Annotated in this window: 66 protein-coding genes, 1 tRNA gene and 1 other annotated feature; of the genes, 61 read left to right on the top strand and 6 right to left on the bottom strand. The window is 43.6% G+C overall.

What is annotated here, in order from left to right:
- Positions 1–78 precede the first annotated feature (78 nt).
- A tRNA-Arg gene (locus tag AC6H04_RS11615) sits at positions 79–152 on the bottom strand.
- A gap of 434 nt (positions 153–586) precedes the next feature.
- Between AC6H04_RS11615 and AC6H04_RS11610 the strand changes: the two genes are divergently transcribed.
- A complete protein-coding gene (locus AC6H04_RS11610; protein WP_497571827.1) occupies positions 587–1,078 on the top strand; it encodes an AP2 domain-containing protein in 492 nt (163 codons plus the stop codon).
- A gap of 94 nt (positions 1,079–1,172) precedes the next feature.
- On the opposite strand, the gene AC6H04_RS11605 is transcribed toward AC6H04_RS11610, so the two are convergent.
- A complete protein-coding gene (locus AC6H04_RS11605) occupies positions 1,173–1,502 on the bottom strand; it encodes a heavy metal-binding domain-containing protein (RefSeq protein WP_497571826.1) in 330 nt (109 codons plus the stop codon).
- 59 nt (positions 1,503–1,561) lie between these two features.
- Complete coding sequence (locus tag AC6H04_RS11600; protein WP_497571825.1) at positions 1,562–2,329, bottom strand: biotin--[acetyl-CoA-carboxylase] ligase; 768 nt, start codon at positions 2,327–2,329, stop codon at positions 1,562–1,564.
- A gap of 250 nt (positions 2,330–2,579) precedes the next feature.
- On the opposite strand from AC6H04_RS11600, the gene fabZ (AC6H04_RS11595) reads away from it, so the two are divergent.
- The 27 genes from fabZ (AC6H04_RS11595) to recN all read left to right on the top strand — a co-directional run bounded on the left by fabZ (AC6H04_RS11595) (position 2,580) and on the right by recN (position 23,350).
- A complete protein-coding gene (gene fabZ, locus AC6H04_RS11595; RefSeq protein ID WP_497571824.1) occupies positions 2,580–3,023 on the top strand; it encodes a 3-hydroxyacyl-ACP dehydratase FabZ in 444 nt (147 codons plus the stop codon).
- Positions 3,024–3,092: 69 nt separating this feature from the next.
- Positions 3,093–3,551, top strand: a complete 459-nt coding sequence (locus tag AC6H04_RS11590) for a MarR family winged helix-turn-helix transcriptional regulator (RefSeq protein ID WP_497571823.1) — start codon at positions 3,093–3,095, stop codon at positions 3,549–3,551.
- 11 nt (positions 3,552–3,562) lie between these two features.
- Positions 3,563–4,540 carry a beta-ketoacyl-ACP synthase III gene (locus AC6H04_RS11585; RefSeq protein WP_497571822.1) on the top strand — a complete coding sequence of 326 codons (978 nt, stop codon included), beginning with the start codon at positions 3,563–3,565 and terminating at the stop codon, positions 4,538–4,540.
- Between the two features lie 52 nt (positions 4,541–4,592).
- The gene (locus AC6H04_RS11580) at positions 4,593–4,838 is read left to right on the top strand and encodes an acyl carrier protein (RefSeq protein WP_098824143.1); all 246 of its coding nucleotides are present in this window, start codon (positions 4,593–4,595) and stop codon (positions 4,836–4,838) included.
- A 10-nt stretch (positions 4,839–4,848) separates the two neighbouring features.
- Complete coding sequence (gene fabK, locus AC6H04_RS11575) at positions 4,849–5,799, top strand: enoyl-[acyl-carrier-protein] reductase FabK (RefSeq protein WP_497571821.1); 951 nt, start codon at positions 4,849–4,851, stop codon at positions 5,797–5,799.
- A complete protein-coding gene (locus AC6H04_RS11570; protein ID WP_497571820.1) occupies positions 5,792–6,733 on the top strand; it encodes an ACP S-malonyltransferase in 942 nt (313 codons plus the stop codon). The genes fabK and AC6H04_RS11570 overlap by 8 nt, the downstream gene beginning before the upstream one ends.
- 2 nt (positions 6,734–6,735) lie before the next feature.
- Entirely contained in the window at positions 6,736–7,470 is a 735-nt protein-coding gene (fabG, locus tag AC6H04_RS11565; RefSeq protein WP_497571819.1) for a 3-oxoacyl-[acyl-carrier-protein] reductase, read from the top strand.
- 11 nt (positions 7,471–7,481) lie between these two features.
- Positions 7,482–8,714: a beta-ketoacyl-ACP synthase II gene (fabF, locus tag AC6H04_RS11560; protein ID WP_497571818.1), complete on the top strand. Its 1,233-nt coding sequence runs from the start codon at positions 7,482–7,484 to the stop codon at positions 8,712–8,714.
- Positions 8,714–9,187 (top strand): acetyl-CoA carboxylase biotin carboxyl carrier protein, encoded by a 474-nt coding sequence (gene accB / locus AC6H04_RS11555; protein WP_497571817.1) that lies wholly within the window; start codon positions 8,714–8,716, stop codon positions 9,185–9,187. Before fabF ends, accB begins: the two co-directional genes overlap by 1 nt.
- Positions 9,188–9,198: 11 nt before the next feature.
- On the top strand, positions 9,199–9,642 hold the full coding sequence (gene fabZ, locus AC6H04_RS11550; RefSeq protein WP_497571816.1) for a 3-hydroxyacyl-ACP dehydratase FabZ: 444 nt from the start codon (positions 9,199–9,201) through the stop codon (positions 9,640–9,642).
- A gap of 9 nt (positions 9,643–9,651) precedes the next feature.
- Entirely contained in the window at positions 9,652–11,028 is a 1,377-nt protein-coding gene (locus AC6H04_RS11545; protein WP_497571815.1) for an acetyl-CoA carboxylase biotin carboxylase subunit, read from the top strand.
- Positions 11,029–11,892, top strand: coding sequence for an acetyl-CoA carboxylase carboxyltransferase subunit beta (locus AC6H04_RS11540; RefSeq protein ID WP_497571814.1), 864 nt, complete (start codon positions 11,029–11,031; stop codon positions 11,890–11,892). It abuts the gene before it with no gap.
- Entirely contained in the window at positions 11,889–12,647 is a 759-nt protein-coding gene (locus AC6H04_RS11535; RefSeq protein WP_497571813.1) for a carboxyl transferase domain-containing protein, read from the top strand. Before AC6H04_RS11540 ends, AC6H04_RS11535 begins: the two co-directional genes overlap by 4 nt.
- Before the next feature lie 73 nt (positions 12,648–12,720).
- Positions 12,721–12,796 (top strand) — a sequence feature (ribosomal protein L21 leader region).
- A 20-nt stretch (positions 12,797–12,816) separates the two neighbouring features.
- Positions 12,817–13,125, top strand: coding sequence for a 50S ribosomal protein L21 (rplU, locus tag AC6H04_RS11530; protein WP_098824151.1), 309 nt, complete (start codon positions 12,817–12,819; stop codon positions 13,123–13,125).
- 19 nt (positions 13,126–13,144) lie between these two features.
- On the top strand, positions 13,145–13,474 hold the full coding sequence (locus AC6H04_RS11525; protein WP_098824152.1) for a ribosomal-processing cysteine protease Prp: 330 nt from the start codon (positions 13,145–13,147) through the stop codon (positions 13,472–13,474).
- A gap of 21 nt (positions 13,475–13,495) precedes the next feature.
- Complete coding sequence (rpmA, locus tag AC6H04_RS11520) at positions 13,496–13,792, top strand: 50S ribosomal protein L27 (RefSeq protein ID WP_089087702.1); 297 nt, start codon at positions 13,496–13,498, stop codon at positions 13,790–13,792.
- Positions 13,793–13,855: 63 nt separating this feature from the next.
- Positions 13,856–14,911 (top strand): M24 family metallopeptidase, encoded by a 1,056-nt coding sequence (locus AC6H04_RS11515; protein WP_497571812.1) that lies wholly within the window; start codon positions 13,856–13,858, stop codon positions 14,909–14,911.
- Positions 14,912–14,995: 84 nt separating this feature from the next.
- Complete coding sequence (gene efp, locus AC6H04_RS11510) at positions 14,996–15,559, top strand: elongation factor P (RefSeq protein ID WP_497571811.1); 564 nt, start codon at positions 14,996–14,998, stop codon at positions 15,557–15,559.
- Positions 15,560–15,745: 186 nt separating this feature from the next.
- Positions 15,746–16,192, top strand: coding sequence for an Asp23/Gls24 family envelope stress response protein (locus AC6H04_RS11505; RefSeq protein WP_497571810.1), 447 nt, complete (start codon positions 15,746–15,748; stop codon positions 16,190–16,192).
- A complete protein-coding gene (nusB, locus tag AC6H04_RS11500) occupies positions 16,189–16,611 on the top strand; it encodes a transcription antitermination factor NusB (RefSeq protein ID WP_497571809.1) in 423 nt (140 codons plus the stop codon). Before AC6H04_RS11505 ends, nusB begins: the two co-directional genes overlap by 4 nt.
- Positions 16,612–16,831: 220 nt before the next feature.
- Positions 16,832–17,683 carry a bifunctional 5,10-methylenetetrahydrofolate dehydrogenase/5,10-methenyltetrahydrofolate cyclohydrolase gene (locus AC6H04_RS11495; protein WP_497571808.1) on the top strand — a complete coding sequence of 284 codons (852 nt, stop codon included), beginning with the start codon at positions 16,832–16,834 and terminating at the stop codon, positions 17,681–17,683.
- Position 17,684: 1 nt separating this feature from the next.
- A complete protein-coding gene (xseA, locus tag AC6H04_RS11490; protein WP_497571807.1) occupies positions 17,685–19,040 on the top strand; it encodes an exodeoxyribonuclease VII large subunit in 1,356 nt (451 codons plus the stop codon).
- Complete coding sequence (locus tag AC6H04_RS11485) at positions 19,037–19,303, top strand: exodeoxyribonuclease VII small subunit (protein WP_497571806.1); 267 nt, start codon at positions 19,037–19,039, stop codon at positions 19,301–19,303. Before xseA ends, AC6H04_RS11485 begins: the two co-directional genes overlap by 4 nt.
- Positions 19,296–20,198: a polyprenyl synthetase family protein gene (locus AC6H04_RS11480; protein WP_497571805.1), complete on the top strand. Its 903-nt coding sequence runs from the start codon at positions 19,296–19,298 to the stop codon at positions 20,196–20,198. The genes AC6H04_RS11485 and AC6H04_RS11480 overlap by 8 nt, the downstream gene beginning before the upstream one ends.
- An 8-nt stretch (positions 20,199–20,206) precedes the next feature.
- Positions 20,207–21,022 carry a TlyA family RNA methyltransferase gene (locus tag AC6H04_RS11475; protein WP_497571804.1) on the top strand — a complete coding sequence of 272 codons (816 nt, stop codon included), beginning with the start codon at positions 20,207–20,209 and terminating at the stop codon, positions 21,020–21,022.
- A gap of 80 nt (positions 21,023–21,102) precedes the next feature.
- The gene (locus AC6H04_RS11470) at positions 21,103–21,555 is read left to right on the top strand and encodes an arginine repressor (RefSeq protein ID WP_497571803.1); all 453 of its coding nucleotides are present in this window, start codon (positions 21,103–21,105) and stop codon (positions 21,553–21,555) included.
- Positions 21,556–21,646: 91 nt separating this feature from the next.
- A complete protein-coding gene (recN, locus tag AC6H04_RS11465; protein ID WP_497571802.1) occupies positions 21,647–23,350 on the top strand; it encodes a DNA repair protein RecN in 1,704 nt (567 codons plus the stop codon).
- A 102-nt stretch (positions 23,351–23,452) separates the two neighbouring features.
- On the opposite strand, the gene AC6H04_RS11460 is transcribed toward recN, so the two are convergent.
- On the bottom strand, positions 23,453–23,770 hold the full coding sequence (locus AC6H04_RS11460) for a hypothetical protein (protein ID WP_497571801.1): 318 nt from the start codon (positions 23,768–23,770) through the stop codon (positions 23,453–23,455).
- 173 nt (positions 23,771–23,943) lie between these two features.
- On the opposite strand from AC6H04_RS11460, the gene gmk reads away from it, so the two are divergent.
- The 8 genes from gmk (at position 23,944) to pknB (ending at position 33,583) form a co-directional block, all read left to right on the top strand.
- Positions 23,944–24,564 carry a guanylate kinase gene (gene gmk, locus AC6H04_RS11455; RefSeq protein WP_497571800.1) on the top strand — a complete coding sequence of 207 codons (621 nt, stop codon included), beginning with the start codon at positions 23,944–23,946 and terminating at the stop codon, positions 24,562–24,564.
- 1 nt (position 24,565) lies between these two features.
- Positions 24,566–24,781, top strand: coding sequence for a DNA-directed RNA polymerase subunit omega (gene rpoZ, locus AC6H04_RS11450; RefSeq protein ID WP_497571799.1), 216 nt, complete (start codon positions 24,566–24,568; stop codon positions 24,779–24,781).
- Positions 24,782–24,911: 130 nt separating this feature from the next.
- Entirely contained in the window at positions 24,912–26,123 is a 1,212-nt protein-coding gene (gene coaBC / locus AC6H04_RS11445; RefSeq protein ID WP_497571798.1) for a bifunctional phosphopantothenoylcysteine decarboxylase/phosphopantothenate--cysteine ligase CoaBC, read from the top strand.
- A 1-nt stretch (position 26,124) separates the two neighbouring features.
- Positions 26,125–28,539: a primosomal protein N' gene (priA, locus tag AC6H04_RS11440; RefSeq protein ID WP_497571797.1), complete on the top strand. Its 2,415-nt coding sequence runs from the start codon at positions 26,125–26,127 to the stop codon at positions 28,537–28,539.
- A gap of 18 nt (positions 28,540–28,557) precedes the next feature.
- A complete protein-coding gene (gene fmt, locus AC6H04_RS11435) occupies positions 28,558–29,505 on the top strand; it encodes a methionyl-tRNA formyltransferase (RefSeq protein ID WP_497571796.1) in 948 nt (315 codons plus the stop codon).
- The gene (gene rsmB / locus AC6H04_RS11430) at positions 29,502–30,848 is read left to right on the top strand and encodes a 16S rRNA (cytosine(967)-C(5))-methyltransferase RsmB (RefSeq protein WP_497571795.1); all 1,347 of its coding nucleotides are present in this window, start codon (positions 29,502–29,504) and stop codon (positions 30,846–30,848) included. The genes fmt and rsmB overlap by 4 nt, the downstream gene beginning before the upstream one ends.
- Before the next feature lie 12 nt (positions 30,849–30,860).
- On the top strand, positions 30,861–31,604 hold the full coding sequence (locus tag AC6H04_RS11425) for a Stp1/IreP family PP2C-type Ser/Thr phosphatase (RefSeq protein WP_497571794.1): 744 nt from the start codon (positions 30,861–30,863) through the stop codon (positions 31,602–31,604).
- Positions 31,604–33,583 (top strand): Stk1 family PASTA domain-containing Ser/Thr kinase, encoded by a 1,980-nt coding sequence (gene pknB / locus AC6H04_RS11420; RefSeq protein ID WP_497571793.1) that lies wholly within the window; start codon positions 31,604–31,606, stop codon positions 33,581–33,583. The genes AC6H04_RS11425 and pknB overlap by 1 nt, the downstream gene beginning before the upstream one ends.
- A 173-nt stretch (positions 33,584–33,756) precedes the next feature.
- Here the strand turns inward: pknB and AC6H04_RS11415 are convergent, their stop codons facing one another.
- The gene (locus tag AC6H04_RS11415; protein WP_497571792.1) at positions 33,757–33,948 is read right to left on the bottom strand and encodes a hypothetical protein; all 192 of its coding nucleotides are present in this window, start codon (positions 33,946–33,948) and stop codon (positions 33,757–33,759) included.
- Between the two features lie 208 nt (positions 33,949–34,156).
- On the opposite strand from AC6H04_RS11415, the gene AC6H04_RS11410 reads away from it, so the two are divergent.
- From AC6H04_RS11410 to AC6H04_RS11385, 6 genes are all read left to right on the top strand, one after another.
- On the top strand, positions 34,157–34,486 hold the full coding sequence (locus AC6H04_RS11410) for a hypothetical protein (protein WP_497571791.1): 330 nt from the start codon (positions 34,157–34,159) through the stop codon (positions 34,484–34,486).
- A 215-nt stretch (positions 34,487–34,701) separates the two neighbouring features.
- Positions 34,702–35,604 (top strand): ribosome small subunit-dependent GTPase A, encoded by a 903-nt coding sequence (gene rsgA / locus AC6H04_RS11405; RefSeq protein WP_497571790.1) that lies wholly within the window; start codon positions 34,702–34,704, stop codon positions 35,602–35,604.
- Between the two features lie 11 nt (positions 35,605–35,615).
- Positions 35,616–36,266 carry a ribulose-phosphate 3-epimerase gene (gene rpe, locus AC6H04_RS11400; RefSeq protein ID WP_497571789.1) on the top strand — a complete coding sequence of 217 codons (651 nt, stop codon included), beginning with the start codon at positions 35,616–35,618 and terminating at the stop codon, positions 36,264–36,266.
- A gap of 1 nt (position 36,267) precedes the next feature.
- On the top strand, positions 36,268–36,915 hold the full coding sequence (locus AC6H04_RS11395) for a thiamine diphosphokinase (protein ID WP_497571788.1): 648 nt from the start codon (positions 36,268–36,270) through the stop codon (positions 36,913–36,915).
- Positions 36,916–37,135: 220 nt separating this feature from the next.
- On the top strand, positions 37,136–37,507 hold the full coding sequence (locus tag AC6H04_RS11390) for a hypothetical protein (RefSeq protein ID WP_497571787.1): 372 nt from the start codon (positions 37,136–37,138) through the stop codon (positions 37,505–37,507).
- A gap of 25 nt (positions 37,508–37,532) precedes the next feature.
- Entirely contained in the window at positions 37,533–37,940 is a 408-nt protein-coding gene (locus AC6H04_RS11385; RefSeq protein WP_497571786.1) for a hypothetical protein, read from the top strand.
- Between the two features lie 162 nt (positions 37,941–38,102).
- Here AC6H04_RS11385 and rpmB read toward each other — a convergent pair whose 3' ends face one another.
- Positions 38,103–38,288 carry a 50S ribosomal protein L28 gene (rpmB, locus tag AC6H04_RS11380; protein ID WP_089087725.1) on the bottom strand — a complete coding sequence of 62 codons (186 nt, stop codon included), beginning with the start codon at positions 38,286–38,288 and terminating at the stop codon, positions 38,103–38,105.
- Between the two features lie 209 nt (positions 38,289–38,497).
- Between rpmB and AC6H04_RS11375 the strand changes: the two genes are divergently transcribed.
- The 19 genes from AC6H04_RS11375 to rplS all read left to right on the top strand — a co-directional run bounded on the left by AC6H04_RS11375 (position 38,498) and on the right by rplS (position 57,653).
- Positions 38,498–38,860, top strand: a complete 363-nt coding sequence (locus AC6H04_RS11375; RefSeq protein ID WP_054656347.1) for an Asp23/Gls24 family envelope stress response protein — start codon at positions 38,498–38,500, stop codon at positions 38,858–38,860.
- A gap of 19 nt (positions 38,861–38,879) precedes the next feature.
- Positions 38,880–40,583 (top strand): DAK2 domain-containing protein, encoded by a 1,704-nt coding sequence (locus AC6H04_RS11370; RefSeq protein WP_497571785.1) that lies wholly within the window; start codon positions 38,880–38,882, stop codon positions 40,581–40,583.
- A gap of 141 nt (positions 40,584–40,724) precedes the next feature.
- Positions 40,725–40,982 carry a hypothetical protein gene (locus tag AC6H04_RS11365; RefSeq protein WP_497571784.1) on the top strand — a complete coding sequence of 86 codons (258 nt, stop codon included), beginning with the start codon at positions 40,725–40,727 and terminating at the stop codon, positions 40,980–40,982.
- 228 nt (positions 40,983–41,210) lie between these two features.
- Positions 41,211–43,244, top strand: a complete 2,034-nt coding sequence (gene recG / locus AC6H04_RS11360) for an ATP-dependent DNA helicase RecG (protein WP_497571783.1) — start codon at positions 41,211–41,213, stop codon at positions 43,242–43,244.
- A gap of 15 nt (positions 43,245–43,259) precedes the next feature.
- Positions 43,260–44,297, top strand: a complete 1,038-nt coding sequence (gene plsX, locus AC6H04_RS11355) for a phosphate acyltransferase PlsX (protein ID WP_497571782.1) — start codon at positions 43,260–43,262, stop codon at positions 44,295–44,297.
- 71 nt (positions 44,298–44,368) lie between these two features.
- A complete protein-coding gene (gene acpP / locus AC6H04_RS11350) occupies positions 44,369–44,617 on the top strand; it encodes an acyl carrier protein (protein WP_497571781.1) in 249 nt (82 codons plus the stop codon).
- Positions 44,618–44,716: 99 nt separating this feature from the next.
- Positions 44,717–45,418, top strand: a complete 702-nt coding sequence (rnc, locus tag AC6H04_RS11345; RefSeq protein ID WP_497571780.1) for a ribonuclease III — start codon at positions 44,717–44,719, stop codon at positions 45,416–45,418.
- A gap of 24 nt (positions 45,419–45,442) precedes the next feature.
- Positions 45,443–48,994, top strand: a complete 3,552-nt coding sequence (gene smc / locus AC6H04_RS11340; RefSeq protein WP_497571779.1) for a chromosome segregation protein SMC — start codon at positions 45,443–45,445, stop codon at positions 48,992–48,994.
- Between the two features lie 20 nt (positions 48,995–49,014).
- Positions 49,015–50,412 carry a signal recognition particle-docking protein FtsY gene (gene ftsY, locus AC6H04_RS11335; RefSeq protein WP_497571778.1) on the top strand — a complete coding sequence of 466 codons (1,398 nt, stop codon included), beginning with the start codon at positions 49,015–49,017 and terminating at the stop codon, positions 50,410–50,412.
- Between the two features lie 138 nt (positions 50,413–50,550).
- Positions 50,551–50,892 (top strand): putative DNA-binding protein, encoded by a 342-nt coding sequence (locus AC6H04_RS11330; protein WP_497571777.1) that lies wholly within the window; start codon positions 50,551–50,553, stop codon positions 50,890–50,892.
- Positions 50,893–50,910: 18 nt separating this feature from the next.
- Positions 50,911–52,359 (top strand): signal recognition particle protein, encoded by a 1,449-nt coding sequence (gene ffh / locus AC6H04_RS11325; protein WP_497571776.1) that lies wholly within the window; start codon positions 50,911–50,913, stop codon positions 52,357–52,359.
- Between the two features lie 64 nt (positions 52,360–52,423).
- Positions 52,424–53,581 carry an ATP-binding protein gene (locus AC6H04_RS11320; protein WP_497571775.1) on the top strand — a complete coding sequence of 386 codons (1,158 nt, stop codon included), beginning with the start codon at positions 52,424–52,426 and terminating at the stop codon, positions 53,579–53,581.
- 15 nt (positions 53,582–53,596) lie between these two features.
- On the top strand, positions 53,597–54,847 hold the full coding sequence (locus AC6H04_RS11315) for a vWA domain-containing protein (RefSeq protein ID WP_497571774.1): 1,251 nt from the start codon (positions 53,597–53,599) through the stop codon (positions 54,845–54,847).
- A gap of 4 nt (positions 54,848–54,851) precedes the next feature.
- Complete coding sequence (locus tag AC6H04_RS11310) at positions 54,852–55,139, top strand: hypothetical protein (protein WP_497571773.1); 288 nt, start codon at positions 54,852–54,854, stop codon at positions 55,137–55,139.
- Between the two features lie 143 nt (positions 55,140–55,282).
- Positions 55,283–55,558 carry a 30S ribosomal protein S16 gene (gene rpsP / locus AC6H04_RS11305; RefSeq protein WP_054656367.1) on the top strand — a complete coding sequence of 92 codons (276 nt, stop codon included), beginning with the start codon at positions 55,283–55,285 and terminating at the stop codon, positions 55,556–55,558.
- Positions 55,559–55,567: 9 nt separating this feature from the next.
- Complete coding sequence (locus AC6H04_RS11300; protein WP_089109470.1) at positions 55,568–55,825, top strand: KH domain-containing protein; 258 nt, start codon at positions 55,568–55,570, stop codon at positions 55,823–55,825.
- 63 nt (positions 55,826–55,888) lie between these two features.
- Entirely contained in the window at positions 55,889–56,410 is a 522-nt protein-coding gene (rimM, locus tag AC6H04_RS11295; RefSeq protein ID WP_497571772.1) for a ribosome maturation factor RimM, read from the top strand.
- Complete coding sequence (gene trmD, locus AC6H04_RS11290) at positions 56,410–57,165, top strand: tRNA (guanosine(37)-N1)-methyltransferase TrmD (RefSeq protein ID WP_497571771.1); 756 nt, start codon at positions 56,410–56,412, stop codon at positions 57,163–57,165. The genes rimM and trmD overlap by 1 nt, the downstream gene beginning before the upstream one ends.
- Before the next feature lie 125 nt (positions 57,166–57,290).
- On the top strand, positions 57,291–57,653 hold the full coding sequence (gene rplS, locus AC6H04_RS11285) for a 50S ribosomal protein L19 (protein WP_497571770.1): 363 nt from the start codon (positions 57,291–57,293) through the stop codon (positions 57,651–57,653).
- Positions 57,654–57,671: the final 18 nt, after the last annotated feature.

The following is a 57,671-nucleotide window of genomic DNA, read 5'->3' as shown; positions in this document are numbered from 1 at the left end:
AGGTCAACAAACTTAACGTGATGAAATAACGATCACGAGTCGTTGACCTAGAAAAAGACTCATCATTTAATTAAATAGTGCGGCAAGAGAGATTCGAACCCTCGACCTACGGTTTAGAAGACCGTTGCTCTATCCAGCTGAGCTATTGCCGCATAACAATGAAACAACACGTATAATTATATGTGAATACCGAGAGCAAGTCAATCATAAAAGCAACTTATTGGCTAGTAAAACTAATATTTATTCGATAATTTTGACGGTAATGAATGATTGGATTTTACGAACTCTCAGGTCAATAGCTCAAAAAACTAGTCAAAGTTCTCTCAGCTATAATTATCAAGCAGTATTTTCATACAACTTAATCGAATACAATTGAAATACGCCGGCACTCCTGATAAAATAAGGGCAAGTTGACCAACTGAAATTAATCATACTTTTGGAGGAGCAGTGTTTGATTTCAGATTTTTAATTCTTAGGTCGACCAACGTAGCAGTTTGTGTCTTTGTATGGAATAGGCAGCAGTATTTTAAGTAAAGTGATTTGATTAATGGAGGGACGTCACTTTTATAAAGGATGGGGAAACGTTATGAGTAGAATGATTGAGATGAAAGGCAAGCAATTCGGCCGTTTGACAGTAATTCGACAAAACGGTCAAGATCCAAAGAATGCGGATTTATTGTGGGAGTGTCGTTGCAGCTGCGGTAATATTGTTACCGTGGATGGCTCACGCCTTCGTGGCGGCTATGTTAGAAGTTGCGGTTGTTTACGTCGGGAACTAGCGCGGGAACGTTACACAAAAAACAAGGGGTTTACCAAGAATATGGGTAATCCACAAAATTTGCGTAATAGCGATGGCATTATGGTTTCTTCTATTAAAGAGTCACAACGTAACACGTCTGGTGTGGTTGGCGTTTCTTATGATAAAGCCACGGATCGCTGGTTGGCTCGTTTGATGTATCAGGGGCATTACGTGTTGCTTAAAAGCTTTGATACTAAGGCCGAAGCAATCGATGCGCGTAAAGAAGCAGAAAAAGTGTACTGGCACAAGTCAAAGAAGAACCCACAAACAGCTATGTAGAACAAAGTAAAAAAATGGGTTAACTACCATTGATTATGATTTAAACCAAAAAAGCGCTGAATTTCAGCGCTTTTTTGGTTTGGCAGTTAAAAAGTTAACTTTGATGAGTAAACTTAACAGCAGTGCCATAAGCAGCTACCGACTGCATATCAGTCCCAATTGAACCAGAGTCGAATCGCATCATTACCACGGCGTCTGCACCAAGGTCAACGGCGTTTTGTCTAAGTCGTTCGATTGCCACGTCTCTAGCTTCAATCAACATTTTGGTATAGTCTTTGATTTCACCACCAACGATATTTTTAAGACCCGCACCAATATTTCTGACGACGTTTTTTGATTGCGTTGTCAGGCCAAAAACTTCGCCAATGATTTCGTATTCTTGACCGGGAATTTTCTCAGTTGTGGTCACAATAATTTCTGACATGTGAATACCCCCTTTATTGAACTCAGTGTATCATGAATAGTTTAGAAATACCAAATTGATCAGGGTAAAATCTTAGTGACTTCGCCGGCTCGAATTGTGCGTGTTTTTTCAGTAGCATCGTCAATGATGACTAACTGACCTAAGGAGTTGACATCAATGACTTGACCGATTACTAAAGAACGTCCAATTTGTATTTGAATACGATGATGCATCAGTGTTAAATGACGCTTATATTCGTCAATAAATTCTGAATTGGTATAGGTAATACAAGCATGGTAAAGATTACTGACTAATTCAATCAAAAACTTTTCTCGATCAAATCTCGTAGGGGGTGTTGTCAGTAAATTTCCAGCGATTTTTTCAATCGCATCAGGGAAACTTGCTTGAAATAAGTTGATTCCCACGCCCACAACTACGGCATTTTTGGCGCCTTGTTCAACAAGAATGCCCGCAATTTTACGGTTATTTAAGTAAATATCATTGACCCATTTAACTTGAACTGAAAGGTCGAAGCTGTTTTGACACGCTTTAACGATTGCCATTGCTAGCTTAGTGGTCAACAAGCCGACTCTTTCAGGGTCGACTGTCAGGTTCGGCAATATCAATGAAAAGTAGAGACCACCAACAGGTGAATAAAAGTCACGCGCGCGTTTGCCAACACCAGCTGTTTGCTGGTTAGCCCATATCAAGTGGGGATTTTGATTCACCTTTTGCTGGCTTAATTGTTTGGCATATTGATTGGTCGAGCCAATGGAATCAAAGTGCAATAAACTGATTTTTATCCGGTTTCGTTGGTATAACTCTTTTTCAATGTCCGCGTCGTTCATGGTCTTACCTCCAAGATGTGATCATTATAACATACAGTATTTCAGATATTGCCTGGCTAGGTAATTTGATAATCGAACTATTAATGCGGTTGGAAGCGTTTTACTTAGTAGCTTAAACATCAGTGAGAAAGCGTGTCGTACCTAGTCAATTTTGGAAAATTACTTGACAGCGACTCTGATTTTAGAATATGATAACGCCATCAAATACTTTGATGTTTGAAATAGTTTTGAAGGAGGTGCTTTGCGACCTATGCAATTAACTTCTCAAGAGATTCAAGAGCTTATTCCTAACCGGTTCCCGATTTTTTACATGGATGGTGTTAAAGAACTTGTTGCTGGCGAATCAATCACTGCTATCAAGAACGTCACCGCTGATGAAAGCTTTGTTAATGGTTTTCGTCCTGGTGAATATGTGATGCCGCCAGCATTAATCGTTGAATCACTTGCACAAGCAGCTTCGATTCTGATTTTGAAATCGCCCGCTTTTGAGCATAAAACTGCTTACCTTGGTGGAATTTCTAAAGCCGAATTTTTAAAAGATGTTCACGCTGCGGATCAGTTGGAGCTGAAAGTTAAGATGAAAAAGCAACGCGATAATATGGGCGTTGTTTCGTGTGAGGCGGTGGTTAACGAAGAAGTTGTTTTGAAGGCTGAGCTGATGTTTATCGTTGAACCAGAAAAAACCGTACGTTAACTACCAAAACTCTCACTACTGTTATTTTGAGATGAAAATCATTTGCGAATCAAAATGGGTGGTGAATAGATGGATTATTCTACGGCTAAACGGGTCAACCAATTATTAACAACAGTATATGGCGACATTGTACGAGTGGAAGAATTGGCTCTAAGAACGAGTCAGTTCAAAGATATTTCCCTCAAGGAAGTGCACGCTGTAGATGCAATTTCAATGTACGAGCATAAAACAACTTCGGAAGTTGCTCGCGAGTTGCGAATCACACCTGGAACTTTGACAACGATGGTCAATCATTTGGTGAGAAAAGACTATGTTCAACGGCTTAGAAGCGACGATGATCGACGTTTTGTCCGTCTAGGGTTAACGCGTCGTGGGCGCTTAGTTTACCGTGCACACGCATCCTTTCATCGTCAAATGGTCGAAAGTTTTGCCAAAGGGATGGATGATGAACAGCTTAAAATCATTGAAAAAGCATTGCTAAATTTAGAAGCGTTTCTTGAATTCGCTTCACCGACTCCAAATAAGTGAGGGGTTACTCAATGACAGGGATTCAAATTGTCCAAAGTGCCAGTACTGTCCCAGAACGGGTAGTTGCCAATGACGAGCTGAGTGCCTACATGGATACTTCAGACGAATGGATTTCTACGCGAACTGGGATTAAACAACGCCATGTTTCAACTGGACAAACCACCAGTGAATTGTGTACTAGCGTGGCACAAAAGTTGCTAGGGCAAGCTGGTTGGCAGGCTTCGGATTTAGATTTTATCATCGTTGCTACCATGTCTCCAGATTACATGACACCTGCTACGGCCGCCATTGTTCAAGGACGAATTGGTGCTAAAAAGGCGTTTGCATTTGACTTAAACGCTGCTTGTTCGGGCTTTATTTACGGACTAAAAGTTGCTGAAGGCTTACTGCAGACGCCTGGTACGCGAGGAATATTGATTGGCGGCGAAGTCTTATCCAAACTAATTGACTGGCATGAGCGCTCCACAGCAGTTTTGTTCGGCGATGGTGCGGCAGGTATTCTGTTAGCTAATGATCAGCTGACTGATTCAGCTTTCCTAGCCTCTGATCTTCAAACCATCGGTGACTTAGGTGACAAGCTAACTGCTGGTTATCAGCCGGTTAATTCTGTTTTTGCAAGTGATTCGACTGATGGCCATCAACGTTATTTTGAGATGGATGGCCGAGCAGTTTATAAATTTGCTACGCATCAAGTGCCAGAATCGATTCAACGAGCGGTAAAACAAGCCGGTCTATTAGTTCAGGACGTTGACTACTTTATTTTGCATCAAGCCAACCAACGAATTCTTGATCAAATCGCAAAACGGTTAGATCAACCAAACAAGAAATTTTTGACTAACGTGGCTGATTACGGTAATACGTCCGCAGCTAGCGTGCCCATTTTACTGGATGAAGTCATTAAAAATGGCACCATTCAGCGAGGCCAAATCATCGCGTTAAGTGGTTTTGGCGGCGGTTTAACCGTTGGTACTCAAATTATCAAGTATTAATTAAACACAAATAAACACAAAAATAAATGACAGCTTAAGGAGCTCAAATATTATGACTAACGACGAAATTTTTTCAAAAGTACAAGCAATTATCGTAGACCAAACTGGTGAAGACGCAGAAAAAGTAACCATGACGACTAACATCAAGCAAGATTTAGATGCTGACAGTTTGGATATTTTTGAAGTGATTAACGAAATTGAAGATGAATTTGATATCAAGATTGAAACTGAAGAGGGTATTGAAACCGTTTCTGATCTAGTTACCTTCGTTGAAAAGCAATTAGCTGACAAGGAGTAAAAATAAACTTATGCAATTAGATCCATTTATGCAGTCATTAGGATTAAAGTATCCGATTTTTCAAGGCGGTATGGCATGGGTCGCAGATGGCCGTTTGGCGGCCGCAGTATCGAATGCAGGGGGTCTCGGAATCATTGGTGCCGGACATGCATCCGGTGAGGTAGTAGCTCAGGAAATTGAACGGGCCAAGTCGTTGACTGACCGGCCTTTTGGTGTGAATGTGATGTTGCTTTCTCCACATGTAGAGGATGTCGTAAACGTTATTTTGAAGGCACATGAAAGCATTACGGTAGTCACTACGGGTGCTGGCGATCCTTCCAAATACCTGGCGATGTTCAAATCAGCTGATATCAAAGTTGTTCCAGTGGTGGCTTCGGTTGCGCAAGCTAAACGGATGGCTAGAGTCGGTGCTGACGCCGTTGTGGCTGAGGGAATGGAGTCAGGTGGGCACATTGGCAAGCTCACAACGATGGCTTTAGTTCCACAAGTAGTTGACGCCATTAACATTCCAGTGATTGCTGCTGGTGGAATCGCTGATGGGCGCGGTTTAGCTGCTGCCTTCATGCTAGGCGCAGTTGGTGTTCAGATGGGAACTAGATTCCTCGTAGCAGCAGAATCCAAGGTTCACCCAGATTACAAAAAAGCGGTGCTTAAAGCAAAGGACATTGATACTGTGATTACCGGTGAATTTGCTGGACACCCAGCACGGGTTTTAAAGAATCCAATGGCTAAACGATTTATTCGACTTGAAAAGAGTGAAGCTGCAAAAAGCGAGCCTGATTTTGGTGAAGTCGAAGAAATTGGTAACGGTAGTTTGCGGACTGCGGTTTTAACGGGTGATCGTGAAAACGGTGCTTATATGGCCGGTCAAGTTGCCGGTCTGGTCAAGCAGCCGCAACCAGCTGCTGAAATTTTGGCTGATGTTTACGAACAGGCTACAAAATTGATGGGTGGTGTCTAAACTGAAAGTTGGATTATTGTTTAGCGGTCAAGGTGCACAAAAAACGGGTATGGGCGAAGACCTGTATCAACAAAATACAACGTATAAAGCAGCTATCGATCGAGCTAGTCAAATGTTAGATATTGATTTACCAAAGTTATATTTTGACGCCACAGCTGCAGATCAACTTTCTGAAACCCAGTTCACGCAACCTGCAATTGTAGCGATGAGTTGTGCGCTTTACGAAGTGGTCAAAGCACAATTACCGTCTGTGGTGGCCGGTATCGGGCTAAGTCTAGGTGAATACAGTGCCTTAGCAACTAGTGGTTTCATGACAACTGAACAGGCATTAAAGCTCGTTAAACTGCGTGGTCGTTTGATGCAGGAGGCTAGTGATGTTCAGCCAAGTAAAATGGTCGCCATCATGAACACAACCATCGAGCTGATTCAAGAAGCTTGTGAAGCTGCTGAAGGTATTGGGCAAGTTTCAATTGCCAATGTCAACACGCCTAAGCAAGTTGTCATTGGCGGTGAAGTTGAAGCGGTGAATGAAGCAGTTAGTTACCTAGAATCTAAAGACGTTAAGCGCATGGTACCACTCAACGTCAGCGGTGCTTTTCATACACCTTTGATGCGGCCCGCCCAGGCGCAACTGCATGATGCACTGACAAAAGTAGACTGGACGCAAGGGACCTTCCCAGTCATTAGTACAACCACGGGTCAACCATTTAATACTGAAAAATTGACACAAACGCTGACGAATCAGTTGGTTTCTACCACAAGGTTCACGGATGCAATTCAACAGTTGAGCGGCAAAGTTGATGCTGTCATTGAGTTAGGGCCTGGTAAGACCCTTATGAGTTTTGCTCGGAAAACAGTTAAGGGGATTGATTATTATCACATTGATGACATTGACACCCTCGATAAAACGTTGACGGCTTTAAGGGGTGAATGAATTTGGAATTAAACGGTAAAACGGTTTTAGTAACGGGCAGTACTCAAGGAATTGGACTTGCCATTGCGCAGGCCTTTGCAAAGCAGGGTGCTAACGTTGTGATTAACGGCCGCCATGCTGCATCAAAAGAGGTTATTGCTTCGATTCAGGCCGAAAACGTTATCTGTTGGGACCTCTCTGCTGATATTACGGACTCGGATGCAGTTCAGGCAATGATCGACAGTATTTATGAAAAAGCCGGTCAACTGGATATTGTGGTCAATAATGCTGGTATTGTAAACGATAAATTACTAAATCGGATGAGTGAAACTGATTTTAGTCAGGTGATCAACACTAATCTGACTGGGACGTTCAACGTGATCAAAGCTTGTCTACGACCAATGTATAAGGCTCGTCGTGGGGCTTTCATTAATATGGCAAGCGTGATTGGGTTGACTGGTAACATCGGTCAGGCTAATTATGCTGCTAGTAAAGCAGGTATTATTGGCTTAACCAAGTCGGTGGCCAAAGAAGCAGCTATGAGGGGCATCCGGTGCAACGCAATTGCTCCAGGGATGATTGATACTGCAATGACGGCACAATTATCTGACAAGGTTAAAGCGGAGATTTTAAACCAAATTCCATTAAAACGTTTGGGCTCAACCCAAGAAGTTGCTCAAGCCGCAATCTTTTTAGCGGAAAATGACTATATCACGGGTCAGACCATCACCATTGATGGCGGCCTAACAATGCAATAAGGAGCGAGTGTATGACTAGAGTAGTAATTACAGGAATGGGTGCGTTAACACCGATCGGTAATAGTGTTTCGGAATTTGAAGCTGGCTTACAGGCTTCGAAGGTTGGTTTTCAACCGATTACGCATTTTGATGCCAGTGAAACTGGGATTACTTTAGCTGGTGAATTACATGATTTTGATCCGTTAAAGCGGTTAGGTAAAAAGGATTTACGCCGAATGGACGCCTTCAGCCAATACGCCATGTATGCTGCTTCAGAAGCTGTTGAACAGGCTGGTATTGATGAATCGAATACTGAACCGGAATCAATGGGTGTCATCTATGGTTCGGGTATTGGTGGCTTAACGACCATTCAAGAACAAGTCATTAAGATGCATGATAAGGGACCTCAGCGAGTTTCCCCAATGTTTGTACCGACATCGATTTCTAATATGGCGTCCGGAAACATGGCTATTCGTTACCACGCCAAGAATATTTGCACAACGATTGTGACCGCCTGTGCTTCAGGAACCAATGCCATTGGTGAAGCGTTCCGTCAAATCAAGGAAGGTCGTGCGCAAGTTATGCTGACCGGTGGTTCGGAAGCTTCGGTTAACGAAATTGGGATTGCCGGTTTCGCTGCTTTATCGACGTTGTCCAAGGCCACTGATCCGAAAAAGGCTTCTCTACCATTTGATGCTGGCCGGCTGGGTTTCGTAATGGGTGAAGGTGCCGGGACTTTGGTACTTGAATCTTTAGAACACGCACAACAGCGCGGGGCAAACATTTTGGCTGAAATTGTTGGTTATGGGGCGACTTCAGATGCCTATCACATGACATCACCGGATCCTGAAGGAACACAAGCCGCCCGTGCCATGCAGCTGGCAATTGACGAGGCTGGGATTAAGCCTGCCGATGTTGACTACATTAATGCGCATGGGACTGCCACTATGGGTAATGACAGTGCGGAATCAAAGGCGATCAACACCGTCTTTGGTCAGGACAGCGATGTCTTAGTTTCCAGCACTAAATCTATGACGGGACATCTCCTAGGTGCAGCTGGTGCCATTGAAGCTGTTGCGACAGTGGGGGCATTACAGACCGGTAAGTTGCCAGAAAACGTTGGTATCGTCAATCAAGATCCTGAATGTCAGGTTAACTTGGTCAACGATGCGAACCGTGATCATGAAACTGAATATGCCATCAGCAATTCATTTGGTTTTGGGGGACATAACGCCGTTTTGGCATTTAGAAAGTGGGCGGACTAATGACACTTGAAGAGATCCAAGCCATTATTCGTCAAATTAACGATAGCGAGATTCGTGAAATTAACCTTGATTATCAAGATATTCATCTTTATCTCAATAAAAACAAAATTAGCCATCAAAAAAATGAGGCTGTTGATCAAAAATCAACTTCTGTTAAGCCGGTTGAGAAACTTGAACAGCCACTTCAAGCATCTCAGACTGATCTAGGGACTCCCACGAAGTCGGTGGAACAAGAAACAACCGCAATCAAAGCGCCACTAGTTGGTGTGATATATTTGCAGCCCTCTCCTGATAAGCCAGCGTACAAATCGGTGGGCGATCATGTCAGTGTCGGCGAAGTTGTTTGCGTGATTGAGGCAATGAAGATGATGACCGAGATTAAGAGTAAAGTGGCCGGCACGATTTCAAAGATTCTTGTTGAAAATGAAGAAGTGGTTGAATATGATCAGCCACTGTTTGAAGTAACTAAATGAGGTGACAAAATTTGTCAGAAGAAGCAAAACACGAATTAGACGTCGTTGAAATTCAGAAAATTTTACCACACCGATACCCGATGCTGTTAGTTGACCGGGTACTTGACTATGTGCCAGGTGAAAAAGTGATTGCCAAGAAAAACGTTTCGGTCAATGAAGCCTTTTTCCAAGGGCACTTTCCGGGTAACCCAGTTATGCCTGGTGTTTTAATTGTTGAAGCAATGGCACAGGCTGGCGCGATTGCACTGCTGACCGTACCTGAATTTAAAGGTAAGACGGCCTACTTTGGCGGGATGAATAGGGTTAAATTCCGTCAAATGGTTAAGCCTGGTGATACTTTGAAGTTAGAAGTCACTCTAGAAAAGGTTCGCGGTAACGCTGGTTTGGGACATGGTGAAGCATACGTCGAAGGTAAAAAGGTTTGTTCAGGAGATCTCACCTTTATGATTGGGTAGGTGAATAATATGTTTAAAAAGGTCTTAATTGCTAACCGTGGCGAGATTGCGGTGCGAATTATTCGGGCACTGCGAGAGCTTAACGTTCAGTCAGTAGCCATCTATTCTACCGCGGATGCGGATGCTCAGTATGTTAAATTAGCGGATGAGGCTGTCTGTGTAGGCGGTCCACAACCTGCTGATTCTTATTTAAATATGCAAAACATTGTGAGCGCAGCGGTGCTGACGGGTGCCGAAGCCATTCATCCAGGATACGGTTTTTTGTCTGAAAATGAGGAATTTGCTGAGCTTTGTGAGACCTGTCATATTACTTTTATCGGTCCAAAACCAGACACAATCTCATTAATGGGTAATAAAGCGAACGCCAGGATTCAAATGCAAGCCGGAAATGTGCCAGTGATTCCAGGCAGCACCGGTTTTTTGAAAGATGAAGCTGATGCGGTGAAAGTTGCTGGTGAAGTGGGCTATCCCGTAATGCTGAAAGCAGCATCTGGTGGCGGTGGTAAAGGTATCCGACGTGTCAAAAATGAAAGTGAGATGCGCGAAGCTTATCAATCTGCCACTAAGGAAGCACAGCTTTCATTTGGTGATCAGAGAATGTATTTGGAAAAAATTGTTGCGCCAGCCAAACACATCGAAGTGCAGGTTTTCGCTGATCGATTTGGTCATGTAACGGCTTTTCCAGAACGGGACTGTTCGTTACAGCGCCGACAACAAAAAGTCTTGGAACTCAGTCCTTGTCCGGTAATGACATCTCAAGAGCGTCAGCATTTACAGGAAATTGCAATTCGGGCTACGAAGACGATTAAGTACCTGAATACAGGCACGATTGAATTTTTAATGGATAACGAGCACCACTTTTACTTTATGGAAATGAACACGCGAATCCAAGTGGAGCATCCAATCACCGAAGCCGTGTCTGGTATCGACTTGGTAAAAGAGCAAGTCAGGGTTGCTTCAGGAGAGGCGCTTTCATTTGACCAATCGGATCTTCAGCTACATGGATTCGCGGTAGAAGCCCGTGTCAACGCAGAAAATCCGGCCATGGATTTTATGCCTCAAGCAGGGGTTGTTAGGCAGCTTAAACTACCAGGTGGTCCCGGAATTCGTGTTGATAGTGGGATTCAATCTGGCGATATGATCTCGCCGTTTTATGATTCAATGATCGTTAAAATTATCGCCCACGCTAATACGTATCAGGAAGCTTTGACTAAACTGATTGATGCACTGGATGAGTTTGAGTTGGATGGAATTAGCACTAACCAAGTGTTTTTGGAAGATCTACTAGCTGATCCAGTCGTTCAAAAAGGGACTGCCACCACGGATTATGTGACAAAACAGTTTATGGCTAAATTTGCCAGTCACGCGATTCGGGAGGTGTCTTAGATGTCATCTTTAGGTGAACACGTGAAGCGCTTCTCATCTCGTTCCGTGTCAATGCTGAAACACTATCAAGCAAAGGTGCCTAATGGTATCTGGCAAGAATGCCCTCATTGCCACGCCAGTTTTTACTTTAAACGGGCTGGTCAGTATCGGGTTTGTCCTGAGTGCGGTTACGGTTTTCGAGTAGCCGCTCACCGCCGCTTAAAAATGTTGACCAAAAACTTTGAAGAGTGGGACGCCAATATTGAGACGAAGGATCCAACTGCGTTTCCCGATTACGATCAAAAAATCAAAAAAGCTCAGTCAGCGACGCACCTTAAGGATGGGGTTCTGACGGGCAAGGGAATCATCGATGGGTATCCGGTGGCACTTGGTATCATGGATCCCTTATTTATTATGGGCAGTTTGGGTACCGCTAATGGCGAACGCATTACCAGAATGTTTGAAAAGTCAACTCAACAGCAGTTGCCAGTTGTCTTACTGACCGCTTCTGGTGGCGCTAGAATGCAAGAAGGCATTTATTCGTTGATGCAAATGGCAAAAATCAGCCAGGCTGTTAACGAGCATTCAGACGCTGGATTAGCTTATATTTCTGTCATTATGGATCCAACAACGGGGGGTGTCACCGCCAGTTTCGCCAGTCAAGCGGATATCACCTTAGCTGAACCTAAAGCGCTTTTTGGTTTTACTGGCAAACGTGTCATTGAACAAACTATTAATAAACAGTTACCCGATGATTTCCAGAGTGTCGAAAATAGTTATCAGCGTGGCTTTATCGATGAAATCGTTCCTCGTGAACAGTTGCCAAAGCGACTCAGTCAGTTATTGGGAATCCTAGAAGCAACGAAGTGGGGTGACGCTAAATGACAGACACGCAGTCGATTATCGCTGGTGCTCGAAGTGATCGTAAAGCGAACGTGTATGAAATAATCGATCAATTATTTACAGACTTTTTTGAGATGCATGGTGATCAAGTTTCTGGTGATGATTCTGCAATTGTGGCTGGCCTTGCTAAATTGTCTGGTTACCCAGTTGCCCTGATTGCTACCCAAAAGGGTAATAATCTAGAGGATAGGATGGCGACCCACTTTGGTAGTCCTGAACCAGCTGGATATCGCAAATCATTGCGAGTAATGAAGTTAGCTGAAAAGTTAAACTTTCCTATTATAACGTTGATCAACACGCCAGGGGCCTATCCAGGTGCGGATGCTGAGGCTTCAGGCCAAGGCCAGATGATTGCTAAAAACATTAGTGAGATGTTAACAATTAAGGTGCCTATTTTAACCCTCATTATTGGTGAAGCGGGATCAGGTGGTGCGTTGGCATTGGCTTGTTCAGACCAAATTTGGATGTTCGAGAATAGTATGTATTCAGTTCTTTCACCAGAGGGATTTGCCTCAATTATGTGGAAAGACGCTCATTTGGCCGATAAAGCTGCCGAGTTGATGCGTTTAACGCCAGATTGGTTATTAAAGCAGCACGCTATTCACCGGGTAATTCCGGAAAACATGTTATCAGACGGTTCGTTAAAGATTGCCATGACGGGTACGATTCGTGATTTAAGTCGTCAAAAAGTTGCCGACCGTCTTAACAAAAGAGCCGCATTCTTTAGAAAATTTTAGACGTTTATCGAATCTAAGGGTTGACGGATGGCCGGAAGTTTTGTAGAATACAGTTTGTTGTATTTGTGGGCTTCCACAGCTGCAACCGCACGGGCCAAGTATTAAGTTTGCTTAAGCAGCGCTTGTTTTCGGCGAGTCTAAGTGTTAAATAAAAAGGAGGTGCACATACATGTACGCAATTATCGTAACTGGCGGTAAGCAATACCGCGTTCAACAAGGCGAAGCAGTCTACGTTGAAAAACTTAGTGCCAATGCAGGCGACAAGGTTACTTTTGACCAAGTTGTTTTTGTTGGTGGCGATTCAACTAAGATTGGTACGCCATTAGTTTCAGGTGCTTCAGTAACTGGAACAGTTGAAAAGCAAGGTCAAGAAAAGAAGGTTGTTACCTTCAAGTACAAGGCTAAGAAAGGTCAACACACGAAAGTTGGTCATCGTCAACCATATACCAAGGTTGTTATTGATGCTATCAACGCATAATTTCTGTGGGTGATCATTTATGATTCAAGCAGCATTTGACTACGATAATGACAACCGGATTATTGGCTTTAAATTAACTGGTCACGCTGATAGCGGGCCATACGGTAGTGATATCGTTTGTTCTGCAGTTTCAGCGTTATCGATTAGCACTGTCAATGGTTTATCGACTGTGGCTTCTATTGAGCCAGTAGTGGTCGCTAAACAGGAGGAGGGTGGCTTCTTAAGTCTCCGGATGCCTCCGGTTGATGACTATATTCAAGATCGAATTAGTCAGGCATTATTGCAAAGCTTTCAAAATGGACTTTTAGATGTCGAAAAACAATATTCGGATTATATTCGAATTAACTAATCTTTTATGGAGGTGAAACTCATGTTAGAAATGAACTTACAATTCTTCTCTCACCATAAAGGGGGCGGTTCTACTGCCAACGGTCGTAATTCTGCCGGACGTCGTCTCGGTACTAAGGCTGCTGATGGTTCTACTGTAACCGGTGGTTCAATCCTTTACCGTCAACGTGGTACTCATATTTACCCAGGTGCTAACGTTTTGCGTGGCAACGACGATACTTTGTATTCAAAGATCGACGGTGTCGTTCGCTTCGAACGTAAGGGCCGTGATAAGCGTCAAGTTTCCGTTTATCCTGTAACAGAAGCTGCAGCTAGATAACAAAAAGGTCCCTCAGGGGCCTTTTTTATTTGGCTTTTTAGGATTTAGAAGGGTGGACTTATCGTGAATACTCGTCTCGAACGGCTTCAATCAAAGTTTGAATCGCTGCGTATTGATGCATTCTTAGTCACCAACACAGTGAATAAGCAATACCTGACCGGTTTCGACGGTGATGGTGTGGTTTTAGTAACAGCTAGTAAAACTTACGTTATCACGGACTCACGGTATGAAACAGCTTTGGCGGCGTTTGACCATGATTTTGATGTGCTTATTACACGTTATTATTTAGAAGCTGCAGCGCAGCTGATTAGCAAACAACAGATATCAGTTTTAGGGTTCGAGGATAGTCTACCATACCACGACTATGATCGAATTGACGAATTGATGAGTTCGGATATCGTTCCGATGACGCATTTGATCGAACAGATGCGAGAAATCAAATCAGTTGATGAAATTAGGGTGCTTAAACACGCCTGTGAACAGACGATCGTTGGCTTTAATCGGCTTCTGCCATTGATTAAACCTGGCGTGACGGAACGCTACCTAGCCAATCAATTGGACGCAATCATGCGCGGTTTAGGGGCTGAAAAAGCCAGTTTTGACACGATTGTTGCTAGTGGTGAACGTGCAGCACTGCCTCATGGTGCTGCAACAGATAAGCAGGTTCAGATGGGCGAGATGATCACCATTGATTTTGGCTATGAGTTTGCTGGTTATACCTCTGATTTGACTCGGACCATCGCTTTAGGAGATCCAGGTGAAAAGCTGAAGCAGGTTTATGGGGTTGTTCAACACGCTCAGCGAGCGATTATTGCTGCTATAAAGCCTGGTGTAACTGGTCAGCAATTAGATGCCATTGGCCGGCAAATCATTTCAGCAGCTGGATATGGCGACTTTTTTAATCACGGTACGGGGCATGGCATTGGTTTAGATATTCATGAGGGACCAGCGTTATCTACTCGTTCAGAAGATCAAATGATCGCTGGTAATGTGATTACGGTTGAACCCGGTATCTATCTACCACAGCTTGGCGGCATCCGAATTGAAGACGATATTTTGGTTACTGAGTCGAGCCATCAGATTTTGACAACGGGTGCAACCAATCTGATTGTCTTGTAATTCCTAATTATTTGCGGGTGTGGCTTGCAATTGCCTGCACTTAATTGGTATTATTAATAAGAATTATTTAGGAGGAAACACAATATGGCAATTTCTACAGCAGATTTTAAAAACGGTTTAACAATTGAGGTTGACGGTGCTATTTGGCGGATTGTTGAATTCCAGCACGTTAAGCCTGGTAAGGGTGGTGCTTTCGTACGTTCAAAGTTAAAGAACTTACGGACTGGCGCCGTTCAAGAAAAAACTTTCCGTGCAGGTGCTAAGATGGAACAAGCGCCAATCAACACGCGGAAGATGCAGTATCTATACGCAGACGGTGATTCAAGAGTCTTCATGGATACTGACAACTACGAACAAGTTGAAGTCCCTGATGAAGCAATCAAGGATCAATTACAATATCTGCAAGAAAACATGGAAGTCAGCCTTATCCAATACGGCTCAGAGACTTTGGGCATCGAAGTTCCTAATACTGTTGTTTTGACAGTTACTGCCACTGAACCTGGCATTAAGGGTAACACTGCTTCTGGTGGCTCAAAACCAGCTACTATGGATACTGGACTAGTTGTTCAAGTGCCATTCTTTGTTAATGAAGGTGACAAACTTTCTATCAACACGCAGGATGGTTCATATATCTCACGTGCCAACTAGACCCGTTCTATAAAGGGATACGTTGATGTTTGATCAACTGTCCTCTCAAAGCCATAAGCTGGTACGGAACGTGCCTTAGTAAACTGTTGTGTACTGCATCATACAAGATGGCGTATACGGCAGCGATGTTCCTAGAAACTCGTTATGTCTGTGGTGACGAGTAGTTCACGAAACGGAGGCTTAAAATTGGCTGAAGATACAAACATTGTTTTAAAAGCAACTGAGCCTACTTTGGGTAAAATCGAGGTTGCGCCACAAGTGCTAGAAATCGTTGCTGGCATTGCTGCTAGTGATGTTGACGGCGTATCAAGAATGCGCGGTTCTCTGGCAAACAGTGTCAATGAATTATTTGGGAAAAAGGAACGCGGTAAAGGCGTTAAACTGTCTGTAACAGGAGAATCATTAAACGTTGATGTGTATGCGTATTTAAATTATGGCGTATCAGTACCAAAGGTTGCGTTGGCGATTCAAGAACAAGTCAAGCAGCAGCTTTTGTTTATGACTGACTTACATGTCAATGAAGTGAATGTCCATATTCAGGGTGTGATTCCTGAAAAGACGGAACAGGCAGTGGACCCTGATAATCTATTCGACGATGATAATGATGAAAGTGAAAATGGTGAGGATAAGTGACTGAAGAATTAAATCGACACCAAATCCGCACTCGCGCCTTTCAAACGTTATTTGCAATGAACGCTAATCCAGAAGCTGATCGACAGGTCATTTACCAACAGTTATTATCTGATGAAGATGGTGTAGCTGCGGATGTTCCTGCATACTTAGAGAAATTGGTAGATGGGGTCTTAGAAAACCAAGACCAACTAGATGCCCAAATCAAAAAGTATTTGACTACTGGCTGGACATTACAACGAATCGCGAAAACTGATTTGGTCATTTTGCGCATCGCTTTTTATGAATTGGATTACCAAGCTGATATTCCAAAGCGGGTAGCCGTCAACGAAGCCTTGGAGTTAGCAAAACAATTTAGTGATGATCGTTCACGCCGCTTTATCAATGGTGTGCTGTCACACGAAATTGAACCAGAAAAATAGTTTCTCTCAGTAAGTCGGTAGTAATCATGATGATTACTACCGGCTTTTTTAGGTGCTAAAATTTTTAACGCTAAAGGCTTGGTAGTTTTCAAAATAAGTCATTCTTTTGGTGAGACCAATAGCGCTTAACAAATTGAAATGTGATAAAATAATATGCAGTAGATTTGCAAAATTGTGATGAGAAATCATTAAACATACAAAGATAGTGAGAGTGAAGGTAATGGCAGAATTAATTGATGGTAAACAGTTGGCGAAGACAATTAATGCTCAGACCCAACAAGCTGTGACACAACTGAAGGCGCAGGGAATCAGTCCTAAATTAATCGTCATTATCGTTGGTGACGATCAAGCAAGTCAGATTTATGTTCGTAACAAGCATCGTAAAGCAATGCAGATGGGAATCATTTCTGAAACCAAACAGTTGCCTGAAGAAACGTCCCAAGCGGAGCTATTGGAGATCATTGATCAGTATAATCACGACGATACGGTTCATGGACTCATGGTTCAGTCACCACTACCTCCACAGATTGATGAAGATGCGGTCACTCGTGCCATTTCACCAGCTAAGGATGCAGATGGTTTTAATCCTGTAAACGTTGGCAACTTGTATTCAAATTCACCACTTAATTTCCCCGTCTCATGCACACCTAAGGGAATTATGACGATGCTAGCGGCCTATCACGTCAAACTAGCGGGTGCTAATGCCGTGATTGTCGGTCGTTCTAATATTGTTGGTCGACCAATGGCGGCACTGCTACTGAATGCCAGTGCCACGGTTACCGTGGTTCACAGTCATACTAAAGACATGAAAGCCTATACCCGTGAGGCTGATATTTTAATCGTTGCTACAGGGATCGCTCATTTGATTAAGGGTGAAGACATTAAACCGGGTGCCACCGTGATTGATGTGGGGATGAATCGCGATGAAAATGGTAAGTTAACGGGTGATGTTGACTTTGAGAGCGCCGAATCAGTGGCCGGTAAGATTACCCCGGTTCCAGGTGGTGTTGGGCCAATGACAATCGCAACCCTATTGCAGCAGACCGTTGAATTAGCAAAATGGAGTGAATAATTTGGCACCTAGTGAGTATTTAACTGTCAGTGCGCTAACAAGTTATATTAAACGTAAATTTGATGTTGACCCCTATTTGGGAAAAGTTTATTTGACCGGTGAAATTTCGAACTTTAGACTTCGGCCTAACGCCCATCAGTATTTTAGCCTGAAAGATGATCATGCTAAGATTAGCGCAATTATGTTCAAGTCGGCTTTTTCGAAGGTTAAATTTACACCGGAGGAAGGGATGAAAGTCCTAGTTACCGGGCGAATTTCGTTATACGAGCCAAGTGGCAGTTATCAGATTTACGTGGACCACATGGAACCTGATGGTGTTGGTCAGCTTTATCAAGCTTATGAGCAGTTAAAGCGAAAGCTGAGCCAAGAAGGAATCTTCTCAGCACCTAAGAAGCCATTGCCGCGCTTTCCTAAACGAATTGCGGTAGTGACTAGTCCTAGTGGGGCCGTGATTAGAGATATCATTACAACGGCTCGTCGTCGCTACCCGATTGCACAAATTGTTTTGTTTCCAGCTTTGGTACAGGGAAATGAGGCGGCAGGAGACATTGTTCGTCAAATTGAACGCGTGAATCGGTTGGGTCATTTTGACACGTTAATCATTGGCCGTGGTGGTGGTTCGATCGAGGATTTATGGCCGTTTAACGAAGAAGCAGTGGCTCGGGCAATTTTTGAAAGCCAAATTCCGGTCATTTCTTCAGTAGGACACGAAACCGACACGACCATTGCGGACTTGGTGGCAGATGTACGGGCGGCAACACCAACCGCAGCTGCTGAGCTAGCAGTACCGGTTTTAAGTGATGTGCTCTTAGAAATTAATCAAGATCGCGTGCGAATTTATCATGCCTTTCATCATCACCTGGCCATGTATCAAGAACAGCTGAAAAAGTTGCGCGAAGCCTATGTTTTTCAGCAGCCAGAACGTTTATATGAAGGGTACAGTCAAAAAGTTGATCAGCTAACTGCACAGCTACAACAGACCATGTCACACCGTCTCAGTTTAGTTCACGCGCAGGTCGACGCAGTTGATAAGCGGTTGAAGGTGGCTTCTCCGGCTGTTCAAATAACCCAACTAGAGCAAAATCGCCGCGATTTGACGGCACGGCTGGACCGTGGTGTGCAACAGGATTTTAATCAGCAAAAGCAGCGTTTAGCCGAGCTAGTGCAATCATTAGATTATTTAAGCCCACTAAAAATTATGGGGCGTGGATATAGCTACGTGACCAGCAACCAAAAAGTGGTGGCTGATGTTAACCAACTTCATCAAGGAGATGAAGTGGTGATGCACCTGACAAACGGGCAGGCAAACGCAACAATCAAAGCAATTCAACCTAATAAAAAGGATGGCCTATCATGAGTGAAAAACCAGCGAATAACAAGACGTCGACTGAAAACCCAACGTTTGAAGAGAATCTTAACCACCTTGAAGAAATTGTGACGTCACTTGAAAAGGGAAATGTTCCCTTGGAAGAGGCGCTGTCACAATTTAAACAAGGCGTAACGTTGAGCCATGATCTACAAGTCAAGTTAACCGAAGCTGAAAAGACGTTGGCCCAAATGATGAATGACGACGATCAGACTGAACCATTTGAAGTTTCTGAGGATGATAAGAATGAATGATGCTTCATCAATTTTAAAAACGTTTGAAGCTGATTATGTGCCTCAAATCAACAAAACACTGCAACATCTTGATGCAGGCTGGATTGATCAGCCAATCTTGCAATCAGCAATGACTTATTCAGTGGATGCTGGCGGCAAACGGTTGCGGCCACTGCTGACATTAGCCGTATTGAAGACGTACGGTGTTACCCTAACAGAAGGGCGATTAATGGCCGCTAGTGCGCTGGAACTGTTGCATACTTATTCACTGATTCATGATGATCTGCCAGCAATGGATAATGATGATCTGCGTCGTGGTGTGGCAACCAATCACGTTAAGTTTGGTGCTGGAATGGCGACGCTAGCTGGCGATGGCTTGCTGACGTTGGCATTTGAATGGTTGAGTAAGGCAGATATTCCTGCAGCTCAACAGTTATCATTGGTGCGGGCCTTAAGTCACGCAGCGGGGCCAGCAGGAATGGTTGCGGGTCAAGCTCAAGATATTTCAAGTGAACACCATCAGTTGAAGATTGAACAACTGGCCAAGCTGCATCGTCAAAAAACGGGTGCTTTACTGCACTACGCGGTTGAAGCTGGTTGTATTATGGCTGATATTGGTGAAACTGAACGGCAAGATCTGCTAAAATTTGCTGATCAATTTGGTCTGGCATACCAGATCTATGATGATCTATTAGACGTTACTTCTACGGCTCAACAACTTGGTAAGAAGACACATAAGGATGCTGAGGAAGAAAAGAATACTTATCCTGGCTTGTTCGGCGTTGAGGGTACCAAGTTGCGATTAAAACAAGTTGTGAAATCAGCTGAGACTCAGTTAGTGGATTTAGCGCAAACAACCGGTAGAGATTATCAGTTATTAAACGCCTTTTGCAGTTATTTTAAAATTAAGGAATAGGGGTCATTATGGATAAACAACGCGTTGACGTATTACTAGTAACTCAGGGATTATTCGAGTCCCGCGAACAGGCAAAACGTGCTGTAATGGCGGGTGAAGTCCTTGGCAATAATGAAGAGCGGCTGGATAAGCCAGGCGTCAAGATCCCCGTGGATACCGACCTGCATATTAAAGGCAAGCCGCTACCTTATGTGAGTCGGGGAGGGTTAAAATTAGCCAAAGCACTTAAGGTTTTTGACATCGATGTAGCCGATCGTGTCGTTTTAGATATTGGCTCTTCAACTGGTGGTTTTACGGATGTGATGCTGCAAAACGGTGCTAAAATGTCATATGCGCTAGATGTTGGTAGTAACCAGCTGGTTTGGAAGCTACGCCAAGACCCACGAGTGGTCGTTATGGAACACACTAATTTCCGTTACAGTAAGCCTGAAGATTTTACTGAAGGCCAACCCAGTTTCTCATCAATCGATGTGTCGTTTATCTCACTGAGTTTGATCCTGCCACCACTGAAGCAGATTTTAGCTGCGGATGGCGAGGTTGTGGCATTGATCAAGCCGCAATTTGAAGCAGGTCGCGAGCACGTGGGTAAACATGGTATTGTGAAGGATCCTAAAATCCATGAGGACGTCATTCAAAAGGTGATTCAACTTGCTGTGGAAAGTGGCTTTAGCCCATTACATTTGGATTTCTCGCCAATTACTGGTGGTGAAGGTAACATTGAATTTCTGATTCATTTGAAATCCGTTGCTGGTACGCCAGAAATTGGGTCTGAAATTAACGTTAAGGAAACCGTTGAATCCGCTCATCGCATATTAACTGCATAAAAATCGCATTTTGCTTTTAAAATGAGGATCTTAGCTGTATGATGTATTTAAATGATTTTTCCGATTGGAGATGGTGTGACGTGAAGAAACAAGACCGACAACGTTTAATTCGTCAATTACTGAGTTCGCAGGATATTGAACGCCAAGAAGATTTTGTTCGTTTGCTAGAGGAGCAAAATATTCACGTGACTCAGGCCACAATTTCACGGGACATCAAGGAAATGCAGTTAGTTAAGGTTCCCGCTGCTTCTGGCGGTTATCGCTATAACATGCCAATTCAAAAGACGCTTGATACGAAGAAAAAATTAAAGCGAACTTTACAAGATGCATACGTCAGTGTGGCCGTTCAGGGTAAAGACGTGATCATCAAAGTCTTGCCTGGTAATGGTCCAGCAACTTCTGCGTTAGTTGATCAGATGGATTTTGATTTTGTTTTTGGCACCATTGGCGATGACAAAACTGTCTTGGCGATTTGCACGGATGATGAGGGCGCATTGCAGTTGCAATCAGTCATCAACGAGTTATTAGAATAAACACGAGTTAGGCTGGCGTTAAGCGTCTGGTCTAGCTCGTTTTTCCGTTATCAGGTATAATGAGTCTAGACAACTTACAGGGGGTAATGCGGTGCTTCAGGAACTTTCAATTAAAAATTTTGCGATTATTGCTAGCTTGGACGTTGAATTTGAAAATGGTATGACAGTCCTGACCGGTGAAACGGGTGCCGGGAAGTCCATCATTATTGATGCAGTCGGACTGTTAGCTGGTGGTCGCGGTTCACAGCATTTTGTGAGAACTGGTGCTGATAAGGCCATTATTCAAGGTGCGTTTGTATTTCCTGAGAACGGGCAAACGTATCATCAACTTGACCAGCTTGGAATCGATCACGATGATGGCACGGTGATTTTACAACGGGAGATTTATCGTAGTGGCCGTAATGTTTGTCGCATTAATGGCATGTTGGTGAATACGAATACGCTCAAGCAGCTTGGCGAGACCATTGTGGATATTCATGGCCAAAATGAACACCAAGAATTAATGCAACCAGATAAGCATTTGCGCTTATTAGACGAATTTGGCGGTGATGAGCTACTAGCAATCAAGTCAAAATATCAAAGTACGTATCAAGACTACCAGCACTTGCACCATTCAATGGTGTCTCGTAACACCCATCAAAAAGAATGGGCGCAGCGGTTAGACATGTTGCGTTTTCAAGTTAAGGAAATTGAGGATGCTCAGCTGCAGTCTGATGAAGAAACAAACCTCAGTCAACAACGTGACCGGCTGATGAATTTTCAAAAAATTAATACGGCGCTTCAGGAGGGCTATCTGGCTTTAAATGGCGATGAGGAAGTCACTGGTGCTTTGGATTTAAGTGGTAAAGCGATGGATTCGCTGTCTTTAATTGCGGATTTAGACCCTGATTTCAAACAGCTATCTGATTCTTTACAGTCCGCCTATTATGCCTTGCAAGATGCTTCTGGCGAAATTTCCAAGCAAGTCGATCAGCTGGAATGGGATGACAACAAACTTGATGAGATTGAAGCACGTTTGGATGTTATTCACCAACTAAAACGGAAATATGGTGATTCGGAAAAGCAGATTTTGAGCTATTTAACCCGAATCAAAAAAGAGTTGGCTGATATGGAAGCTGCTGAAATTGATGAAAGTGACCTAGATGAACAGTTGGATAAAAAGGAACAGCAACTGCTTAAGTACGGTGCGCAATTAACGGCAGAGCGAAAGAAAATCTCAGCCAAACTTGAAAAGGCGATTCAGTCGGAACTGAAAGATTTATACATGTCAAAAACGGTGTTTCAGGTTCGGTTTAAACCAACCAATGAGCAGCAATATTTTGCCACTGGCATGGACGACGTTGAGTTTTACATTCAACCTAACCCTGGTGAGGAAATTCGACCATTAGCAAAAATTGCTTCAGGTGGTGAGTTATCACGACTGATGCTGGCACTGAAAACCATTTTTTCTAAGTCACAGGGTGTCACTTCGATTATTTTTGATGAAGTCGATACCGGTGTTTCGGGCAGGGTAGCACAAGCCATTGCGGAAAAAATTAGCGGGATTGCTAATGAATCGCAAGTACTGTGCATTACTCATTTACCGCAAGTTGCTGCTATGAGCGACCACCATTACTTTATTGATAAGCAAATTAAAGGTAAGCGAACCCTTACCCATATCAAAAAATTGGCTCAGTCAGACCGGGTTAAAGAGTTAGCTCGAATGTTGGCTGGAACAACCGTCACGGAGCTGACGTTAGACCATGCTAAAGAATTACTGGATATGGCCACTGAGGAAAAACAGCAACGCGCTTAGCGAGATAATACTAAAGGCATGCAAAAAGGCGTGTTGGCAGTTCCAGGTTTCGAACTGTTAGCACGCCTTCAATATTAAGATTTCAACTGATTCATTTTAGGTTTAACGGTAATCGTTGCGCTCTACAAACATAATCTGATTCAAATGTGCGACCTGAGTAATATTTTGACTGGCATTCGTGACTAATAAGGTATTCTTTGGTCCCTTGGCGAGATAACCAGACATTAATGCTTGTTCCTCACCGGTTTGACGAAGATGGAGCGTAACGTGATAGTGACGAGTCAGCGCCTGTGCCAAAAAGTAATCTCGTTGTTCCTGCGGCATTCCCATTGGTTCAGCATCTTCCATCACTAAAAACTGACGGTATCGATCGTTTAACTGGGACGATATTTTCTTAATTGCAGATACTTGATTGGACATTTTAATCACCTCGAACATTTGTTTGCGTTTATTATTATACGAACCTGTGTTTGCTTTTGCAAGGATAAATTTCACTAATTTTGAAAAATCTTCGCTAAAGCTTGTCAAAGCGCGGTATCCCGTGCGATAATAAATTATTATCACTCTGAAAATATATAAGGGGATCTCAAGTAATGACAAAAAGAGGTATGTTGATTGTGTTATCTGGTCCGTCCGGTGTCGGTAAAGGGACCGTTCGTAAGGCGTTGTTTGATGAACCAGACACTGATTTTCAGTACTCCATTTCCATGACTACCCGTAAACCACGCGAAGGTGAACGAGATGGCGTTGATTATTTCTTTGTTTCAAAAGAGCAGTTCGAAGAAAACATTAAGAACGGTGAAATGCTCGAATATGCTAAGTATGTTGACAATTACTACGGTACGCCATTAAAATATGTGAATGAGACCTTAGATTCAGGTAAGGATGTTTTCTTGGAAATTGAAGTAAACGGTGCAATGCAGGTTCGGGCTAATTGCCCAGATGCTGTCTTTGTCTTCTTGACCCCGCCTGATTTAATGGAATTAAAGCACCGACTGATCAATCGTGGCACCGAAGAGATGAGCGTGATCAACGCGCGGATCAAAAAAGCGGTTGGTGAAATTAAAATGATGCGTAACTATGATTATGCCGTTGTTAATGATGAAGTTGAAAACGCGGTGGCGCGGATTAGAACGATTATTCGTTCTGAACGGTTGAGAGTTACGCGTGTGATGCCAGATTATGAACAGATGTTATTAGAGGGAGACGAATAGAATGTTATTATATCCATCAGTAGATAAGTTACTTGAACGTGTTAATTCCCGTTATTCTTTGATTATGCTTGCCAGTAAGCGAGCACACGAGTTAGAGGCTGGTGCTAAGCCAATGCTTGACAGTTATGAATCACCAAAAACCATCGGCCGTGCGCTGGAAGAAATTGCGGCTGGTAAAGTCACCATTGATCCAGATGAAACTGATCCGCTTGGTTAAATTTAAGATTTCAGGACCGCTGTTTTGACCCTTAATAAATTGGGGTTAAGATGGCGGTTTTGTTTGTACAAGGTGCCATTTTCTCTGGTACAATGAAAGTTAAATTGATGAGATGTTTGGGGGAATTCAAATGGCTAAGCAACAACACGTAGCGTTATATGTAACTGGTAGTATCGCGGCCTATAAAGCACTGGCATTGACCCGACTTTTTGTTAAAGACGGGGCAGCTGTTCGTGTGGTGATGACCAAGGCTGCCGAAGCATTTGTCACACCGCTCAGCTTTCAAATACTATCGAAGAACGCTGTGGTTACTGATATGTTTGCTGGAGCGCAGGTGAAAGCCGTTGACCATATTGAACTGGCTGACTGGACCGATTTAGCAGTTGTAGCACCCGCAACTGCTGATATCATTGCTAAGTTGGCCAACGGGATTGCAGATGATATGGCCAGTTTGACACTGTTAGCAACCACTGCACCTAAACTGGTGGTGCCTGCGATGAATCAGCATATGTTGGAAAACTCGGCAACTCAACGTAATCTCGCTACCTTAAAGCAAGACGGGATAACCGTTATGACGCCGGCCAGTGGCTTTTTGGCAGAGGGCTATAGCGGTCGGGGACGAATGCCGGAACCTGAGACCATTATGCAAACCGTTAAAAGCTTAAAACCGCATACTACGCCATTAACTGGTAAAAAAGTGGTCGTGACAGCCGGGGGGACTCGTGAACGAATCGATCCAGTTCGGTTTATTACGAATGATTCTTCTGGCAAAATGGGGTATGCGCTTGCTGAAGAAATGCGAGATCAGGGTGCGGACGTCACCTTGATTTCCGCGCCTACCAAGTTAGAGGCACCAGTAGGCGTTAATTTAGTTCCCGTATTGACTACTGAAGACTTGGCGGAAGCTGTGACCAAGTTTTTCAAGCAAGCTGATATTCTTGTGATGGCAGCAGCAGTTGCTGATTTTAAGCCCCTTAACAGCGCAGACCAAAAGATTAAAAAATCGGCTGACAATGATCAAATGACACTTCAGCTGACCAAAACGGCTGATATTTTAAAACAAGTCGCCAAGTTAAAACGACCGGATCAAATTACCGTGGGTTTTGCTGCCGAGACGCAAAATCTACTGGATAATGCGCAAAAGAAACTGGTCAGCAAACAGCTTGATCTGTTAATTGCAAATGATGTTTCGAAGCCTGGCGTGGGCTTCAATGGTGATACGAACCAAGTCACCATTTTGCAACCGGGCCAAGCGCCAATTAAAACCAAATTGGCTGATAAACACGTTATTGCTAAACAAGTGGTTGACCAAATTAGTCAACGCGTACAAAAAGAGGGATAGTATGACGCAAATTGCTGAGGTCATCGTGGATGTACCCACGATGCAGACCAATACGCCTTATTCGTATGAAATTCCGGCTGCCTTAGTTGATCAACTTCAGCCAGGTATGCGGGTGGTAGTCCCCTTCGGCAATGGCGGTCGTAAAGTTCAGGGATTTGTTTGGCAAATCAAGAGTGATGCTGCACCTGATCCAGAGGTGACGTTAAAAGTGGTCGAAACCGTCATGGATCCCGCGCCAGTTGTTAACGCTGAACTATTACAGCTTTCTGATTGGTTAGCAAATACCACGTATGCTTTTACCATTACCTGCCTGCAAACGATGCTGCCTAATGCACTGAAAGCCAAATATCAAAAATGGGTGAGTCCTACAGATCAATTACCTACTGACATCCGGACCAGTCTATTTGGTGGTGAAAGAGAATTATTGTGGGATGACACGCTGCCCACCGAAACCGTCAAACAGTTACTGGCACTTAATCGCCAGCATCTGGTCAATGTTCGTTATGAGGTTAGCAGCAAGTCACAGGTCAAAACGATGATGATGGTTCGGCCGACCGCGAATCGTGAAGACTTGACCATGGCAAAAAAACAGCTGCGGAAAACAGCGGTTAAGCAAGCAAAACTGATTGATTATTTAATGGATCACGCCGAACCAATCAGCCAAATTGAATTAGAACGCAAAATCAACGTTTCCAGCAGTATTTTAAAAACGGGAGAAGCAAACGGGTGGCTGACTCGTCAAGCCGTTGAAGTTTATCGCGATCCTTTTCAGACAGCCGTGGTTAAAACCCGACCGTTGCAATTGAATCCGGATCAGACAAAAGCAGTGAGCGCCATTTGCGCTGCCACAGACCACGAAAAAGCTGAAACCTTCTTGTTAGAGGGCGTGACGGGTAGCGGTAAGACTGAAGTTTACCTCCAAACGATTGCTAACGCGCTGTCTCATGGGAAGCAGGCACTGATGCTAGTCCCCGAAATTTCGTTGACACCGCAGATCGTTGGTCGTGTTCGGGGGCGGTTTGGTCAAAAAGTAGCCGTTTTACACAGCGGTCTGTCTGGTGGAGAACGTTTCGATGAGTGGCGTCGAATTCAGCGTGGAGAAGCGCAGGTTGTGGTTGGTGCTCGTTCTGCTGTTTTTGCACCGTTGACTCATTTAGGGGTCATCGTGGTGGATGAAGAACACGAAAGCAGTTATAAGCAGGATGATAACCCGAGATATCACGCAAGAGACGTGGCATTATGGCGGTCACGATACCATAACTGTCCCGTTGTTTTAGGCAGTGCGACACCTTCACTAGAAAGTCGAGCACGGGCTGAAAAGAACGTGTATACTAGACTATTATTGCCGTATCGGGTCAATCATCAGCAGCTGCCGGAAGTGACCATTGTGGATATGACCGAAGAACTGCGGCACCACAAAGAAAGTAATTTTTCTGGGAGCCTACTGCAGGCTTTGGAGAAACGGCTTGACCGTGGTGAGCAGTCGCTGCTAATGTTAAATCGGCGGGGTTATTCGTCATTTGTAATGTGTCGTGACTGCGGTTTTGTGTTGCAGTGTCCTAACTGTGATATTTCACTGACACTTCATATGGACACCAAAACCATGAAATGCCATTATTGCGGGCATGAGGAGCCAATTCCACACGTTTGTCCTAGTTGTCACGGACATCACATCCGCTATTATGGTACGGGGACCCAAAAGGTTGAACAGGAACTGACTGAACTGTTACCGGCTGCTCGAGTCATTCGGATGGATGTGGATACGACCCGTCGAAAGGGCGCTCACGAACGACTATTAAAACGGTTCGGCGACCATAAAGCCGATATTTTATTGGGAACACAAATGATCGCTAAAGGGTTAGATTTTCCTGATGTGACGCTAGTTGGCGTCCTAAACGCTGATACGGCTTTAGGACTGCCGGATTTTCGTGCCAGTGAACGGACTTTTCAATTGCTGACTCAGGTCAGTGGTCGAGCAGGCCGGGCCGAAAAGACTGGTCAGGTCTTCATTCAGACGTATAATCCGGATCATTACGCGATTCAATTAGCGAAAACTCAGAATTACGAAAAGTTCTTCGTTAGAGAAATGCAACTACGTCATCGCGGTAACTATCCGCCATATTACTTTGCGGTCAAGTTAACCGCTAGTGACGAAGACGAACGGCAAGCTGCTGAAGCGATGATTAAAATAGTGCGTCAGTTAAAGGCAGTTTTGAGTCCACAAGCCATTATCCTTGGCCCTACGCCGGGAGCTATTGCACGAGTGAACAAACGTTATTACTATCAGTTAGTAATCAAATATAAACGCGAACCCAAACTGGATGATGCCTTGTTTACCATTTTGGGACAGGCACAAAAACAGCGTCGTGGTGGATTACAAATTGCCATTGACCGAAATCCAATGAGTTTTATGTAAACAACGAAGGAGAAAAAAATGACTTCAATTGTATTTATGGGTACACCAGAATTCTCGGCACCAATTTTAGAAGCACTGATTCAGAATCATTATGCTGTCAAAGCAGTGGTGACTCAACCCGATCGTCCCGTTGGCCGAAAACACGTCTTAACGGCTTCACCAGTAAAAAAAGTTGCAGTTGCACATCAAATTGAAGTTTTGCAGCCGGCTAAAATTGGTGGCAGCGATGAAATGGCGCGGGTCATTGAGATTGCACCCGATTTTATTGTCACCGCAGCCTTTGGTCAATTTTTGCCTACTAAACTGTTAAAGGCAGCTAAGACCGCCGCTATTAATGTTCATGCCTCGCTACTACCAAAGTATCGTGGTGGGGCACCCGTCCACTATGCCGTTATGAATAACGACCCTGAGACCGGTGTTTCGATTATTTATATGATCAAGAAAATGGACGCTGGCGATATCATCAGTCAGCGTGCCATTCCCATTGAAAAAACGGATGATGTTGGTAGCATGTTTGATAAACTCAGCTTGCTTGGGAGAGATTTATTACTGGAGACGTTACCGAAGTTAGTTGACGGTGATGTGACTCCAGTACCGCAAGATGAATCAAAAGTGACCTTTTCACCCACTATCAAACCGGATGAAGAAGAAGTTGATTTTACCATGTCAGCTGAAATGATTGATGCGAAGATTCGCGGTTTGCGGCCGTTTCCGACGTCATATATTATTTTGTCCGGAACTCGAACGAAGCTTTGGGACGTCACGGTCTTACCTGATAAAACCGAGTTGACACCTGGCAAAGTCGTTGTCCACGAAAAACACCGGTTAGTCCTATCAACCGGCAATCATGGCACCCTGCAAATCAATGAATTACAGCCTGCTGGTAAACCAAAACAAACTATCACAGATTTTCTAAACGGAACTGAGGATGCCCTAACAGAGGGCGAACAGGTGGTTAAACTATGAGTAAAATTGATAACAACCCACGGTCATTAGCAGTTACAGCACTGACCCGTGTCAAAAATGGCGCGTATTCAAATCTTCAATTAAACCAGATGATCGATCAATCAAACATGTCACAACGAGATGCTGGCTTGATGACGACCATTGTCTACGGCGTCATTCAGCATCGGTTGACGATTGACTATCAGTTAGCACCATTTATCAAAAATCAAAAACGGGTTGCTGACTGGGTCATGATCCTGCTAGAAACTGCAGTGTATCAGATGCAGTATTTGGAACGTGTGCCTAAGCGAGCTATTTTTGACGAATCGATTCAGATTGCTAAAACGCGCGGTCATGAAGGTATTCGGCGTTTTGTGACGGGTGTGCTGCACCAAATGGACCGGGTTGGTATCAATGATCCAGCCGATATTGACGATCCTATTAAACGTCAAAGTTTGACCTATTCCGTTCCAGAATGGCTGATTAATGCATTGAATGACCAATTAGGCGCTGAAAAGGCTATTAGTGTGCTAGAAAGTATCAATCATCCTGCCAACCAGTCTGTTCGGGTGGCTACTGATCAAATTTCAATGGCGGATGCCAAGGCAGCGTTAGAAGCCGAGGACTACAAAGTTAGCGAAAGCCAAGTTGCCGCAGAGGGTTTTGTTCTTAAAGGCAAACCCGCTAATCAAGCCCAACTGTTCCATGATGGTCAGATCACGATCCAAGATGAAAGTGCGATGCTGCCAGCAGAAAGCATGCATATTAAGCCAGACATGATGATTTTAGATGCTTGCTCCGCTCCTGGTGGTAAGACTGTTCAAATTGCCGGTCAGCTATCAGCTGATGATCGTGGTCAAGTAGTGGCCTTGGATATTCACGAACATAAAGTTCAACTGGTTAAGCAAAATGCTAAGCGGATGCATGTCAATGACCGAGTTGTTACACAAGCCATTGATGCACGTAAAATTCAGGATGTTTTTGAAGACCAAACCTTCGATGAAGTTTTAGTAGATGCCCCATGTTCTGGGATTGGTTTAGTGCGCCGGAAGCCGGAAATTCGTTATGAAAAACAACTTAAAGACGTTGAAGCACTATCTAAAATTCAACTAGATATTTTGAACGCAGTTGCTCAAAAAGTAAAAATTAACGGTATAATAACTTACAGTACTTGTACGATACTTAATCAGGAAAATCGGGACGTGGTAGCGGCCTTCTTGGCTGACCATCCTGAATTTGAATCACAGCGAGTTGAAACAGCACTTGACTTGAAATCAGACCGAACAACTGATTATCTTGAAATTTACCCTGATGATTATGATTCTGATGGTTTCTTCATCAGTCAGTTCAAACGGGTACGTTAGTGGAGGATACAGATGCAGATTGCTTATGGAACAGCAATAGGGAAGCGCCGTAAAGATAACGAAGATAGTGTTGGTATCTTTACGAACCAGCAGGGTGTTAAGCTTGCCATCATCGCCGATGGAATTGGTGGTAATCAAGGAGGCGACGTCGCTTCTGAGATGGCAGTTACCCATATTGGTCATTCATTCAAAGCAAGCAACGCCCAAACCATTGATGACACAAAAGATTGGCTGCAAAAGCAGATCTCTTCTGAAAATCAGGATATTCGTAACCGTTCGGAACAGTTTATTGATCTTAAGGGAATGGGCACAACCATTGTTTTAGCCGTTATTTTCAAGCAGACGGTTTTAATTGGCAATATTGGTGATAGCCGGGGTTACTTGCTGCGTGATCACGTTTTTTCTCAGGTGACTGAGGACCATTCATTGGTGAATGAGCTGGTCAAACGTGGTGAACTTTCAAAACAAGCTGCACGTGTCCATCCGAAGAAAAATGTCATTACACGGTCATTAGGAATCGAAAAGGCTGTTCAGATTGATATGCATTTTCTTGAATTAACCGATAATGATATGTTGTTGCTTTGTTCAGATGGCCTCAGCGATATGGTCAATGATGATCAAATTCAAACTGTGCTTGAAAATGACGCAACCTTACAGGAAAAGTGCGATCAGCTTATTCAGCTAGCCAATGATGCTGGCGGTTTAGATAATATTAGTGTAATCTTAATCGACGATCGATCGGAGGTGGCCAACTAATGCGACCAAATTACGTTTTAGGTGGCCGTTATCGGATCACCCAAGCCTTAGGCGAAGGTGGAATGGCCAATGTCTATCTAGCTCACGATCTTATTTTAGATCGCGACGTGTCAGTGAAACTATTAAGACTTGATCTTCGAGACGATCCACATACCATCAAACGGTTTCAGCGCGAAGGATTGGCGGCAACTGAATTAGTCCATCCAAACATCGTCAGCGTGTATGATGTGGGTGAAGAAAACGGTATGCAGTACATGGTCATGGAATACGTGAAGGGTATGGACTTAAAGGCCTATATTAAACAACATTTTCCTATTCCGTATCAAGAAGTGATCAATATCATGGAACAGGTCCTGTCAGCAGTGGCGGTGGCCCATGATCATAACATTATTCACCGTGACTTAAAGCCTCAGAATATTTTGATTGATGAAAAAGGCGTTGCCAAAATCACCGATTTTGGAATTGCGGTGGCCATGTCAGAAAACGCGTTAACACAAACTAATACTGTGCTGGGTTCAGTCCATTATTTGTCGCCTGAACAAGCTCGTGGCGGCATGGCAACTAAAAAATCTGATATCTATTCGTTAGGTATTATTCTCTATGAACTCTTGACGGGAACGGTGCCTTTTAAAGGTGAAACGGCAATTTCAATTGCTATCAAGCATTTTCAATCCGAAATTCCCTCAGTACGTGAATTTGACCCGCGGATTCCACAAGCACTGGAAAACGTGGTCTTAAAAGCAACGTCTAAACGGCCTTCAGACCGCTATGAAACCGTCACTGATATGGCGAATGATTTAGAAACTTCTTTATCGCCACGACGAGCATCGGAATCTAAGTTTGTACCCGTTGAAGACGCTGATAACGGTGAAACCAAGGTTTTGGATAAATCAGCGTTACACTCTGAAGTTGCGCGTAACGAGCCCAAAACAGATGATACACCGCCATCGAAGCCTAAAAAACGTCATCGGCGTCGACGCTGGCTTTACGTTTTGCTTGGTCTGGCTGCGGTTTTGATTGCCATGGTTGGTCTGGCCTTTTGGCTTGGCCGTCCACAATCCGTGACAGTACCAGATGTCAGCGGCTTAACCATTGAAGAAGCCCAGCAAAAGCTTTCAGATAGCAATTTAGAGACAGGTTCAATTAAGCGGCAAGCCAGTGCAGACATTAAGAAAAATCTGGTGATTAAAACATCTCCCGGTGCGGAAGAATCTGCTAACAAAGATTCGAAAATTAAACTTTACGTTAGTACTGGCCCGCGGATGGTAAAAATCGGTAACTATATTGGTCAGTCTTATACCCGAGTCGCTGCTGTTTTAAAAGCCAAAGGGGTTACTGTTAGACGTCAAAACGAATCCTCTAATGAAGTGCCTATTGGAAGCGTGATGCAGCAAAGTGTTGAAAGCGGGCAGCGTATTAATCCGAAGGAAACTACAGTGACACTAACTGTTTCAGCTGGACAGCGTCAGTTGCAGTTAGACAACCTAATTGGCAAAAAGAAGGCGCAGATTCAACGTTATGCAACGCGTGAATCGCTTAATATTTCGTTCAAATACCGGTATGATAATGCAGATAAGGATACAGCTATTGACCAAAATCCGGCTGCCGGTAGCACGGTTAAGGAAGGTTCCACCGTTGTGGTGACACTGTCCAGAGGAAAGAAACCAGCCTCTAAATCGGAACCAAAAGTTGAAGATTTCAACGTTGATGTTAACATTCCGTTTGAGGCGAATAGCTCTAAGACTAGCGGTTCAGGTAAAACGAGTGTTTCTTCGACGTCAGGGGTCAATATTGTTCAGATTTATGTCCGTGACCACGATCATGATTACGGCACCGTTTATAAACAGTTGACCATTGCTCAAGATACCCAAGTCACGATTCCGTTTGCTGTTGAATCGGGTAAGAGTGGCGGTTATAAGATTATTCGGGATGGCAAGGTGATCTTGGCAGATAACAATGTCACTAAAAATGCGCATTAATCTGGCCGAATTCAAATAAATAATCCCCGTTCTGATGGTGACCATCAGGGCGGGGATTATTTGTTGCTTAAAAACTGAAACTTAGTTGTGAAGATCATTAAGTGAAAAAAGTAAGACTCATGAATATCATTTTTAAATAGCGTTTCTTAACTGTTTGCTGCTAATACAATCAACTATTGATCAGAATTGGCTTTCTCATCACTGAACGCAGCATGCAACGCAATCATTGCTGCTTTAGCCGAAATATTTGCAGCCATTTGAATGACTTCCCGAGAGGCTTCATCCTTGGTATCTGAAGTTAAATCGTCCACCCAAGCATGTAGTGCCTGAGAAGCTTTATCAAAATTAGGCTCATTGTTACTCATGATCATCATCACCTCCAGTAATAATTATCGCACTATCTATCAGTCACAGAAAGGTATCACGCCTGATTAAATAGTGGAAGATGGTCCTTTGTTAAGAAAATCTAAAATCGGTTCTTTTCGATACTAAGTGTTAGGAGAGAAGTAGCCTACCTGCTATACTCGCAGAGTTCTAGTCGCTGCCAACAACGAAAGGATTGTTTTTAATTCAATGAAATATTATATGGCTATCAGTGCTTCATTTCACGAGCCGAGTAAACGTCATTTAAGAAAGAACCGCAAAGATTTGTTTAACATTGTGATTGCCAGAATTAATGAGCACAACTTACAAGGCGTCACCAACCTTTTTTATCTTAACGTTGGTTATATTCCAAGCCATATCTATGAAAGTGTCCCGATTAACGGCGTTACTGTGTACCGCACTAAGCTTGGACGTGATGAATATAGCATCTTTCGCTCAACTGATTTCATCATTCAAAGTCAAGAAAAGGCTGATGAGATTATTGAGATGTTAAATCGTGAGTACGAAACGATTAAGTAAATGCTTACCGATATAGACTGATGTCATAATCTATCTTTTGTTTAAATTTTATAAATCTCCGTCCCGGATTTTTTGATTGGTAAGCCAAAATGGCAGCCAATTTTGATTTATTTTTGCTAAACCCTGTTAAATCAATGGACTTAACCCCAATAGTTCTTTTATAATGGACGAGGATTGGTTTTTAATTATTCAGAACTTAGAAGGGTGGCGTTGATGTGGCGGAAGGCCAAATTCGACAATCATTAAGCGGTTTTTACGATGTCATGACGGATTCAGGAACACTGGTGCGAACACGTGCACGGGGTAATTTTCGTAACCGAAAGATTACACCTTTAGTTGGTGACCGGGTTGTGATCGATGCGCCGAATGATCATGAAGGCTATATTTTAGAAGTTAAACCAAGGCATAATTCGTTGATTCGACCACCAGTTGCCAATGTTGATCAAGCAATCGTGGCAACGGCTGTGCGCGAGCCGGTTTTTTCGACTAATTTACTCGATCGACAGTTGTTAGCGCTAGAAATTGCGGATATCGAGCCTGTCATTTATCTGACAAAGACCGATCTGCTCACAGCAACTGAACAGGGTGAATTTGCTAGAACAGCAGATGATTACCGCAAAATTGGTTATCACGTTGTTTATACAGCGGAACCATTTTCAGCAGCTGCGATTCAAGAAGTTGACGATTTGCTAGCTGGTAAAGTGAGTGTCATCATGGGTCAGACTGGTGCCGGTAAATCGACATTGCTGAACCACGTTGCACCTGATTTAAAGCTTGAGACTGGTGAAATATCAGCCAGCTTACATCGTGGGAAGCATACGACCCGGCGAGTTCAGCTACTGGAAGTTGCGGGTGGCTTGATTGCTGATACGCCAGGATTTTCTTCGTATGATACCTTTTCACTTGATGCGCGGGAATTAGGCAAGTATTTCCGTGAGTTTCGTAGGGCATCCGTGGACTGTCGTTTTCGAGGCTGTGTTCACGTCAATGAACCTGGCTGCGCTGTCAAAGCGTTAGTTGAATCGGGTGATATTTTGCAAAGCCGTTATGATAATTATTTACTGCTGTATCAGGCTCTGAAAAATCAAAAACCAAACTACCGTAAATCTGAGAAATGAGGGACTATGATATGAAAATCGCACCATCTATTTTAAGTGCAGATTATGTTAATCTTCAAAAGGATATCGAAAAAGTAGACAAAGCCGGAGCTGAATATCTCCATATTGATGTTATGGACGGGCAATTTGTTCCCGCTATTTCGTATGGGCCAGGTTGGTTAAAAGCAATTCGTCCAATTACCAACATGACTTTGGATGTTCATCTCATGGTACAAAATCCTGAACGTTTTGTGGAACAATTTGCTGAAAATGGTGCTGATATCATTGGTGTCCACGTTGAAGCAACACCACATATTCATCGTGCACTTCAATTAATCAAAAATGCTGGTGCAAAGGCCGAAGTTGTTATCAACCCTGGTACTTCCGTGGAAGCTATCAAGCCATTACTTTACATGGTTGATCAAGTGTTAGTAATGACGGTCAATCCAGGGTTTGGTGGTCAAAAGTTCCTGCCCGAAACACTGAAGAAAATCAAGCAGTTAGACCAATTAAAACAAACTGAAGGCTACGACTTTGACATCGAAGTCGATGGTGGTGTTAAAAACGATACCATCGTCGATTGTCAAAAGGCTGGTGCAACGGTTGCTGTTGCCGGTTCGTACGTTTTTGATGGTGTTGATCCTGCTGCTAAAGTCCAAGTTCTAAAGGATGCGACGAAATAACATGACACATTTAAACTTGCTGGTAGGTGGTCCTACCAGTGAATGGCCTGACCAATTAGCTGCCGGCAAGGTGTCCGGTGATTGGATCGGTGTCGACCGCGGCACATTACGACTGTTGAAGATGGGTATTACGCCCTTAGTTGCGATTGGTGATTTCGATTCACTATCAGCAGACGAATTGAAGCTGGTCAAGAACGCTGTTTCCGATATCAGACAGGCTGTTCCAGAAAAAGATGAGACAGATACCCAGCTTGCTGTCACAGTTGCTTTACATGAGTATCAGTATGATCGATTAGATATTTATGGTGCGACTGGTGGCCGATTAGATCATTTTTTGGCTAACTTCTGGATGGTTCTAGAACCAAGGTATCGTCAATACGCATCTCAAATTCGGTTTATTGATAAGCAAAACACGATTACGTTTTTTGCGCCAGGTTCGTATGAGATCAAAAAAGAACCAGATAAAAAGTATCTGGCGTTTGTGACACTTGAAAATGTGGACCACCTCACGCTGCCTGATGAAAAGTACAATCTGAAGGACGAAAACGTGACCCGTCCAATTTCGTATGCCAGCAATGAATTTGTTGGCGATACCGGTCATTTTTCATTCGATAGTGGGATGGTCGCTGTGATTCAGAGTAAAGATTAATCGGATTAAAAAAGTGACCATTAGCTGTTTGCAATCAGGGCAAGTAGTCTTTTTTTCTAAGTTCCCGCCATCACTCACAGTGGCGAGAACTTTTTTGATTTCCTCAATAGCAGTATAGTGTCAGCATGGTACTTTGAATCCGGTTTCACTATTATGATAGAATGGTTATTGATAATAACAGGAACCAGATTAACGAGAAATTACTCAAGGAGTGAATAGCATGAAAGTGTTTAACGATCATTACGTAACCAATACAAAGGCACAGATGGCCGTCTTCATGGTCGATGGCAAACGTGTCGAAGTCTCAAATGGTGGTGCTGATGGTGAACAGGACATCCAGATCGTGCCAATGGCAGAATTTGATGATTACAAAGTTGATCCAGCAACCAAAACCGAAATTAACGGCAAAGAAATCCAGTTATTAGATTTTGACGGTAAAACGGATGTTCCGCAAGCTGCTATGGTGGATGGCAAAATGACTTCAATCACGTTAAACCGTCCCGACATTTTACCTGAAGGGCATTATGTTGCTTATAGTTTGGCGCCTAGTTTTGGATTAAAGCGGGGATGTGTTTACCTTTTTAAAGACTAATTAAAAACGAAAGTGAGTAACTAACGTGGCATTTCAAACACACTATAACTTCGGTGGAGCTAAAACCCACAACGGTGGTAGTAAATCTGCTGCTAAAAAGACACTCAAGCAACTTTGGCAATATATTCAGGGACAGGGGGCGCAGTTGCGCGATCCGCTCACGATTAGCCAAGTTGCGGCACTGCAGCGTCATTTATCGTCGTATGGCACGCGTATGGTGAACAGCTACCGGGTTTCCGGTGGAACCTATGACACAACTTTAACCCAGTACGTGACTGATTGCTGCGTCTACTTAGATCAATTTCTAATGGCTGATACAGCGCATTTAGCTGACGATAGGCTTTCGGACAATCGCCAAGCTTTTATGATTAAGTTTGAACATCAGGTCAATCAACTGATTCGTCACTATGAAACAGTCATCACTAAGGGATAATAACCGAATGGGGAACTAATTCCTGATTCCGATGATAATTGATTAACAAAACAAAAAAACCACTGCCAGCGAAATTAATCGTTGGCAGTGGTTCTTTTGGTTGAAAGAAAAATTTTAAAAACTTCACAAAAAAAGCTTGGCAATGGTGCCAAACTTTTTTAACTAAACTCGAGTCACTTTACCTGACTTCAAAGTCCGTGCAGAAATCCAAACCTTCTTAGGCTTGCCATCTACTAAAATCCGAACCTTTTGCAAGTTTGGCTTCCATGAACGCTTTGATGAATTCAAGGCGTGAGAGCGCTTGTTACCGAAACGGGTGCGCTTGCCGTTAATGAAATCTTTTGCCATTGGTAACTACCTCCTTTTAGACTTATCTAAAAAACGTTGCTTTTTAGCTCACTAAAATAATTTATCATAACCCCAATGGGAATGCAATAGTTTTCTTTCAAGTAATTTTACTTGACAGCACTCAAGATGATTAATTATCATAACGGTAATGCCCAATTTGTGGTAATATAAATTATCGTGAAGACTAGTACGCAAGGAGGCTGCTCTAGATGGCCGTTAAAATTAAAACAAAACATGGCTTAATCGATATTGATAATGATGTCATTGCTACAGTCGTTGGTGGTGCTGCCACCGATTCATACGGTGTTGTAGGTATGGCAAGTAAGAATCAGATTCGTGATAACGTAAATGTTATTTTGAACCGGAATAATTATGCCAAAGGCGTTGTCGTCCGTCAAGAAGATAACGGTGTGGCGGTTGACGTGAATATTATTGTCAGCTACGGGACGAAGATTTCAGAAGTGTCCCGAACCGTTCAATCAAAAGTAAAATATAATTTGGAAACAATGCTTGGAATCACTGCCAATGCTGTTAACATCACAGTTCAAGGCGTCCAAGTATTGAGTGAGTAAGAAGCGGAGGATAAAGTTGTTGCAAACGAAAGAAATAACGAATCATGAATTCATCAAAATGATTGAGGCAGCGTCAGCATTCCTTGATCAAAATGCTGAATTCATTAATTCATTAAATGTGTTCCCGGTACCCGATGGGGATACTGGGACCAACATGAGTTTGTCGTTGGATAGCGGCTTAAAGTACGTTAATGAATCAAGTAGCACTAAAGTTGGTGAATTGGCTGAAGCTTTGGCTAAGGGCTTACTGATGGGCGCCCGTGGGAACTCTGGTGTCATTTTATCGCAAATTTTCCGTGGCTTTTCAAAGGATGTGGCTGATAAAGAAACCTTGACAGCTACTGACTTAGCCGATGCCATCGCAGCTGGTGCTCAGACTGCTTATAAAGCCGTTATGAAGCCCACTGAAGGCACGGTCCTCACCGTTGTTCGGGAAGCAGCTAAAGCGGCTCGTAAGACGGCTGCTCGCGAAGATGATATCGTTGCGGTTATGGATGCTACTTATGAAGCCGCTGATGCTGCTTTGCAGACGACGCCAGATTTGTTACCTGTTTTAAAACAGGTGGGTGTCGTGGATTCCGGTGGTCAAGGCTTAACATTTGTGTTTCAGGCATTTGATGATGTCTTAAATGGTCGTGAAACCGTTCAAAAGGGTGCTCACCAACCGAATCCAACCGAGATGGATGAAATGGTCGATGCAGAACACCATCGCAGTGTGCAGGGTAAATTGAACCCTGATGACATTGTCTATGGCTATTGCACGGAGATCATGGTACGAATCGGTAAGGGCAAGCAAGTGGATCAAAAGTTTGATTATGATACTTTCTATGATTACTTAGCAAAGCTAGGCGATTCATTGCTGGTGGTCAACGATGATGAAATTGTGAAGGTCCACGTCCATACGGAACATCCAGGCAAAGTGATTGCGTGGGGTCAAGAATTTGGTGATTTAGCCAAGGTTAAAGTTGATAACATGCGTTTGCAACAAGAAACCATTATTGAAAAAGATGATGAGACTGCAGCAAAAGCCGCACCAGTTGCGACTGCGGAAGTACCCGCTGAAGCCCCTGAAACAGCAATCATTACCATTGCTGCTGGTCAGGGTATGCAGACTTTATTTGAAAGCCTTGGGGCAACCACCGTTATTTCTGGTGGCCAAACCATGAATCCAAGTACGCAAGACATCGTTGATGCAATCAACGACAGTCATGCCAAAAAGGCGATTATCGTGCCAAACAACGGTAATATCTTCTTAGCTGCCGAGCAAGCAGTGAAGGTCGTAGATATTCCCGCAGTCATTGTCCACAGTAAGACCATTTCACAAGGAATGACCGCTTTACTGGGCTTTGAACCTGACCATACACTTGAAGAAAATCAAGCTGCTATGGAGGACAATCTGGTTACTGTTAAGAGTGGTGAAGTGACTCATGCTATTCGTGACACTCAGATTGACGGTTTTGACATTAAAAAAGGCAATTTTATGGGCTTAATCGATGGCAAAATTGCAATTGTCACTGAAAATGTGGAAGAAGCTGCAATTCAGATGGTCAACAAAATGATCGATGACGATAGTGAAATTGTGACCATCATTTATGGTGCAGACACGAACCAAGAAACTGCAGAACACGTTGAAGCAGCGGTTGAAGAGCTTGATGATGAACTAGAAGTTGAAGTTCATGAAGGAGACCAACCAGTCTACCCATTTGTGATTAGTGTCGAATAAAAAGATTGCTTAAATAAAGAGGAGAAGCCCATTATCGGCTTTCTCCTCTTTTTGAATGGTTAGGAAACCTTTATTTACCAAAACGAGATCACATATGCGTATAATAGACTATAGAGTAATTTTAAAAAGAAGGAATCAACGATGGACAAACAAATTGTAACAGTTAATGGTACTAAATATGTGGTCACCGAACCCGCAACCGGTGAGATTTACGAAAGTACAGTAATGGGTGTCAGCGAGGCAATCAAAACGCTCAATGGCAAGGGATACAAGCTCAACGGCGATCCAAATAAATTATACGAAATTGAATGGATGCTAGATGGTGATTTGGACAGCGATGATTTCTCCAAGTGGGTGAAAGATTGGCAAACTGCTGACGCTGCCTTCGAACTGAATTAACAGTGAAATGCAGAGCTTTATTCAATTAGAAAGTAATGACAGTTCTCAAATCTTGAGTAGTGCCATTGCTTTTTTTTGCTGGTTTCGATTATAATGTATGACGTTATTGAATAACGGATTTGATTGACTTGTATTGGTGACAAAAGCCAAAATCTTTAATTCTTTAAAAGTGGCGGCTCAAGTGAACCGGCACTTTGTTTATCAGTCGCTAGGTTGGGAGGGAGTCACGTGGGATTATCAGATTCCGTGACAGTATTGCCAGGTGTTGGGCCAAAACGGGCTGACGCCTTGGCAGATCTTGGTATTACGACAATCGAGTCATTACTGACCTACTATCCGTTTCGTTACGAAGACCTCAGGGTAAAGGCACTTAATGAGATTGGCGACCAGGAGCAAGTTACACTAAAGGGTATTGTGGCTGCGCCTCCCACGCTAAGTCGGTTTGGTCGTAAAAAAAGTCGGCTGAATTTCAGATTACTGATTGGTCAAGACGTGGTACCGGTCACTTTTTTTAATCAGCCGTGGCTAAAAAACAACATTGAAGTTGAATCACCAATCATGGTGTACGGTCGTTTTGATGCGAATCGCAAACAACTCAACGGAATGAAAATCCTGAGCAGTGGCAAAAATGACCCTATGGCTTCCGTATACCCTTCAAACTCTGGTATTCGGCAAAAGACCATTCAACAGTTAGTAGTGGCTGCTTGGGAGCAATACCATACGGAAATTGTTGATTTAGTTCCCAATAACATCAAAACACACTATCGGTTGTTGGACCGGGCGCAAATGATTCATGACATGCATTTTCCTAAGGATTTAGCAGCGGCTAAAGCAGCTCGTCGATCGGCTAAATTTGAAGAATTCTTTCGTTTTCAAATGCAACTGCAAATGCTTAAACGACATGATGAAAGTCAGGCAGGTATTGATGTAGACTATGATAAGCAGCGGTTACAGCGTTTTATTCACACGCTGCCATACGAGTTAACTGATGCGCAAAAGCGAGTGGTAAATGAAATTTGCGCTGATATGAAACGGCCGATCCATATGAATCGGCTGCTCCAAGGTGACGTGGGAAGTGGTAAAACGGTGGTAGCTGCGATTTGTATGTACGCTGCCATTACCGGTGGTTATCAGGCCGCACTGATGGCACCTACAGAAATTCTTGCAGAACAGCATGCTAATAACTTACAGGCACTATTTGAGGGACTACCAGTGAATATTGTGTTACTCACTGGTTCGACTAAACCGGCTGTCCGAAAAGAGATTTTGCCACGACTAGCATCTGGTGAAATTAATCTGATTATTGGGACCCATGCTTTAATTCAAGAAGGGGTCGACTATCATCGCTTGGGACTGGTGGTCATCGATGAACAGCATCGCTTTGGGGTAGCACAGCGGCAGGCCTTACGTCAGAAAGGTGATAATCCTGACGTGCTGGCTATGACCGCAACGCCGATTCCTCGGACGCTGGCCATTACGAGTTATGGTGAGATGGATATTTCTGTCATCGACGAACTGCCGGCCGGTCGTAAACCGGTGACAACTCGCTGGATCAAGAATGCGCAGATTGATTCGGCCGTTCAGTTTGTATTGCGGGAATTAGCAGCTGGGCATCAAGCTTACGTTGTGACACCTTTAATTGAAGAATCTGAAGCCGTGGACATGAAAAATGCTGAAGCCATTTACGAACGTTTCTCCGCTTATTTTTCACCACACAATTATCAGGTGGGATTATTGCATGGCCGCATGAAAAACGATGAAAAAGATGACATTATGCAGGCGTTTAAGAATAACCAGTACCAAGTTTTAGTGGCCACCACCGTGATTGAAGTTGGGGTGGATGTGAAAAATGCTACCGTGATGTTGATTTACGATGCCGACCACTTTGGTCTTGCCCAGCTGCACCAACTACGAGGACGGGTCGGACGTTCTGATCAGCAGTCGTACTGCATCTTAGTGGCTGACCCTAAAAATAAAAACGGGGTTGACCGGATGCGAGTCATGACTGAAACTAATGATGGGTTCGTCGTCTCGCAAAAGGATTTAGAGCTACGTGGCTCTGGTGACGTGCTGGGAAAGAAGCAATCAGGGTTACCCGATTTTAAAGTTGGCGACCCCATCGCCGACCTCACCATGTTGAGTGTTGCGCAGGATGAAGCCAAAAAACTGACTAGCACCCCTGGATGGCAAACTTTGCCAGAAAACCAGGCACTGGTCAGTTATCTAAAACAAGCTGAAGAACACGCTTATATGTTTGATTAAGAGAGGATGAACAAATTGAGAATCGCTGTTGATGCAATGGGCGGAGACTACGCCCCCAAAGAAGTTGTCGCGGGAATTGAAATCGCGCGTGACCGCTACCCAGAAATTGAATTTGATTTGTACGGACAGACTGATAAAGTCAAACCGTTTTTAACTAATGAAGATCACATTACGTTAGTTCAAGCTGATGAAGTCATCACCATGGAGGATGAACCAGTCCGCGCTTTGCGCCGCAAAAAGCAATCCAGCATTGTTTTAGCTGCTCAAGCAGTGCGTGATGGTAAAGATGACGCGTTCTTCTCAGCCGGCAATTCAGGCGCTTTGCTGGCGGCTGGCCTGCTGATCATTGGTCGAATCAAGGGCATTGACCGTCCCGGTTTGACAACCACGCTGCCCGTTCTCAATAATCCAGAGCAAAATCAATTTTTGATGTTGGATGTGGGCGCAAACGCGGATTCAAAGCCGTTTAATTTGTATCAATACGCGATCTTAGGTAAATATTACGCACAAACTGTGATGGGTGTTGAGAACCCCCGCATCGGTTTACTGAATAATGGGACCGAGGCCGATAAAGGGGACATGGTTCATAAAGCTGTCCATGAATTTTTGGCTAATGCTAAAGACTTAAACTTTATTGGCAACGTTGAATCTCGGGAATTATTGAATGGTGCTGCTGATGTAGTTGTTACTGATGGTTTCACGGGTAACGCAGTGCTTAAAAATACTGAAGGCACGGCACTTTCAATGCTCAAGCTAATCAAACACAGTATTATGAACGGCGGGATTACCAGTAAACTTGGTGCAGCAATGCTCAAATCAACGTTCAAAGATATTCAGACTCAAATGGATTATTCCAAGTATGGTGGTGCAGTTTTACTTGGTGTTAAGGCACCAGTGATTAAAACACATGGCTCTGCCAAAGCTGAAACCATTGCCAATACCATTGGTCAAATCAAGACAATGCTGGAAAATCATTCAGTTGAAAACGTCGTCACTTACTTTAATGATCATAGTGAAGAAATGGCCGAAGCAAAGGCTGAAATGCAGAAGTAAGCAGGTAAATCTACCGTTTATGAGTAGTTTGTGCTAAACTGATTGTTGAACTAAATAGGGTGAGGTAGATTATGTCAAAAGATGAGATTTTTAATAAAATTGCCGACATCATTGCGGACCGGTTTGAAGTTAAACGTGACAAGATCACGATGGACTTAAATTTTAAAACCGACCTTGATGCCGATTCCATTGATTTTGTGGAATTTATTTTGGAACTTGAAGATACCTTTGGTGCGGAGATTTCGGACGATGCAGCCGAAAAGTTAAACACTGTGGGCGAAGCTGTTGAGTATATTGCAGCTAACGGTGACAAAAAATAGTAGTGTCAATTAATAAACGGAAAGGTTGCGGTGAAACGATTTGTTTTGTCACAGCCTTTTTCCTTGTATTTTTACAGACGAAAAGGAGTGTTTCTGAATTTGATTAAAGGGCTAGATGATTTACTTAAGCGAGATTTTAACATTGTCATTCAGGACAAAAGTTTGTTGGATGAGGCGTTTACACAAGCGTCTTATGTCAATGAACATCCTAATGAAAACTTAAAATTCTATGAACGGATTGAATTTTTAGGCGATGCGGTAATGCAGTTGGTTGTTTCAGACTATATCTATAAACGCTACACTAAGATGCCCCAGGGTCGTTTAACTCGGTTGCGGGCTGCCATGGTAAATGAGGAAAGTTTTGCCAGTTTTGCTCGGGAATGTCACTTTGACCAATACATCCGGTTAGGCAAGGGTGAGGAGAAGGCGCACGCTCGGGAACGGGATTCGTTACTTTGTGATATTTTTGAATCCTTTATTGGCGCTTTATACCTTGATCAAGGAGTGGAACCGGTACGAGCCTTTGCTGCTCAGGTCATTTTTCCAAAACTTGATGAGGGTCGCTTTGATGAATTTTTTGACCACAAAACGGAATTACAGGAAGTTGCACAAAAAAATGGTCCCGTTTCAATTGATTATGAGTTACTAGACGAAAATGGGCCGGATAATGATCGCGCCTTCAAAGTAGCCGTTAAAATTGATGGTAAAGAACTCGGTGTTGGGGTTGGTCATTCTAAGAAGAATGCCGAACAGGGAGCAGCCAAGCAAGCTTTACTTAAGCTTGAACCAGACCAAGCCTAATTTGAAAGTAAGTGGGGAGCAATTATGAAACTAAAATCGCTAGAAATTAGTGGTTTCAAGTCGTTTGCGGACGATACCAAAATCGAATTTGAAGATGGCGTCACTGGCATCGTTGGCCCCAACGGGAGTGGCAAGAGCAACATTAGTGAAGCTATCCGATGGGTTCTAGGGGAGCAATCTGCCAAGAACTTACGGGGAAGCCGGATGCCAGACGTTATTTTTAATGGATCTTCTAAGCGTAAACCTTTGAACCGTGCTCGGGTAACCATGATTTTGGACAACTCCGATCACTATTTAAAGACAGAATATACTGAAATTAACGTGACTAGAAAGCTTTTTCGAAACGGTGAAAGCAGCTACCAGTTAAACGGTCAAGATTGCCGGTTAAAAGATATCTTAAATCTGTTTATGGATTCAGGGATTGGTGATAATGCCTTTTCCATGATCTCGCAGGGTCGAGTTGAGTCAATTTTCAATAGTAAACCTGAGGATCGCCGTTTTATCGTTGAGGAACTCATTGGCGTCTCGAAGTATCGGCTTGGAAAAGAAAAGGCCAAGCGTGAACTTGACCAAACTGCTGGCTATCTTGACCGGGTCAACGACTTAATGGCGGAACTTGGTGGTCAAATCGAACCGTTGGCACAGCAAAGCAGTTTAGCTAAGGAATACGTTGCTCAGAAAAAGCAGTTTGATAAGCTTGATCAAACGCGGTTGGTGCTTGAAATTGAATCATTGCAAGCCAAGTTAAAAATCCAGCAGGCACAACTGAAAGAAAAGCAATTGCGGGTATCTGATACGAAGCGTCAGCTCGCTAAAAATGCCAGTCAATTAGACACTGCCCGTAAGACGACGAGTTCGTTAACCAGTAAAAAGGATGACACCAATCAGCAATTACTGGATGTAACCTCTCGTAAACAGCAAATGGCTGGTGCTCAAGCCCTCGATTCAGAACGGCAGAAACATCAGCAGCAGACTTTGGGTGAGTTGACTGAACGAATCAAAAAGACGCAGGCTAATTTAAAAACAGCCCAGGAAACTCTAGCGACTACTCAATCCCAGTTGAAAGGGCTAAAAGCCACCTTAAAACAGGATCGTAGCCGTGCTAACCAGTTGAAATCGCAGTTAGATGATTTGGATGAAACTAAGTTAGCTGATGAAGGCGATCAGCTTCAAAACGACTATATTGATCAACTGCAGACCATCACGACGTTGCATAATCAAAAACAGTATTTAGAAAAAAACCAGCAACGGGCAACTTCTGAGAATCAGCAAGCGGATCAACGATTACGGGAACTGCAATCTGAACTTACTGAACAATCTGCCAAGTTAAAATCGGCAAATCAGCAGTTAGACTTACAACAGGCTCAATATGATACGCTGCAAAAGCAATGTCAAACACTGACTAATGAACACAAGAAGCGCCAAGAACAAATCGAACAGTTAAATAATCAGTGGTTGTCAGCACTTGAAGTCAGTCAGCAAGCGAACGCACGATTGAAGAGTCTTCAGGAGTTAGCCCAAAATTATACCGGCTTTTATCAAGGCACCAAAGCCGTCTTAAAAGCCAAGAACCAGCTTACAGGAATCATCGGTCCTGTAGCAGAAATTTTGGATGTGCCAGGTAAGTACACGAAGGCCGTTGAAGCAGCTATCGGCGCACAGCAGCAACACGTGGTCGTGACAGATGAAGCTGCCGGTAAAGCGGCCATTCGATATTTAACTAACAACCAACTGGGACGCAGCACCTTTCTGCCGTTGGATAAGATTAGACCAAACCATGTAGCTGATGATACCTTATCAAGTTGCCATCAAGCTGCTGGATTCTTGGGGGTAGCAGCCGATTTAGTTCGTGTGAGCGATGCTCGCTTAAAGCCAGTTTTGACACATCTACTAGGCAATTTAATTTTTGCGGATGATTTAAACCACGCCGTTACACTAGCCAATTTGATTCATCACCGCTACCGGATCATTACACTGGCAGGTGAAGTGATTTCAACTAGCGGGGCAATGTCTGGTGGTAAGGATAAGCATGAACGTCATGGCATTTTGAGTCAAAAACAAGAACTGACGAAACTGCAAGCCAGTGTTGACCAAATGTCTGAGCAGCTGGCTACCAAGCAAGCTGAGTTACAACGATTAAAAACAGCTCAGAATAAAGATAACCAAAGTGATTATCAAAATCGGCTCAATGAGCTGGATATCAGCCGTCAACGGTCTGAAAATCAGGTTAAGCTGTTGTCCGATCGCGTGACGTCGGTTAAGAAACAAATTGCAGTTCACCAAGCCCAGTGGGGACTTAGTCAAGATAGCGAAGATTTTGCAACACAGTTAAAGCGTAATCAACAGGAAACGACTATTGCTGAGCAAAAACTGGCGTCATTAAAAACCCAGATGGCTGTCCTCAAAGAGCAGAAGGAAAAACGGAGCGAGTCAGTTCAAAAAATCAGTGCTCAGTATCAGGATCAGCGGGCTGTGGTCACTACCAAGTCGGTCCAAGTTAAACAGCTGGACAAGGAAATTACAGCACAGCAGCAACGGGTTCAAGCTCTCGAAGATGAAAGCAATCTCCTGCAAAAAAAGCTCGATGTTTTAAATGCAGAGCATTCAGAAATTGGCGAATCAACTCAAGATCATGAAGCGACACTGAAACAACTCACAAACAAAGAGCAGCAACTAAAGGCTGCTCTAAAACAGTTAAACCTAGATTTAGGCACTGCCAATGATCAGCAAGCGGATCTAGAACGTTCTAATCAACTGGCTACCGAAACTTTGAATAGCGAGCAACTGGCGGTTCAGAAATTAGATGTGGCCTGTTCAAAGTTAAGGTCGCAACTTGATCAGTGTGAAACGTCACTTGCGGAGACGTACCATATTAGTCTGACTTTGGCGAAACAGAAGCAAGTGAATTTATCAGCTGACCAGATTTGCGAAAAATTAAAATTACTGAAGCGCGGACTGGATGACTTGGGTGAGGTCAACGTTTCAAGCATTGATGAATATGATCGTGTGAAATCACGCTACGACTTTTTAACCCAGCAAAAGCAAGATCTTAGCGCTTCAAAGAATAACTTATTGGAAACAATGAATGAAATGGATCAGCAAGTGATTGAACGTTTTGATACCACGTTCAATGCGCTGAATCAGAAGTTTCAAGAGACCTTTGTTAAAATGTTTGGTGGTGGTCAAGCCAAGTTAGTGTTGACTGATCCAGATCATTTATTGACAACTGGGATTGAGATTATGGCTGAACCGCCTGGAAAACGTCTTCAGAGTATGCGGTTGTTATCTGGTGGTGAGCGAGCATTAACCGCGATTACCTTATTATTTGCGGTCTTGCGAGTCCAGCCGGCACCATTTTGCGTCTTGGATGAAGCGGAAGCGGCGTTGGATCCAGCCAATACAGGTCGTTTTGCCAGTTACTTAAACCACTTTGATGATGACACTCAATTCATTATCATTACTCACCGTAAAGAGACCATGGTACAAGCAGATCGTCTTTATGGTATTACCATGCAGGAATCAGGGGTTTCAAAACTGGTTTCTGTGGATTTAAATAAAGTACCTATTACAAGATAATAAATTAAGGATGTGATTTCATGGGACTATTTGATTTTTTCAAACGGCGCGCTAAGCAGGATGAGTCCGAAACGGCAACGGAAAAACAGCCTGAAACTAAAACGCAGCAACCGACTGAGCAGGATACAGAATCAAATGAAACTGATTCACAAGCAACTGAAACGGTGATTAAGGCTGACGAGTCTGAAACCGAAACAGAAACGGCATCAGAAAATTTGACGTCTTCAAAAAAAGTCGATACACCTGCCACGCCCATTTCAGAGCATGCAGAACCGGCCGCTTTAGAAGCTGCAAAACCAAAGGAGCCTGAATCTGAACAAGATACTCAACTGACATCACCAGAAGAACCGTCAGAAGAACCTGAAGTAGATACACAACCTCAGGCAGAACCTATCGAAGTCACAGATAACAATCCGCAGCCTGCATCTGATCAGGAAGAACCAATTGTTGTTCCTGAAACAAGTGATCAAACGGAACCAACTGAAGCCGAACGATACGACAAGGGACTGGAAAAATCACGGTTAACTTTTGGTCAACGATTGAATCACTTGCTGGCTAACTTCCGGTCGGTTGATGAGAGCTTCTTTGATGAATTGGAAGAAACGCTGATTGGCGCTGATGTTGGCTTTGATATGGCCATGAAGATCAGTGATGAACTTCGTGAAGAAGTAAAACTTAAAAACGTCAAGAAATCCAAGGACGTTCAAAATGTGGTTGTTGAAAAACTGATTGAATTGTACGATCAGGCCGGTACTGAGGAAAATAATGGTCTCACTTTTGCTAAAGAAGGACCAACCGTGATTCTGTTTGTCGGTGTCAACGGGGTCGGAAAAACAACCACCATTGGTAAAATGGCTAACTTGTTTAAACAGCAGGGCAAAAAGGTGCTGTTAGCAGCAGCTGATACGTTCCGTGCCGGAGCCATTGAGCAGCTAAACGTTTGGGCTCAGCGTGATGGTGTAGATATCGTTAAAAAGCCGGAACAAAGTGACCCCTCTGCAGTGGTATATGATGCATTGAAAAAAGCCAAATCAGAAAATTACGATATTTTATTCGTTGATACGGCGGGGCGTCTGCAAAACAAGACTAATTTAATGAATGAATTGGCCAAGATGAAGCGGATCATTACACGTGAGATTCCAGATGCACCTCACGAAGTGCTCCTAGTGCTGGATGCAACAACGGGTCAAAACGCCTTAAACCAAGCGAAAATGTTCAAGGAAGCCACGGATGTTTCAGGAATTGTGCTGACCAAGCTGGACGGTACTGCTCGTGGTGGTATCGTGCTGGCAATCAGAAACGAATTGCACTTGCCCGTTAAGTATGTTGGCTTGGGTGAACAAGTGGATGACTTGCGGCCATTCGAACCAAGCGAATTCGTTTATGGTTTGTTTAAAGGGTTGGTCGACGTTAAATAATGACATTAAGTCGTTAGTCTGTTCGGGACTTAACGACTTTTTGAATTTTTTTAGGAAACCCTATCGCTATGGTTAGGATTTGGTATAATAGATTGGCTAGGTTAAACTCAGTCAGTATTGTGGATGGGAGGAAACAACGTGGAGATAGCTAAAAATAACCGAATTAATTCGCTGTTTGCCTTTTATCAGCCACTCTTGACCAAGAAGCAAAACGACTACATGCAACTCTATTACGGTGACGACTATTCACTAGGCGAAATTTCTGAAGAGTACGATGTCAGTCGCCAGGCAGTCTATGACAATATTCGTCGGACTGAAAAGATTCTTGAAACCTATGAAAAAAAGTTGCATTTGCTGGAGGAATTCACCAGACGAAACCAACTGGCGGATGAAATTCAGAACTATGTTGCAAATAAATATCCAAAAGATCAACAACTTAACCAGCTGGTTCACCAATTAGAATCGGCTGAAGAAGAATGAAAGTTAGGTGCATAATAAATGGCATTTGAAGGACTAACCGAGCGTTTACAAAACGCCATGAAGAAACTTCGTGGTAAAGGAAAAATTTCTGAGGCCGATTTACGCGATACCATGCGTGAGATTCGACTGGCATTATTAGAAGCCGATGTTAACTTCGACGTGGTTAAGGATTTCGTTAAAACCGTCCGCGAACGAGCAGTCGGTGCTAAAGTGTTGGAAGGGTTAAATCCCGCTCAGCAAATCGTCAAGATTGTTGACGAAGAGTTAACTAAAACCATGGGCGAAACGGAAGTGCCCCTAAACAAAGCACCGAAGATTCCGACTATTATTATGATGGTTGGGCTTCAAGGTGCTGGTAAGACCACTACTGCTGGTAAATTAGCCAACCAACTTAAAACGAACGAGAACGCGCGCCCATTGATGATTGCGGCCGATGTTTATCGACCAGCTGCGATTGATCAATTAGTCACTGTTGGGAAACAAATCGATGTGCCCGTTTTCGAAATGGGAACGGATACCGACCCAGTGGAGATCGTTCGTCAAGGACTCGCTAAAGCTGAAGCTGACCATAACGATTACGTCTTTATTGATACTGCTGGTCGTTTACAGATCGATGAACAGTTGATGGATGAGCTGGCTCGGATCAAAGAACTTGCCCATCCTAATGAAATCATGCTGGTCGTTGATGCGATGACGGGGCAAAATGCCGTTGCTACCGCACAAGGTTTCAACGATAAGCTAGATGTCACCGGTGTGATTTTAACGAAGTTAGACGGTGACACCCGTGGCGGTGCTGCACTGTCAATTCGTGCGGTTACCGGTAAACCGATCAAGTTCGTTGGTGAAGGGGAAAAGATGTCTGATTTGGACGTCTTCCACCCTGATCGAATGGCTTCACGAATCCTGGGTATGGGGGATATGCTTTCCCTGATTGAAAAAACCCAAAAGGAATACGATGAAAAACAAGCTCAGGAATTAACTGAGAAGATGCGAGAAAATTCATTTGATTTTAACGATTTCTTAGATCAAATGGAACAGATTCAAAAGATGGGACCAATGGATCAACTGATGAAGATGATCCCTGGTATGGCTAATAACCCTGCATTGGCTAACGCTCAAATGGATCCAAAGGATATGGATCACATTAAGGCTGTGATTTACTCTATGACGGAACAGGAGCGAACTGAACCCGATGTTCTTAATCCATCACGTCGTCGCCGGATTGCCGCTGGTTCTGGTCGTCCCGTCCAAGAAGTGAACCGCATGATTAAGCAGTTTAATCAAATGAAAAAGATGATGAATCAAGTTTCAAAGGGGAACTTCTCTGGGATGCAAGGCATGATGAACAATGCCGGCATGGGCAACGCCCTTGGTGGCAAGATGGGTGAGATGGCAATGAAATCAATGTCACGGCGCATCAAGAAAAATAAAAAACGGCGTAACAGTTTAAAACGACGTCGCAAGTAACGAATGATTGAGTCGGGGGTGAAAACCCTGGACTCTTTTTTGAAAAGAGGAAGAAGGCGGATGGATGTTATCCTATCAAGAATTAGTGACAGCAATTCCCGTCGTGATCAAAGCTGGTAACGTTCCAGCGATTGTTGGGGAAGCTGGAATAGGTAAGTCAGCATTGGTTCAAACGGTTGCAGAAAACATGAGCGCTAAGTTGTTTACTACGGTTGTTAGTCTCTCCGAAAAGGGGGATTTGGCGATCCCCGTCCCGCCAATGACGGACAGTGCCTTCGTTAAAACGTCGAAATATGGTGAATTGGCTGACGTTAAGTTTGGTTATACGCACACCTTAATCGAAATTATTCAGTGGGCTGAGACTCATCCAAAACAGCCGATCATTTGGTTTTTGGATGAGTTTAATCGAGGCACCCAAGCAGTTCAAAGTGAGCTAATGAACTTGGTATTACAGCGCCAGATTAACAGTTTACGATTACCGGACCAGGTCCATATGGTGCTAGCCGAGAATCCTGATGCCACCATGATGGGTTTTAAAACCAGTGATTATGGCGTCACGGTGGGTGATGCTGCTATTAATGATCGAACTGTTCGGCTTGTCATGCGCGCGGATGCATCTGACTGGCTCCAGTGGGCCGAATCTGAAGGACATATTATAAAAAGTGTTTGTCGTTTTATCGAAGAAAATCCACAGCAATTGGCACCTACCGAGCATGACGATGATTTATACCCGACGCCACGGGCTTGGCAACGTGTTTCACGTAATTTGCAGGTCCTGAATGAACTGTCGGCTGATCAACAACAGCGGGTTCGTTTAGACATCCTAAAAGGTGATTTAGGCGTAACCGTTGGTGAGAGTTTCGAACGCTTTATTCGACGGCAACAAGCCGGCCTGAGTGCTCAGGAAATCTACGCTGGTGATACACTAGATCCAGCAGTTGTCCAAATTTTTAGCGGTGCTGGGATCGACCAGCAGCAATCCATTATGAACAGTCTGATTCAGCAAGCCGACCATTACCCACTTACGGAAGAACGCTATGCTAGTCATTTCACTGCGCTGCTAAACCTAATGCCAGTTGATGCACAGTTTGCGGTGGCGCTAAAACTAGCGGAAATTCCTGATTTATTAGAACAGCTGTACGAAGCAGCACAGAATTATCCGCTGGTGAAGCAGTTATACGATCAGTTGACGGCTATTGGTTTAAAAAACGACATAAACTGAGAGAAGGGTTAAGACATGTTTCTAACTCAGTTGAGTGACTTGGCTGATCAAACAGATCCTGGTCAATTACAGCAGCAAACTCAAGCATTGTTTCAGCAAGTCACCAGTCGATTACTCAATAGTCAACGTTTCTATGGTGAACTGTTGTTGCGGTTAGACAAGCAAGTCGATACCGACCTATCTTCAGCGATGGCACTGACAACGGCTAAGCGGCCAGGCTTATTGATTAATCCGCAGCAATTGAACGAATCGGTCCGTTCTGATGACGATCTGTTGGGTTTGGTACAGCACGTTATGGGCCATTTGGCTTGGCAGCATCCCGTCCGATATCTAGGTGAGGGTACTGACCCCCTAGTTCAAATGGCCACGGACATAGCCGTTAATGATAGTCTTAAGCCGTTGTATCCGGGTGCTATCACACGTCAGCACGTTAATTTTGAATTAGGGCTGCATTTAACGGCTGGCCTGGGTTCGGCTGAATACCTCTCCCAGCTAAAACGAGCACTGCGTCAGGATAAAACCGGCGCCAAGGGCAAGCAAGTTAAGCAAATGATCGGCCAATCACCGGAAACGCATATCGGCTGGCAGCAACTGGATCAAGAGGCAACTATGCAGTTGGATCAGTTAGTTGCTGATTCCTGGCACCAGACGCCAGTTAAACAGCGAGGCTTGCTACCCAGTCGGCTTCAGCACCAGTTAAATCGGCGGCCTGCTAAATTGATGCTGGACTGGCACCAATTGATCATGTTGGGCTTAAAGGGACCTCAGAAGCGCCAGAAACCCGCTTATAATCGATTTAACCGGCGTCAGCCTTACCGTCTTGAACTTCCTGGAATATCACGAACGGCTACTCGTCAGCTCTACTTATTCGTTGACCAGTCCGGTTCTATGACGGATACGGAAGTCCAAAATATTCTCGCTCAAATTGTCCAGCTTTTAAAACGATATCGTGATAAAATAACGGTAATTCCCTTTGATGCCGTAGTACACGATCATCATTTACAGACGATTTCGCACAGTAATCAGGTTACCTTCAAACGGGTTGCTGGCGGCGGTACTGCCTATCAGCCGATTTTTGACTGGCTCGTTAAACGGGGCGTCAATGATGCTAACGCGTTGGTATTGATTTTAACTGACGGCCATGGCGAAGATAAGGTGATCACTCACGGGCTAACTCATTTGATTTGGGGATTAACCACCACTAAGGCGGATCTTTCAGTAACCCGGCCAGTGGGCATTGTTACCGTGATTCGTGAAAGGAAGTAGCTTTATGCTGACAGCCCAGCAATTACGTGCCGTCATTCAGCAGAACATGCCTTTTAAACGGGCACAGAGTATTTTAAAAAATGACTGGCAGAATATGAATGACCAAAATCCGTTGGCAAGACAATTTATGACGGTTAATGATTTACAGTTTGCACTGGCACTGCAAGGCCTTCAAACTGAGGTTCAATTTGCGGATACTAATGATTATGCCAGTGTGATGTCGTTTATTCATGCTCATCAAGCTGATCTAGCCCCAGGTAGCCGAGAATTTTTGCTACGATCATTTAAGTGAATGGCGTTCCATTGATCAGTTTTAAAATCGTTATTCGCGCTTACAGCCACTTTGTTTTCAGGTGTAAAGAAAAAAACCTTTACAACCTACTAGATAACTGGTATATTATTTATCGTTGAAAGAATTAACAGGAGGTGTCATGCATGTCAGTAAAGATTCGTTTAAAGCGGATGGGTTCTAAGAAGCGCCCATTCTACCGTATCGTTGTTGCGGACTCACGGAGTCCTCGTGATGGTCGTTTCATCGAAAAAGTTGGGACTTATAACCCACTTGTTGAACCAGCTCAAGTTGAACTTGAAGAAGAGAGTATCATGAACTGGTTAAACAACGGTGCCCAACCTTCAGATACTGTTCGGACATTACTTTCCCAAGCAGGTATCATGAAGAAGTATCACGAAGCTAAGTTTTCAAAAAAGTAGTGATCAGTCATGACTGACTTTAAAAAATTAATTACCACGATTGTAACGCCCCTAGTTGAACATCCTGAAGCTATTGAGATCGAACGCGTTGAAACTGATCGGTTTTACGAGTATCACTTAACGGTTGCCGGTGACGATGTGGGTCGTGTAATTGGCAAGCGGGGGCACGTTGCTTCTGCAATTCGCACAATCGTATATAGCGTACGGATCAATGATCCCAAGCGTGTACGGCTTGTCATCAATGACGAGTCTAAAGCTCCCAAATGAGACTCGTTCTCGGGAGCTTTTTTGATACTTTAGATAAATAACCAAGTGAAAGGCAGGTGCGTAATGTACTATAAAGTTGGAACCATCGTTAACACCCACGGTATTCGTGGTGAATTAAGAGTTGTTGCTACCACTGATTTTCCTGAACAGCGCTTTAAGAAGGGCAGTCAGTTAGCTTTATTCAAAAACGAGCAGGATGCTAAGCCAGTTGGCACAATTACCATTAACAGTGCCCGTCAGCATAAAGGCTTCATTTTAATTACCTTAGCCGGTTATGACAATATTAATGATGTTTTGAAGTATAAGGGCATGGTTTTGAAGGTTGCTGATGAGAACCTTAGCGATAACGATTTGGACGATGGTCAATACTACTATCACCAAATCATTGGGTTGAAGGTTGTTAATGAAAACGGTGAGAAACTGGGTACCATCAAAGAAATTCTGGCACCAGGTGCTAACGATGTCTGGGTAGTCTCTCGGCCTGAGAAGGATGATTTGTTATTACCAGTTATCGATCAAGTCGTTAAAAAGATTGATATAGCAGCTGGACAAGTTACCGTGGAATTAATGGAGGGGTTAGAGTAATGCGAATCGATGTCCTCAGTTTATTTCCCGACATGTTTGGTCCACTCCACGATTCAATCGTGGGGAAGGCACTAGACCGTGATGAGCTTGAAGTAGCCGTCACCGATTTTCGCCAATATTCCACCAACAAACACGGTAATGTAGATGACTACCCATTCGGTGGCGGTGCTGGCATGTTGCTGCAAGCACAGCCGATTTTTGATGCCATGGCTGCTACCCAAAAAAAGGCGCAGGAATTAGGACACGAAAAAGGCCGGGTTATTTTAATGGATCCGGCTGGTGTACCGTTTACCCAGAAAGTGGCTGAAAACTTTGCACGCGAGGATCACCTCACGTTTATTTGCGGACACTACGAAGGGTACGATGAACGCATCAGAACTTTGGTGACCGACGAAGTGTCCATGGGTGATTACGTGTTAACTGGCGGTGAGTTGCCGGCGATGGTTATGATCGATGCCATTTCACGGCTATTGCCTGGTGTCTTAGGCAATGAAGAATCCGCTCCAGGCGATTCGTTCTCCACGGGTTTGCTAGAGTATCCGCAATATACGCGCCCTGCTGACTTTCGCGGTATGAAAGTACCGGACGTGTTGATCAGTGGCAATCACCAAAAAATTGATGAGTGGCGAGAAATCCAGTCGCTTAAACGGACCTTGCTTCGGCGCCCAGATCTTCTGGAACAATTAGAGTTAACGGGTGATCAGAAACGCAAACTTCGTGATATTAAGATCGATTTAGAAGCAGAAAAATCATAATCGTTTTGAATAAAGCTTTACTCACCGTAGTAGATATGATATTCTAGTAGATGGCTGTTTAGCCACATTAACAATATTCCGCTGTCGAGATTGAGTATGAATGTTGATTGAAGGAGAGAAACAACATGCGACAAAACCAATTAATCGAAAAGATCAACCAAGATCAATTACGGACTGATATTCCTAACTTCCGCCCTGGTGACACTATCCGTGTTCATGCCAAGGTTGTTGAAGGAACTCGTGAACGTATCCAATTGTTTGAAGGTGTCGTGATCAAGCGTCGCGGTACTGGTATCCAAGCAATGTATACTGTTCGTAAGATTTCTAACGGTGTTGGTGTTGAACGGACTTTCCCTGTTCATTCACCACGTGTTGCCCAAGTAGAAGTTATTCGTTACGGCCGTGTTCGTCGTGCTAAACTTTACTACATTCGTGCATTGCACGGTAAAGCAGCTCGTATCCCAGAAGCTCGTCGTCCTCGTAAGTAGTCGACAGTTTCTATTAAA

The organism is Secundilactobacillus sp. MJ173, from assembly GCF_059704265.1.
This window is presented reverse-complemented; position numbering and strand designations above follow the sequence as displayed.

Bases quoted from the DNA above. Each gene is read 5' to 3' on its own strand.
- AC6H04_RS11610 (WP_497571827.1), top strand. From the start codon at position 587: ATGAGTAGAATGATTGAGATGAAAGGCAAGCAATTCGGCCGTTTGACA.
- AC6H04_RS11605 (WP_497571826.1), bottom strand. From the start codon at position 1,502: ATGTCAGAAATTATTGTGACCACAACTGAGAAAATTCCCGGTCAAGAA.
- AC6H04_RS11600 (WP_497571825.1), bottom strand. From the start codon at position 2,329: ATGAACGACGCGGACATTGAAAAAGAGTTATACCAACGAAACCGGATA.
- fabZ (WP_497571824.1), top strand. From the start codon at position 2,580: ATGCAATTAACTTCTCAAGAGATTCAAGAGCTTATTCCTAACCGGTTC.
- AC6H04_RS11590 (WP_497571823.1), top strand. From the start codon at position 3,093: ATGGATTATTCTACGGCTAAACGGGTCAACCAATTATTAACAACAGTA.
- AC6H04_RS11585 (WP_497571822.1), top strand. From the start codon at position 3,563: ATGACAGGGATTCAAATTGTCCAAAGTGCCAGTACTGTCCCAGAACGG.
- AC6H04_RS11580 (WP_098824143.1), top strand. From the start codon at position 4,593: ATGACTAACGACGAAATTTTTTCAAAAGTACAAGCAATTATCGTAGAC.
- fabK (WP_497571821.1), top strand. From the start codon at position 4,849: ATGCAATTAGATCCATTTATGCAGTCATTAGGATTAAAGTATCCGATT.
- fabF (WP_497571818.1), top strand. From the start codon at position 7,482: ATGACTAGAGTAGTAATTACAGGAATGGGTGCGTTAACACCGATCGGT.
- accB (WP_497571817.1), top strand. From the start codon at position 8,714: ATGACACTTGAAGAGATCCAAGCCATTATTCGTCAAATTAACGATAGC.
- AC6H04_RS11545 (WP_497571815.1), top strand. From the start codon at position 9,652: ATGTTTAAAAAGGTCTTAATTGCTAACCGTGGCGAGATTGCGGTGCGA.
- AC6H04_RS11540 (WP_497571814.1), top strand. From the start codon at position 11,029: ATGTCATCTTTAGGTGAACACGTGAAGCGCTTCTCATCTCGTTCCGTG.
- AC6H04_RS11535 (WP_497571813.1), top strand. From the start codon at position 11,889: ATGACAGACACGCAGTCGATTATCGCTGGTGCTCGAAGTGATCGTAAA.
- rplU (WP_098824151.1), top strand. From the start codon at position 12,817: ATGTACGCAATTATCGTAACTGGCGGTAAGCAATACCGCGTTCAACAA.
- AC6H04_RS11525 (WP_098824152.1), top strand. From the start codon at position 13,145: ATGATTCAAGCAGCATTTGACTACGATAATGACAACCGGATTATTGGC.
- rpmA (WP_089087702.1), top strand. From the start codon at position 13,496: ATGTTAGAAATGAACTTACAATTCTTCTCTCACCATAAAGGGGGCGGT.
- efp (WP_497571811.1), top strand. From the start codon at position 14,996: ATGGCAATTTCTACAGCAGATTTTAAAAACGGTTTAACAATTGAGGTT.
- AC6H04_RS11495 (WP_497571808.1), top strand. From the start codon at position 16,832: ATGGCAGAATTAATTGATGGTAAACAGTTGGCGAAGACAATTAATGCT.
- AC6H04_RS11485 (WP_497571806.1), top strand. From the start codon at position 19,037: ATGAGTGAAAAACCAGCGAATAACAAGACGTCGACTGAAAACCCAACG.
- AC6H04_RS11480 (WP_497571805.1), top strand. From the start codon at position 19,296: ATGAATGATGCTTCATCAATTTTAAAAACGTTTGAAGCTGATTATGTG.
- AC6H04_RS11475 (WP_497571804.1), top strand. From the start codon at position 20,207: ATGGATAAACAACGCGTTGACGTATTACTAGTAACTCAGGGATTATTC.
- AC6H04_RS11460 (WP_497571801.1), bottom strand. From the start codon at position 23,770: ATGTCCAATCAAGTATCTGCAATTAAGAAAATATCGTCCCAGTTAAAC.
- gmk (WP_497571800.1), top strand. From the start codon at position 23,944: ATGACAAAAAGAGGTATGTTGATTGTGTTATCTGGTCCGTCCGGTGTC.
- rpoZ (WP_497571799.1), top strand. From the start codon at position 24,566: ATGTTATTATATCCATCAGTAGATAAGTTACTTGAACGTGTTAATTCC.
- coaBC (WP_497571798.1), top strand. From the start codon at position 24,912: ATGGCTAAGCAACAACACGTAGCGTTATATGTAACTGGTAGTATCGCG.
- priA (WP_497571797.1), top strand. From the start codon at position 26,125: ATGACGCAAATTGCTGAGGTCATCGTGGATGTACCCACGATGCAGACC.
- fmt (WP_497571796.1), top strand. From the start codon at position 28,558: ATGACTTCAATTGTATTTATGGGTACACCAGAATTCTCGGCACCAATT.
- rsmB (WP_497571795.1), top strand. From the start codon at position 29,502: ATGAGTAAAATTGATAACAACCCACGGTCATTAGCAGTTACAGCACTG.
- AC6H04_RS11425 (WP_497571794.1), top strand. From the start codon at position 30,861: ATGCAGATTGCTTATGGAACAGCAATAGGGAAGCGCCGTAAAGATAAC.
- pknB (WP_497571793.1), top strand. From the start codon at position 31,604: ATGCGACCAAATTACGTTTTAGGTGGCCGTTATCGGATCACCCAAGCC.
- AC6H04_RS11415 (WP_497571792.1), bottom strand. From the start codon at position 33,948: ATGAGTAACAATGAGCCTAATTTTGATAAAGCTTCTCAGGCACTACAT.
- AC6H04_RS11410 (WP_497571791.1), top strand. From the start codon at position 34,157: ATGAAATATTATATGGCTATCAGTGCTTCATTTCACGAGCCGAGTAAA.
- rpe (WP_497571789.1), top strand. From the start codon at position 35,616: ATGAAAATCGCACCATCTATTTTAAGTGCAGATTATGTTAATCTTCAA.
- AC6H04_RS11395 (WP_497571788.1), top strand. From the start codon at position 36,268: ATGACACATTTAAACTTGCTGGTAGGTGGTCCTACCAGTGAATGGCCT.
- AC6H04_RS11390 (WP_497571787.1), top strand. From the start codon at position 37,136: ATGAAAGTGTTTAACGATCATTACGTAACCAATACAAAGGCACAGATG.
- rpmB (WP_089087725.1), bottom strand. From the start codon at position 38,288: ATGGCAAAAGATTTCATTAACGGCAAGCGCACCCGTTTCGGTAACAAG.
- AC6H04_RS11375 (WP_054656347.1), top strand. From the start codon at position 38,498: ATGGCCGTTAAAATTAAAACAAAACATGGCTTAATCGATATTGATAAT.
- AC6H04_RS11365 (WP_497571784.1), top strand. From the start codon at position 40,725: ATGGACAAACAAATTGTAACAGTTAATGGTACTAAATATGTGGTCACC.
- acpP (WP_497571781.1), top strand. From the start codon at position 44,369: ATGTCAAAAGATGAGATTTTTAATAAAATTGCCGACATCATTGCGGAC.
- smc (WP_497571779.1), top strand. From the start codon at position 45,443: ATGAAACTAAAATCGCTAGAAATTAGTGGTTTCAAGTCGTTTGCGGAC.
- ftsY (WP_497571778.1), top strand. From the start codon at position 49,015: ATGGGACTATTTGATTTTTTCAAACGGCGCGCTAAGCAGGATGAGTCC.
- ffh (WP_497571776.1), top strand. From the start codon at position 50,911: ATGGCATTTGAAGGACTAACCGAGCGTTTACAAAACGCCATGAAGAAA.
- AC6H04_RS11320 (WP_497571775.1), top strand. From the start codon at position 52,424: ATGTTATCCTATCAAGAATTAGTGACAGCAATTCCCGTCGTGATCAAA.
- AC6H04_RS11315 (WP_497571774.1), top strand. From the start codon at position 53,597: ATGTTTCTAACTCAGTTGAGTGACTTGGCTGATCAAACAGATCCTGGT.
- AC6H04_RS11310 (WP_497571773.1), top strand. From the start codon at position 54,852: ATGCTGACAGCCCAGCAATTACGTGCCGTCATTCAGCAGAACATGCCT.
- rpsP (WP_054656367.1), top strand. From the start codon at position 55,283: ATGTCAGTAAAGATTCGTTTAAAGCGGATGGGTTCTAAGAAGCGCCCA.
- AC6H04_RS11300 (WP_089109470.1), top strand. From the start codon at position 55,568: ATGACTGACTTTAAAAAATTAATTACCACGATTGTAACGCCCCTAGTT.
- rimM (WP_497571772.1), top strand. From the start codon at position 55,889: ATGTACTATAAAGTTGGAACCATCGTTAACACCCACGGTATTCGTGGT.
- trmD (WP_497571771.1), top strand. From the start codon at position 56,410: ATGCGAATCGATGTCCTCAGTTTATTTCCCGACATGTTTGGTCCACTC.
- rplS (WP_497571770.1), top strand. From the start codon at position 57,291: ATGCGACAAAACCAATTAATCGAAAAGATCAACCAAGATCAATTACGG.